This window comes from Pandoraea sp. LA3 (assembly GCF_022696215.1).
Lineage (GTDB): Bacteria > Pseudomonadota > Gammaproteobacteria > Burkholderiales > Burkholderiaceae > Pandoraea > Pandoraea capi.
Window position 1 is genome coordinate 57,672 of record NZ_PTPY01000041.1, and the last position, 57,671, is coordinate 115,342.

The 57,671-nt window shown below is 63.7% G+C and carries 50 protein-coding genes and 1 tRNA gene (2 of these 51 cut by a window edge); 25 read left to right on the forward strand and 26 right to left on the reverse strand.

Translation table 11 applies throughout. The annotated features are described in order from the left end of the window. The 4 genes from C5N93_RS26780 to C5N93_RS26795 form a co-directional block, all read right to left on the reverse strand. On the reverse strand, positions 1-715 hold the 5' portion of the coding sequence (locus tag C5N93_RS26780; protein ID WP_242561651.1) for an MDR family MFS transporter. The gene continues 797 nt to the left of window position 1, outside the view; 715 of the gene's 1,512 nt are visible here — the first part of the coding sequence; its start codon is at positions 713-715; its stop codon lies off the left edge, out of view. A 202-nt stretch (positions 716-917) separates the two neighbouring features. After that, a complete protein-coding gene (locus C5N93_RS26785) occupies positions 918-2,234 on the reverse strand; it encodes an MFS transporter (protein WP_242561652.1) in 1,317 nt (438 codons plus the stop codon). A 128-nt stretch (positions 2,235-2,362) separates the two neighbouring features. Then, entirely contained in the window at positions 2,363-3,121 is a 759-nt protein-coding gene (locus tag C5N93_RS26790) for an SDR family oxidoreductase (protein WP_242561653.1), read from the reverse strand. A 140-nt stretch (positions 3,122-3,261) separates the two neighbouring features. Continuing rightward, positions 3,262-4,737: an aldehyde dehydrogenase family protein gene (locus C5N93_RS26795; RefSeq protein WP_242561654.1), complete on the reverse strand. Its 1,476-nt coding sequence runs from the start codon at positions 4,735-4,737 to the stop codon at positions 3,262-3,264. 270 nt (positions 4,738-5,007) lie between these two features. Between C5N93_RS26795 and C5N93_RS26800 the strand changes: the two genes are divergently transcribed. The 5 genes from C5N93_RS26800 to dapA all read left to right on the forward strand — a co-directional run bounded on the left by C5N93_RS26800 (position 5,008) and on the right by dapA (position 11,642). Then, positions 5,008-6,444, forward strand: a complete 1,437-nt coding sequence (locus C5N93_RS26800; protein WP_242561655.1) for an FAD-binding oxidoreductase — start codon at positions 5,008-5,010, stop codon at positions 6,442-6,444. A gap of 217 nt (positions 6,445-6,661) precedes the next feature. Continuing rightward, positions 6,662-7,705, forward strand: a complete 1,044-nt coding sequence (locus tag C5N93_RS26805; RefSeq protein WP_242561880.1) for an ABC transporter substrate-binding protein — start codon at positions 6,662-6,664, stop codon at positions 7,703-7,705. 45 nt (positions 7,706-7,750) lie between these two features. After that, positions 7,751-8,863 carry an ABC transporter ATP-binding protein gene (locus C5N93_RS26810; RefSeq protein WP_242561656.1) on the forward strand — a complete coding sequence of 371 codons (1,113 nt, stop codon included), beginning with the start codon at positions 7,751-7,753 and terminating at the stop codon, positions 8,861-8,863. Positions 8,864-8,971: 108 nt separating this feature from the next. Then, positions 8,972-10,678 carry an ABC transporter permease subunit gene (locus C5N93_RS26815; RefSeq protein ID WP_242561881.1) on the forward strand — a complete coding sequence of 569 codons (1,707 nt, stop codon included), beginning with the start codon at positions 8,972-8,974 and terminating at the stop codon, positions 10,676-10,678. A 52-nt stretch (positions 10,679-10,730) separates the two neighbouring features. Continuing rightward, the gene (gene dapA, locus C5N93_RS26820) at positions 10,731-11,642 is read left to right on the forward strand and encodes a 4-hydroxy-tetrahydrodipicolinate synthase (RefSeq protein WP_069342598.1); all 912 of its coding nucleotides are present in this window, start codon (positions 10,731-10,733) and stop codon (positions 11,640-11,642) included. A gap of 81 nt (positions 11,643-11,723) precedes the next feature. Here dapA and C5N93_RS26825 read toward each other — a convergent pair whose 3' ends face one another. After that, complete coding sequence (locus C5N93_RS26825) at positions 11,724-12,599, reverse strand: IclR family transcriptional regulator C-terminal domain-containing protein (RefSeq protein ID WP_069342626.1); 876 nt, start codon at positions 12,597-12,599, stop codon at positions 11,724-11,726. Between the two features lie 140 nt (positions 12,600-12,739). Here C5N93_RS26825 and C5N93_RS26830 point away from each other — a divergent pair, with 140 nt between their 5' ends. Together C5N93_RS26830 and ppa are read left to right on the forward strand one after the other, a co-directional pair. Beyond that, positions 12,740-13,900 carry an alpha-hydroxy acid oxidase gene (locus tag C5N93_RS26830; RefSeq protein ID WP_242561657.1) on the forward strand — a complete coding sequence of 387 codons (1,161 nt, stop codon included), beginning with the start codon at positions 12,740-12,742 and terminating at the stop codon, positions 13,898-13,900. A 166-nt stretch (positions 13,901-14,066) separates the two neighbouring features. Then, a complete protein-coding gene (ppa, locus tag C5N93_RS26835) occupies positions 14,067-14,594 on the forward strand; it encodes an inorganic diphosphatase (RefSeq protein WP_242561658.1) in 528 nt (175 codons plus the stop codon). Positions 14,595-14,733: 139 nt separating this feature from the next. Here the strand turns inward: ppa and C5N93_RS26840 are convergent, their stop codons facing one another. Further along, a complete protein-coding gene (locus C5N93_RS26840) occupies positions 14,734-15,867 on the reverse strand; it encodes a GNAT family N-acetyltransferase (protein WP_242561659.1) in 1,134 nt (377 codons plus the stop codon). A gap of 266 nt (positions 15,868-16,133) precedes the next feature. On the opposite strand from C5N93_RS26840, the gene C5N93_RS26845 reads away from it, so the two are divergent. From C5N93_RS26845 to C5N93_RS26885, 9 genes are all read left to right on the forward strand, one after another. Further along, entirely contained in the window at positions 16,134-17,948 is a 1,815-nt protein-coding gene (locus tag C5N93_RS26845; RefSeq protein ID WP_242561660.1) for an arylsulfatase, read from the forward strand. Between the two features lie 87 nt (positions 17,949-18,035). Beyond that, positions 18,036-19,004 (forward strand): MoxR family ATPase, encoded by a 969-nt coding sequence (locus C5N93_RS26850; RefSeq protein ID WP_242561661.1) that lies wholly within the window; start codon positions 18,036-18,038, stop codon positions 19,002-19,004. A gap of 14 nt (positions 19,005-19,018) precedes the next feature. Next, positions 19,019-20,092, forward strand: coding sequence for a DUF58 domain-containing protein (locus tag C5N93_RS26855; protein WP_242561662.1), 1,074 nt, complete (start codon positions 19,019-19,021; stop codon positions 20,090-20,092). Next, entirely contained in the window at positions 20,089-20,754 is a 666-nt protein-coding gene (locus tag C5N93_RS26860; protein WP_242561663.1) for a DUF4381 domain-containing protein, read from the forward strand. Before C5N93_RS26855 ends, C5N93_RS26860 begins: the two co-directional genes overlap by 4 nt. Then, positions 20,741-21,805: a VWA domain-containing protein gene (locus C5N93_RS26865; RefSeq protein WP_242561664.1), complete on the forward strand. Its 1,065-nt coding sequence runs from the start codon at positions 20,741-20,743 to the stop codon at positions 21,803-21,805. The genes C5N93_RS26860 and C5N93_RS26865 overlap by 14 nt, the downstream gene beginning before the upstream one ends. Beyond that, positions 21,802-23,529, forward strand: a complete 1,728-nt coding sequence (locus C5N93_RS26870) for a VWA domain-containing protein (protein WP_242561665.1) — start codon at positions 21,802-21,804, stop codon at positions 23,527-23,529. The genes C5N93_RS26865 and C5N93_RS26870 overlap by 4 nt, the downstream gene beginning before the upstream one ends. 83 nt (positions 23,530-23,612) lie before the next feature. Next, positions 23,613-25,103 carry a hypothetical protein gene (locus tag C5N93_RS26875; protein ID WP_242561666.1) on the forward strand — a complete coding sequence of 497 codons (1,491 nt, stop codon included), beginning with the start codon at positions 23,613-23,615 and terminating at the stop codon, positions 25,101-25,103. Positions 25,104-25,330: 227 nt separating this feature from the next. Beyond that, positions 25,331-27,430 carry an NAD(+) synthase gene (locus C5N93_RS26880; RefSeq protein WP_242561667.1) on the forward strand — a complete coding sequence of 700 codons (2,100 nt, stop codon included), beginning with the start codon at positions 25,331-25,333 and terminating at the stop codon, positions 27,428-27,430. 106 nt (positions 27,431-27,536) lie between these two features. Continuing rightward, a complete protein-coding gene (locus C5N93_RS26885; RefSeq protein ID WP_010805431.1) occupies positions 27,537-27,875 on the forward strand; it encodes a P-II family nitrogen regulator in 339 nt (112 codons plus the stop codon). Positions 27,876-28,050: 175 nt separating this feature from the next. On the opposite strand, the gene C5N93_RS26890 is transcribed toward C5N93_RS26885, so the two are convergent. The 3 genes from C5N93_RS26890 to trxB form a co-directional block, all read right to left on the reverse strand. Further along, the gene (locus tag C5N93_RS26890; protein WP_240493557.1) at positions 28,051-28,683 is read right to left on the reverse strand and encodes a trimeric intracellular cation channel family protein; all 633 of its coding nucleotides are present in this window, start codon (positions 28,681-28,683) and stop codon (positions 28,051-28,053) included. Positions 28,684-28,832: 149 nt separating this feature from the next. Beyond that, the gene (locus C5N93_RS26895; protein WP_242561668.1) at positions 28,833-29,516 is read right to left on the reverse strand and encodes a Smr/MutS family protein; all 684 of its coding nucleotides are present in this window, start codon (positions 29,514-29,516) and stop codon (positions 28,833-28,835) included. 216 nt (positions 29,517-29,732) lie between these two features. Further along, positions 29,733-30,689: a thioredoxin-disulfide reductase gene (gene trxB, locus C5N93_RS26900; protein ID WP_069342590.1), complete on the reverse strand. Its 957-nt coding sequence runs from the start codon at positions 30,687-30,689 to the stop codon at positions 29,733-29,735. A gap of 302 nt (positions 30,690-30,991) precedes the next feature. Here trxB and C5N93_RS26905 point away from each other — a divergent pair, with 302 nt between their 5' ends. The 5 genes from C5N93_RS26905 (at position 30,992) to C5N93_RS26925 (ending at position 37,402) form a co-directional block, all read left to right on the forward strand. After that, entirely contained in the window at positions 30,992-33,313 is a 2,322-nt protein-coding gene (locus tag C5N93_RS26905) for a DNA translocase FtsK (protein WP_242561669.1), read from the forward strand. A 5-nt stretch (positions 33,314-33,318) separates the two neighbouring features. Continuing rightward, positions 33,319-33,984 carry an outer membrane lipoprotein chaperone LolA gene (gene lolA, locus C5N93_RS26910; protein WP_242561670.1) on the forward strand — a complete coding sequence of 222 codons (666 nt, stop codon included), beginning with the start codon at positions 33,319-33,321 and terminating at the stop codon, positions 33,982-33,984. A 154-nt stretch (positions 33,985-34,138) separates the two neighbouring features. After that, on the forward strand, positions 34,139-35,605 hold the full coding sequence (locus tag C5N93_RS26915) for a replication-associated recombination protein A (protein ID WP_242561671.1): 1,467 nt from the start codon (positions 34,139-34,141) through the stop codon (positions 35,603-35,605). Positions 35,606-35,882: 277 nt separating this feature from the next. After that, a complete protein-coding gene (gene serS, locus C5N93_RS26920) occupies positions 35,883-37,187 on the forward strand; it encodes a serine--tRNA ligase (RefSeq protein WP_242561672.1) in 1,305 nt (434 codons plus the stop codon). A 124-nt stretch (positions 37,188-37,311) separates the two neighbouring features. Beyond that, positions 37,312-37,402 (forward strand) — tRNA-Ser (locus tag C5N93_RS26925). An 89-nt stretch (positions 37,403-37,491) separates the two neighbouring features. Here the strand turns inward: C5N93_RS26925 and cfa are convergent. After that, positions 37,492-38,634 (reverse strand): cyclopropane fatty acyl phospholipid synthase, encoded by a 1,143-nt coding sequence (cfa, locus tag C5N93_RS26930; protein ID WP_242561882.1) that lies wholly within the window; start codon positions 38,632-38,634, stop codon positions 37,492-37,494. A 331-nt stretch (positions 38,635-38,965) separates the two neighbouring features. On the opposite strand from cfa, the gene C5N93_RS26935 reads away from it, so the two are divergent. Beyond that, complete coding sequence (locus tag C5N93_RS26935) at positions 38,966-39,607, forward strand: HD domain-containing protein (RefSeq protein WP_242561673.1); 642 nt, start codon at positions 38,966-38,968, stop codon at positions 39,605-39,607. Positions 39,608-39,794: 187 nt separating this feature from the next. On the opposite strand, the gene C5N93_RS26940 is transcribed toward C5N93_RS26935, so the two are convergent. The 13 genes from C5N93_RS26940 to C5N93_RS27000 form a co-directional block, all read right to left on the reverse strand. Further along, positions 39,795-40,556, reverse strand: coding sequence for a YdcF family protein (locus C5N93_RS26940; RefSeq protein ID WP_242561674.1), 762 nt, complete (start codon positions 40,554-40,556; stop codon positions 39,795-39,797). 80 nt (positions 40,557-40,636) lie between these two features. Then, complete coding sequence (locus tag C5N93_RS26945) at positions 40,637-42,148, reverse strand: catalase (protein WP_242561883.1); 1,512 nt, start codon at positions 42,146-42,148, stop codon at positions 40,637-40,639. A gap of 385 nt (positions 42,149-42,533) precedes the next feature. After that, complete coding sequence (locus C5N93_RS26950) at positions 42,534-43,181, reverse strand: hydrolase (protein WP_242561675.1); 648 nt, start codon at positions 43,179-43,181, stop codon at positions 42,534-42,536. Positions 43,182-43,376: 195 nt separating this feature from the next. Beyond that, positions 43,377-44,312, reverse strand: coding sequence for a LysR family transcriptional regulator (locus C5N93_RS26955; RefSeq protein ID WP_242561676.1), 936 nt, complete (start codon positions 44,310-44,312; stop codon positions 43,377-43,379). 136 nt (positions 44,313-44,448) lie between these two features. After that, positions 44,449-45,843, reverse strand: coding sequence for an MFS transporter (locus tag C5N93_RS26960; RefSeq protein ID WP_242561677.1), 1,395 nt, complete (start codon positions 45,841-45,843; stop codon positions 44,449-44,451). Positions 45,844-45,965: 122 nt separating this feature from the next. Then, on the reverse strand, positions 45,966-46,286 hold the full coding sequence (locus C5N93_RS26965) for a DoxX family protein (RefSeq protein ID WP_242561678.1): 321 nt from the start codon (positions 46,284-46,286) through the stop codon (positions 45,966-45,968). Between the two features lie 39 nt (positions 46,287-46,325). Continuing rightward, positions 46,326-46,799 (reverse strand): RidA family protein, encoded by a 474-nt coding sequence (locus C5N93_RS26970; protein ID WP_242561679.1) that lies wholly within the window; start codon positions 46,797-46,799, stop codon positions 46,326-46,328. A gap of 67 nt (positions 46,800-46,866) precedes the next feature. Beyond that, positions 46,867-47,397: a gamma carbonic anhydrase family protein gene (locus C5N93_RS26975; RefSeq protein ID WP_242561680.1), complete on the reverse strand. Its 531-nt coding sequence runs from the start codon at positions 47,395-47,397 to the stop codon at positions 46,867-46,869. After that, positions 47,390-47,737 carry a cupin domain-containing protein gene (locus tag C5N93_RS26980; RefSeq protein ID WP_242561681.1) on the reverse strand — a complete coding sequence of 116 codons (348 nt, stop codon included), beginning with the start codon at positions 47,735-47,737 and terminating at the stop codon, positions 47,390-47,392. Before C5N93_RS26980 ends, C5N93_RS26975 begins: the two co-directional genes overlap by 8 nt. A 10-nt stretch (positions 47,738-47,747) precedes the next feature. Then, positions 47,748-48,749 (reverse strand): zinc-binding alcohol dehydrogenase family protein, encoded by a 1,002-nt coding sequence (locus tag C5N93_RS26985; protein ID WP_242561682.1) that lies wholly within the window; start codon positions 48,747-48,749, stop codon positions 47,748-47,750. A gap of 42 nt (positions 48,750-48,791) precedes the next feature. Continuing rightward, on the reverse strand, positions 48,792-49,679 hold the full coding sequence (locus tag C5N93_RS26990) for a 3-keto-5-aminohexanoate cleavage protein (RefSeq protein ID WP_242561683.1): 888 nt from the start codon (positions 49,677-49,679) through the stop codon (positions 48,792-48,794). A gap of 20 nt (positions 49,680-49,699) precedes the next feature. Next, positions 49,700-50,476 carry an SDR family oxidoreductase gene (locus C5N93_RS26995; protein WP_242561684.1) on the reverse strand — a complete coding sequence of 259 codons (777 nt, stop codon included), beginning with the start codon at positions 50,474-50,476 and terminating at the stop codon, positions 49,700-49,702. 18 nt (positions 50,477-50,494) lie between these two features. Beyond that, on the reverse strand, positions 50,495-51,373 hold the full coding sequence (locus tag C5N93_RS27000) for a dioxygenase (protein ID WP_242561685.1): 879 nt from the start codon (positions 51,371-51,373) through the stop codon (positions 50,495-50,497). Between the two features lie 195 nt (positions 51,374-51,568). Between C5N93_RS27000 and C5N93_RS27005 the strand changes: the two genes are divergently transcribed. The 3 genes from C5N93_RS27005 (at position 51,569) to C5N93_RS27015 (ending at position 55,328) form a co-directional block, all read left to right on the forward strand. After that, a complete protein-coding gene (locus C5N93_RS27005; protein ID WP_242561686.1) occupies positions 51,569-52,624 on the forward strand; it encodes a LacI family DNA-binding transcriptional regulator in 1,056 nt (351 codons plus the stop codon). 221 nt (positions 52,625-52,845) lie between these two features. Beyond that, positions 52,846-53,964 (forward strand): iron-containing alcohol dehydrogenase, encoded by a 1,119-nt coding sequence (locus tag C5N93_RS27010; RefSeq protein ID WP_242561687.1) that lies wholly within the window; start codon positions 52,846-52,848, stop codon positions 53,962-53,964. Between the two features lie 74 nt (positions 53,965-54,038). Beyond that, entirely contained in the window at positions 54,039-55,328 is a 1,290-nt protein-coding gene (locus C5N93_RS27015) for an amidase (protein WP_347403329.1), read from the forward strand. Between the two features lie 95 nt (positions 55,329-55,423). Here the strand turns inward: C5N93_RS27015 and mdcH are convergent, their stop codons facing one another. The 3 genes in view from mdcH to madM are tightly spaced (each overlapping or abutting the next) and all read right to left on the reverse strand, a layout consistent with a single transcriptional unit that may run on beyond the window. After that, positions 55,424-56,362, reverse strand: coding sequence for a malonate decarboxylase subunit epsilon (gene mdcH, locus C5N93_RS27020; RefSeq protein WP_242561689.1), 939 nt, complete (start codon positions 56,360-56,362; stop codon positions 55,424-55,426). Next, on the reverse strand, positions 56,359-57,018 hold the full coding sequence (locus tag C5N93_RS27025) for a malonate decarboxylase holo-ACP synthase (protein ID WP_242561690.1): 660 nt from the start codon (positions 57,016-57,018) through the stop codon (positions 56,359-56,361). Before C5N93_RS27025 ends, mdcH begins: the two co-directional genes overlap by 4 nt. After that, positions 57,015-57,671, reverse strand: the 3' portion of a protein-coding gene (gene madM / locus C5N93_RS27030) for a malonate transporter subunit MadM (RefSeq protein WP_069342569.1). Its footprint extends 108 nt past the window's final position; only the last 657 of its 765 coding nucleotides appear in the window; the start codon falls outside the window, past its right edge; the stop codon is at positions 57,015-57,017. The genes C5N93_RS27025 and madM overlap by 4 nt, the downstream gene beginning before the upstream one ends.

Sequence of the window (57,671 nt, forward strand, 5' to 3'; positions counted from 1 at the left end):
CCGACACCCACGCATACCGATGCCCGCCCCACGTGAGCGCGAGCAGCAGGCAGACGGTGGCGACGATCAGCAGCAGCGAGCCGAGATAGTCGATGCTCGGCTTGCCCTCGCGACGCGGCAGACGTCGCAGCGCGCGGTCGCTCAGATAGATGGCGAGCAGACCGAGCGGAATGTTGATCCAGAAGATGAGCGTCCAGTTGAGGTACTGGGCGAACACGCCGCCCGTGACCGGCCCGGCCACGCCGGAGACCGCGAACATCCCCGAGATATAGCCCTGATAGCGGCCGCGCTCGCGTGGCGAAACGATATCCGCAATCACCGTGTTCGACAGCGCGATCAATCCGCCGCCGCCCAACCCCTGCACCCCGCGTGCAAGGATCAGCGCGAGCATGCTGGGTGCGAGTGCACACAGCACCGAGCCCACGAGGAAGACGGTGACGCTCACGGCGATTACGACGCGTCGCCCGAACAGGTCGGAGAGTTTGCCGACGATGGGCGTAATCGCCGTCGACGACAGCAGGTAGGCGGTGACGACCCATGAGACGGCATCGAAGCTGCCGAGGTCTCGGGCAATGGTCGGCAAGGCGGGCGCGACGATGGTCTGGTCGAGCGAGCCGAGAAACATGATGAGCAGCAAGCCGGTGAGGATCGACTTGACCTCGTTGGGCGTGAGCGAGACGCCGGCCGGCGTCGTCTGTGAGTCGTTGGCGGGCATGCGAATCTGCGAAGCGTAGGGGGCAGGGGAGGCAATCGCTCAGGGAGCAAAAAACAAGCCGTCCCGAGCGGGGACGGCCTGATTCCTGGCAAACATGTTACTCCCACCGTGGCGACCCGGCCAGTCGCCCCGTGGCGTCTCGGTCTCGACGATCAAGACGCCGTTTCGACAAGCGAACTGCGTGTCGTGCCGACAGGCACGGCTACTGATTCACCAATCGGGCCGGGACCGCCAGCGTCAGCAACCCGCCCAGAATCATGAATACGGTGAGCAGGAACATGCCGCTGTTGGTGCTTTGGGTGGCGTCCTTGAGAAAGCCGATGAGATAGGGGCCGACGAACCCGGCCAGATTGCCCAGCGAGTTGATCATCGCGATGCCTGCGGCGGCCGCCGTGCCGCCGAGAAAGGCTGTGGGCAGGCTCCAGAACAGCGGCAGCACGATCATGATGCCCATCGTGGCGAGCGTGAGCGCGACCATCGCGAGTTGCGTGTTGTGGCTCCACACCGTCGAGAGGAACAGGCCGATGGCGCCGAGGAACGCCGGAATCGCGATGTGCCAGCGACGCTCGCCGCGCAGATCCGAGCGACGCCCCACGAGCACCATCGCGATCACCGCGAAGAAGTACGGAATCGCGGTGAGCAGCCCGATCTGCAACGGGTCCGTCACGCCGGTACTCTTGATGATCGTCGGCAGCCAGAAGCCCACGCCATACAGGCCGATTACGAACGAGAAGTAGATGAGGCTCATCATCCACACGCGCGGGCTGGAGAAGACCTGACGCAGCGGCAGGTCTTCCTTGGTCAGTACGTCGCTCGCGATGTTGCGTTCGAGCAGCGCCTTCTCGTCATCGTTCAGCCATTTGGCATCGCGAATCCGGTCGTTGAGCACGAACAGCACGGCAATGCCGATGACGACCGACGGAATCGCTTCGAGCAGGAACATCCACTGCCATCCGGCCAGACCGTTCACGCCGCTCATGTCCTTGAGAATCCAGCCAGAGAGCGGTCCGCCGATCAGGCCCGAGAGCGCCACGGCCGTCATGAACCACGCCGTCATGCGCCCGCGTCGCGAGGCCGGGTACCAATAGGTGATGTAAAGGATGATGCCGGGGAAGAAGCCGGCTTCCGCCACGCCGAGCAGGAATCGCATGACGTAGAACATCGCCGGCGTGGTGACATACATCGTCGCGCCGGAAATGATGCCCCACGAGATCATGATGCGCGCGATCCACACGCGTGCGCCCACCCGATGCAGGATCACGTTGCTGGGCACTTCGAAGATGAAGTAGCCGATGAAGAAGATGCCGGCGCCCAGACCGAACACCGTCTCGGAGAATTGCAGGTCGCCGACCATCTGCAACTTGGCGAAGCCCACGTTCACGCGGTCGAGGTACGCGACCACGTAGCACAGCAGCAGGAACGGAATCAGCCGCCAGCCGACCTTGCGGTACGTGGCAGCTTCGAAGTCGGCATGGGGGGCGCCGGACATTGACGAGGGGGGCGTCGGAACGCTGTTCATACGGAATCTCCTCCGGTTTGACGAGGTGTTGTCTAGTTATGTTTGTGTGACAACTACGGGTGCTACCGACTGCTGGAAACGCAATGAACTTCGGCGTACGGATGTTGGGAGAGCTCGGGCAGCGCGCCTCAGATGCAGCGCCCGCCGTCGACTTCGAGGCATACGCCGGTGATGAAGGCGGCGTCGTCGCTTGCGAGGTAGAGGCAGGCGTTGGCGATGTCCTGGGGGGTGGAGAAGCGTCCGAGCGGAATGCCCGCGAGGAATTTGGCGCGGTTCTCGGGCGTGTTGGGCACGCCCATGAATTCAGCGGTCAGGCCCGTGTCGCCGATGACCGGATTGACGCAGTTCACGCGAATGTTCTGCGGCCCGAATTCGGCGGCCATCGCCTTGCTCGCGGTGATCACGGCGCCTTTGCTGCCGTTGTACCAGACGAGGCCCGGGCGCGGGCGCACCCCGGCGGTCGAGGCGATGTTGATCATCACGCCGCCGCCGCGCTGCTGGAAATAGGGGATGACCGCGCGCGCACTCCAGAAGATGCTTTTCACGTTCACCGCATAGACACGGTCGAACTCGGCCTCGGTGACTTCGAGCAACGGCTTGTTGCGGTGCGTGGTGCCCGCGTTGTTGACCACGATGTCGAGACTTCCGAAACGCGTCACGGCTTCGTCGAGCAGCGTGACGTGATCGCCTTCGAGGGAAACGTCGCCGTACACGAACGCGGCGCGGCCGCCCGCGTCGGCGATCTCGCGCGCGACTCGTTCACCGGCTTCGCGATTCAGATCGTTCACGATGACCGCAGCGCCTTCGCGTGCGAACGTCCTGGCAATGCCTTCGCCGAATCCCGATCCGGCGCCTGTCACGATAGCCACTTTCTCTTGCAAACGCATGCCTTGTCTCCAAAGGTCCCTGATGTGCATTTTTCGACGCGAAGCGCCCGGTGGTCAGGGAGCCTTTGGCGCTTCACTGCGATCGGTTCGTTGCGACTGTTTCAGGTGGCGTGATGCTGAGAGCTGTCGGGGGCGGCGTATCAACCGTGCCGGATGGCGACGGTCTTGAGCGTTGTGAATCCGTAAAGCGCTTCGAAGCCTTTCTCACGACCGTGGCCGGAGTGCTTCATGCCGCCGAAGGGCAATTCCACGCCGCCGCCTGCGCCGTAGTTGTTGATGAAGACCTGTCCCGCGCGGATGTGGCGTGCCAGACGCATCTGTCGCCCGCCGTCGCGCGTCCAGACCCCGGCAGCCAGCCCGTAAGGCGTGCCGTTGGCCAGACGCACGGCATCCGCTTCGTCGGTGAATGGCATGGCCGCCAGGACCGGCCCGAACACTTCTTCACGCGCCAGACGATGCGTGTCCGGCACGTCGCGCAGTAGCGTGGGCGCCTGATAGAACCCGGCTTCGGGTGCGCTGCCGATCACTTCGCCCTGCGACATGACGGCAATGCCGTCGTGCTGCGCTTCGGACAGGAAGTCCCATACGCGTTGCTGCTGACGGGCATTGATGAGCGGGCCGAGGTCCAGATCGTCCTGCGACGGTCCCACGCGCAGGCGTGCGAACGCGTCTGCCAGATGGGCGAGCACGGTTTCGTAGGCGTCGCGCTGCACGAGCAGGCGGCTGCCTGCCGAGCATGTCTGCCCCGCGTTCTGCACGATGGCGTTCACGACGACCGGCAACACGGCGTCCATGTCGGCATCGGCGAAAACGATCTGCGGCGACTTGCCGCCGAGTTCGAGCGTGACGGGCGTGTGGTGCTCGGCGGCCATCTGCGAGATCAGCGTGCCGGTCGCGGGCGAGCCGGTGAACGAGATGTGGTCGATGCCCGGGTGCCGGGCGAGCGCCGCTCCGGCCTCCGCGCCGTAACCCGTCACGATGTTGAGCGCGCCGGGTGGCAGACCGGCTTCCTTTGACAGTTCGGCCACCCGCAGCAGCGACAGGCAGGCGTCTTCGGCCGGTTTCACGACGCACGCGTTGCCGGTCGCCAGGGCGGCGGCGACGCTACGGCCGAAGATTTGCAGCGGGTAATTCCACGGAATGATGTGGCCGGTCACGCCGTGCGGCTCGCGCACCGTGAAGACGGTGAAGCCCTGCTGGTAGGGAATGGTCTCGCCATGGAGCTTGTCGGCCGCGCCGGCGTAGAACTCGAAGTAGCGCACGATGGCCGCCGCGTCGGCGCGCGCCTGCTTGAGCGGCTTGCCGGTATCGCGGGCTTCGAGTTGCGCGAGTTCTTCCTGATGTCTGGCGAGCAGCGTCGACAGGGCGTATAGCGTGCGCCCGCGCTCGGCGGCGGCCGTGTGGCCCCAGTCGCCGTCGAAGGCGGCGCGCGCTGCGCGCACCGCGCGATCGATGTCTTCGGCGTCGCCCCGGGCGATTTCGGTGAACGGCTGGCCGTCGGACGGATCGATGACAGCAATGACTGTGTTCGCGGCACCTGCGGAAGCGGCGGAAACCCCGGCGCGTTTGGCGGGGGCAACCCACTGATTGCCGATGAAGTGTGTAGCTTCGGGCATGTCGACGGCACCTCGTGTGAAGGGTGGAGCCATTATCACTTAACTCACGAGAGCGTTGACCGCCGTATGGGTCACATCCGCATAAACACCTAAAATGAGCGCATTGCAATTAAAGATATTTTATTGCAATTTTTTCTCGCCTATCCTTGATTACAACAAATCGCCAGACGGGCGTCTGGCATGGCAACACCGCTCGTTGCGTACAGTCATAGCAGACGGCGAGGCACGCAGCGGGGCAGTCGAATCGATGCATTCAGGAGCAGGCAGGCAATGAACGACGCAGTCACGCAAGAGACCCTGTTGAACCGGTTGCAGGACGCGCTGGGCGCGGACGCCGTGCTCACGAGCGAGCCCGACACCGCCGGTTACACGGAAGACTGGCGCGGGCGCTACCGGGGCGAAGCCCTGTGCGTGGTGCTGCCGTCGTCGACCGGGCAGGTCAGCGACATTGTGAAGCTGTGCGCGGCTGCCGGGGTGCCGATCCTCCCACAGGGTGGTAATACGAGCCTGTGCGGCGGCGCGGTGCCGGCGACCGGCGGCCCGGCCCCTGTGATCCTGAATCTGGCGCGCATGCGTCATATCCGTCAGATCGACGCGGCCAACGGTTCGATGGTCGTCGAAGCTGGGTGCATTCTGAAAACCGTGCAGGATGCGGCGGCCGACGTCGGGCGTCTCTACCCGGTCAGCCTCGGCGCCGAGGGGTCGTGCCAGATCGGCGGCACGCTCTCGACCAATGCGGGCGGCACGAGCGTGCTGCGCTATGGCAACACTCGCGAGAACGTGCTGGGTCTCGAAGTCGTGCTGGCCGACGGCACGGTTTGGGACGGTCTGCGCGCGCTGCGCAAGGACAACACCGGCATCGATCTCAAGCATCTGTTCATCGGCGCAGAGGGCACGCTGGGCATCATCACGGCGGCGGCGCTCAAGCTGCACCCGCTGCCCACGCATCACGCGCTTGCCTGGTTCGCCCCGCGCGATCCGGCTGCCGCGCAGCAGATTCTCGGCATGTTCCAGAACGCCTGCGGCTCGCGTCTGTCCGCGTTCGAAATCATGAATCGTCACCAGCTGGATCTGGTGCTGGCGAACGTGCCGAATCGCCGCAATCCGCTCACCGGCGCGCATGCCTGGCACGTGCTTGTCGAACTGGGCGACACGCGCGACGCTGAAGGGCTCGAAGCGGTACTGACCGAAACGTTGGGCGACGCCATCGAGAAGGGCCTGGTGGAAGACGCCGTCATTGCCGCGAACGAAACGCAGCGCGCCGACCTGTGGGAAGTGCGTCACAGCGTGAGCGAGGCGAACAAGAAGGCCGCCATCGGCCTCACGACCGACTGCGCCGTGCCGGTGTCGAGCGTTCCCGAATTCATCGAAGCGTCCACGCGTGCGGTGCATGCCATCGTGCCGGGGTTGGACATCGCCATCGTCGGCCATATGGGCGACGGCAACGTGCACTTCATTCCGATGTTCTCGTTCGCCGCGTGGGCGGCGCTCGCCGACAGCGCGACCATGGGCGACACGATGCGCGCCTGCGTGAACGACGTTGCGGCGCGTCTGTCGGGCACGTTCAGCGCGGAACACGGCGTCGGCCAGACGGGCCTGCCGCTGATGCAGCGCTACAAGGCGCCGGCGGAGCTTGCCCTGATGCGCACGGTGAAGGCCGCGCTCGATCCGAACCAGCTGCTCAACCCGGGGCGCCTCGTTCCCTGAGCGGCCGGCACATCCACGACATTTTCGTTTTTCACGTTTTGCTGTTTGTTTTGCCATAACTGCGCGCGCGGCGGCTGTGCCGAAATCGCGTCCGTCGCCGCGCCCACCCTCCCAGTCAAGACCGGAGACCATGATGAAACGCAAGACCTCCGCAAGCCCGCTCGATTCCGTAGACAACAACGCAGCGTCGCTCGCACAACCGGGCCGTCGCACGGCCATGAAGACGGCGCTCGTCGGCGCGGCTGCCGTTGCCTTCCCGTTCGTGTGGACGCCCTCGCGCGCGGCATCCAAGCGCATCGTCGTGCGTGACGACGGCGGCATCTACACGAAGGCGTACGACGCCGTGTACTACAAGCCGTTCGCCAAGGCGACGGGCATCGAAGTTGTCGGTGTGCAGGCGAACGCCGAGCCGACCGCGCAGATCAAGAGCATGGTTGAAGCCGGCAGCTACACGTGGGACATGGCGAAGATCAGCCAGCCCGCGATCCTGTTGCTGACCAGCGGGGGCAAGGAGTATCTGGAGCGTCACGGTCTCGAGTCGGACCCGACCATCGCCAAGATCCCGAAGCAGTACATGTCGCCGTTCGGCGTGGGGACCAACGTCTACTCGACGGTACTGGCCTATCGCACCGACGCGTTCAAGGGCCGCAAGGCGCCGACGTCGTGGGCCGACCTGTGGAACGTGAAGGACTTCCCGGGCCGCCGCTCGATTCGCAAGTATCCGTTCGACACCATCGAGCAGGCGCTGCTCGCCGACGGCGTTGCGCCGGGCTCGGTGTATCCGTGCGACTTCGATCGCGCGTTCAAGAGCCTGGACAAGATCGCCAAGCAGGTCGCCGTGTGGTGGACGACTGGCGCACAGGTCGAGCAGATGCTCGGCTCGGGCGAAGTGGACATGGTCGCCACGTGGGCCTCGCGTGCGCAGTCGGCACAGGCCAACGGCGTGCCGGTCGAGATCGTCTGGAACCAGAACATCTGGGGTGTCGATAACTGGTCGATTCTCAAGGGCACGCCGAACGTGGCCGCTTGCCGCGAGTTCATCAAGTTCGCGAGCGATCCGAAGCGTCAGGCGGAACTGGTCAAGTACTTCCCCGCCGGCATGACGCAGCCCGAAGCGTTCAACTTCGTGAAGCCGGAGATCGCGAAGAACTGCCCGACCTTCCCGGACAACATGAAGAGCGGCGTGCATATCAACGCCCAGTTCTGGCAGCAGAACCAGAGCGTTGCGCTCGAACGTTTCAACCGCTGGATCCTGACCTGATCCTCACCTGCCGTTCCGTTTCATGTTTTTTGGGGTGCTGATCTCATGACCGTTGCCAATCTTCAAGTCTCGGGCCTGTCCAAACGCTACGGCGATTTCGTAGCGCTGGCGCCGACCGATCTCGATGTCGCCCAGGGCGAATTCCTGACCTTGCTCGGCCCTAGCGGCTCGGGCAAGACCACGTTGCTCTCGCTCATCGCCGGTCTGTCGCAGCCCGATGCGGGCGCCATCCGCATCAATGGGGCCGATGTCACGTACGGTGCGCCGTACGAGCGCGACATCGGCATGGTGTTCCAGAACTACGCGCTGTTCCCCCACATGACGGTGGCGGAAAACATCGCGTTCCCGTTGCAGATGCGTCGCGTTGATGCCGCCGAGGCTCGCAAGATGGTCATGAACGCGCTGGAAATGGTGCATCTGCCGCACGTGGCAGAGCGCTATCCGCGCGAACTCTCGGGTGGTCAGCAGCAACGTATTGCGCTGGCGCGCTGCATGGTTTACCGGCCGTCGATCATTCTGATGGACGAGCCGCTGGGCGCGCTCGACAAGAAGCTGCGCGATCACATGCAGCTCGAAATCAAGCGCATCCACCGAGAGCTCGGCACCACCATCGTGTATGTCACGCACGATCAGGAAGAAGCGATGACGATGTCCGATCGCATCTGCCTGATGAACGCCGGCGAGATCGCGCAACTGGGCACGCCGGACGATCTGTATTTCCGTCCGAAGAGCGTGTTCGTTGCCGACTTCCTCGGTGAATCCAACCTGCTCGACGCCACGGTGCTCGAGCGGGCGGGCGATCAGGTGCGTGTGGCGATGCCGGGTGTGGACGCCGCCGGTGGTGCCGGCGCGATGGTCTACGACGCGCAGATCGAGCGCGGCCGTCCGGTCAAGCTCATGCTGCGTCCGCAGAACCTGCACATTCACGACGGTCGTTCGGGCGCCGACGGCGTGGCCACGATTTCGGCGAAGCTCACCGACATCATGGTCACCGGCGGTATGACGAAGCTGTATCTGCAATCGGCGGTGACGGGCGGCGACGCGAGCAAGTCGCTCGTGGCGGCCTTCCCCACGCATCGCCAGGGTAGCCGTTACGAAATCGGTCAGACGCTGGGCCTCGCCTGGCACGCCGACGACGCCGTGGCGATCGCGGGGTAAGTCATGAGTGCTTCCGCCGTGGTTCGCCCTTCGTCCTCCCAACCCTCGCAACCGGTGCCGCCGACGCCGCGCCGCTCGCCGTGGCGTGCGCGCCTGCGCCCGCTGTTCATGGCCGCGCCCATCGTCATCCTCCTGGCGGTGATGCTGATCTACCCGGTCGGCCAGTTGCTGCTGCTGAGCATTCGCGGCGAGAGCGGTTTCACCTTCGCCGAGTACCAGCGGCTGTTCGCCTCGTCGGTGTATGTCGAGGTGCTGCTCATTACCCTGAAGGTCTCGTTGTACACGACCTTCTTCGCGGTGCTCACGGGTTATCCGATTGCCTACCGGCTCTCCACGCTCACCGGTGCGCGCAAGCAGCGTCTGCTGTTCTGGCTGCTGCTCTCGTTCTGGACGAGCTTCCTCGTGCGTACGTTCGCATGGGTGGTGCTGCTCGGCCGTAACGGGGTCGTCAACCGCACGCTGCTCGATCTCGGTCTGATCGATCAGCCACTCTCGCTGCTCTACAGCTTCCCGGCCGTCGTGCTGGGGATGGTGCATGCGCTCATGCCGCTGGCGGTGCTCACGATGCTCTCCGTCATGGAGAACATCGACCGTCGTCTGCCGAGCGCAGCCTCGACGCTCGGCGCGCGTCCCGGTACGGTCTTCTGGCGCGTGTACTTCCCGTTGTCGCTGCCGGGCGTGGCGGCCGGTGCGCTGATGGTGTTCGTCACCGCGATCGGCTTCTTCATTACGCCGACGCTGCTCGGCGGACGTCACGAAACCATGATCACGCAGCTCATCATCGATCAGGTGATGCAGGCGCTGAACTGGGGCTTTGCCGGTGCGATTTCCGTGTTGCTGCTTGCCGTGGTGCTGGTGGTGTTCTTCGTCTACGATCGCATGGTCGGCCTCTCGACGATGGCTGGCGGCGCGGGCGACGCGAAGACAGGCAAGCGTCGTGGCGGCTGGAGCCGTTCGCTCGGCGAGAAGGTGCTCGCCACGCTCGGCAGCGCCACTGATCTGCTGCTGCGTGTGTTGCCGCGTCACAAGGGTGAGCAGGGCGACGGACCGTTGCTGCGCGTGGTCGTCTTCCTGCTGGTCGTGTTCCTCGCCGCGCCCGCGTTGCTGATGATTCCGATGTCGTTCGATTCGGCGTCGGGGCTGGCGTGGCCGCCCAAGGGCTTCTCGCTCCAGTGGTACCAGCAGATCTGGGATTCGCCGCTGTGGATGCAGGCCGTCACGCGTTCGATGCTTGTGGGCATCGGCGCGGGGCTGCTGTCGATGCTCATCGGCACACCGGCTGCGTTCCTGCTGGTGCGCGGCGGCATGCGCGGCAAGTCGGCAATGCTCGCCTTCGTGCTCGCCCCCATCGTGGTGCCGCGCATGATCCTGGCCGTGGGCGTGTTCTATTTCTTCGCCAAGGTCGGGCTGGTCGGCTCCAGCGTCGGACTGACGCTCGCACACACCGTCGTGGCCGTGCCCTATGTCGTCATCACGATGATGGCGGTGCTGCGCAACTACGACACGCGCCTCGATCTGGCGGCGTACAGCCTCGGTGCGCGTCCGTGGGCGACGCTGCGTCGTGTGACGTTCCCGATTCTCGGCGCCGGTCTGCTCTCGTCGTTCCTGTTCGCGTTCGCCACGTCGTTCGACGAACTGACGATTGCCCTGTTCACGTCGGGCGGCTTGTCGACCACGTTGCCCAAGCAATTCTGGGACGAAATCACGATGCAGATCTCGCCGGTGATCGCCGCGGTCTCCACGTGTCTGTTCCTTTTCATCGCCGCACTCATCTGGGTGGCCGAGCGTCTGCGCCGTCGCAGCCTGGCTACCTGAACCAATGCGGTCTCCGATTTCCACGAACTCACGATTCACGGACGTTTAACTCATGCTTCGCTCAGAACAACTCAAGGGCATTTTCCCGGCGATCCCCACGCCGGTGAACGCCGACGACACGATTCACACCGACGCCGCTCGTGCGCTCATGCGCTACTTGCTGGCGCAGGGCATCGACGGCGTGGTGCCGCTGGGCGGCACTGGTGAGTACGGCGCGCTCTCGCGTGCCGAGCGGGTGCGCATGGCCGAACTCACGGCGCAGGAAGTCAAGGCGCACGGCCGCGACGTGCCGGTCATCGCCGGCGTGCTCGACCCGGGGTATCACGACGCCATCGAGGCCGGTCGCGACTTCGCCGCGGCCGGTGCCGACGGGCTGCTGGTGCTCACGCCGTACTACACGAACCCGACGCAAGCCGGTATCCGCGACTATTTCCTGCGTTACGCCGACGAGTCGCCGCTGCCGATCCTCATCTACGAAATTCCGTATCGCACGCGTATCGCGATCGCCCCGGAAGTGCTGCACGAGCTGTCGCGCCACGAGAACATCATCGGCATGAAGGCGTGCAACACCGACATGTGGCATTTCCTTCGCACGGTGGCGGGGGTCGACGAGTCGTTTGCGGTGCTGAGCGGGGAAGACACGCTGTTCCCGTTGCATATCGCGGCCGGCGCACGTGGCGGGATCGTGGTGACAGCGTCGTTGCTGCCCACGGCATGGCAACGCATCTTCACGCTGGCGTCGGAAGGCAAGACGGCCGACGCGCTGGAACTGCACCGCTCGCTGATTCCGCTGATGAATCTCGCGTTCGCCGAGACGAACCCGGGCCCGATGAAGTCGGTGATGGATCTGATCGGCGTGAACGCCCCGGCGATGCTCGCCCCGCTGGTGCCGCCGGCACCGGCGCTGTCGGCCGAGTTGCGCGAGGAACTGAAGCGTCAGTTGGCGATTTTCGAAGGACGTTGATCAGGTTGGTGACGTTGGTGTGACGTCGATGCTGTTCGGGCGGCGGCGCGTTGCGCCATCGCCCGAAGGCGGTGTCGACGTTTAGCGTCGGAACGTCGACAGTCGCGACTTCGAGATCGAGGTGGCGGCCACCTGAATGTGCGGGGCGAGTTCGGCTTCCGCGCGCTCACGCGTCCAGCGTGAGGTCGGCACCGAGATGTTGATGGCAGCCACGGCATGACCGTCGTGATCGGTGATGGGCGCGGCAACCGAAATGTCGCCCATCACGGTCTCGTTCTCGACGATGGCGTAGCCGCGACGCGCGGTCATCTGAATCCGTTCGAGCAGCTTCTTTTCGTCGATCAGCGTGTACGGCGTCATGGGTTCGAGTGCCGTGCCCGACAGGATTTCGCGCACGCGCGTATCCGGCAGGCGCGACAGGATCGCAATGCCCGAGGCGGTGAACATGGCGGGCAGGCGTGCGCCCACCACGATGTCGATGTTCACGAGATGCTGACCGGGAAAGCGCGCGACGAACACGATCTCGTGGCCGTCGAGTTCCTGGAGGTTGGTCGTCTCGCCCACACGGCGGCTGATGTCGAGCAGATACGGCGAAGCTTTGTCGACCAGCTCGTTCGCGCGGATGTAGTTGTACGAGAACTGCAACACCTTTGTCGTCAGCCCGTAGGTGCGCGTTTCCGGCACCCGGAAGAGATAGCCGAGCGCTTCGAGCGTATGCACGAGCCGTTGGGTCGCACTGCGGTCGAGGTCGGCCGCTTTCGCGATGTCACCGAGCGTCATGTAGCGCGCTGGGCCGTCGAAGGCGTGCAGCACCTGAAACGTCTTTTCCGTCGAGCCGACGAAAAGCGACGAACGCGAGGGGGACGGCGCCGTCGCAGACGCTGCGGAAGCAGGGCTGGCGGAGTCGGCGGAAGTGTCGTGCGTCGAGCGCGACGACCCGGCGGGTGAGCGCGGCATGGGGTGTGCGAGTGTGTTCGGATTGTAATGATTGTGATTGTAATGCAATTGTTTGTGCCCAAGTAGCGAACTTTCCCTGACGGCAGGGCTGACGGCGAAAGCCCATGGACGCGATTGGGAACATGAGGACAGGGGGAGCAATGCACGCGTTTTCCTGCGTGGAGGATTACCGTCTGGCGGCGCGCCGCCGTCTGACGAAGCTGGCGTTCGATTATCTGGAAGGCGGGGCAGAGGACGGCGACGCCCTGCGCCGCAATCGCGAGGCGTTCGGGCAATGGGGATTTGCGCCGCGCGTGATGCAGGACATCTCGCAAACGACGAGTCAGACGACCTTCTGGGGGCGTGAAGCCGCCGCCCCGATGGTCGTCGGCCCCACGGGCCTTAACGGCCTGTTCTGGCCGCGTGCCGACGAGTTGCTGGCACGCGCGGCGGCCGACGCCGGTCTGCCGTTCGTGCTCTCGACGGCCTCCACCTCCTTGCTCGAAGACGTGCGCGCTGCCGTGCCGGACGGCGAGTTGTGGCTGCAACTGTATGTGCAGCAGGACCGGCGCATTGCCGAGAGCATGATGCGCCGGGCGCGCGAGGCGGGCTTTCGCACCTTGATGCTGACCGTCGACACGCCGGTCCACGGCAAACGAGATCACGACACGCGCAACGGCTTCAGGCTGCCGTTGCGCTTCACGCCGCGACTGGTGGCCGATTGCATGCGGCATCCGCACTGGAGCTGGCAGATGCTCGTGGGCGGTGCGCCGCAACTGCGCAATATCGCGAAGAGCGTGGGCGAGCGGGCCGATCTGGCGCGTCACGCGGCGATGCTCAGCCGGCAGATGGACCTGTCGCTCAGCTGGGACGACCTCGCCTGGGTGCGGCGTCACTGGCCCGGTGAAGTGCTCGTCAAAGGCATTCTGACGGTCGACGACGCGCGTCAGGCGCAGGTCCATGGCGCAGACGGCATCGTCGTCTCCAATCATGGCGGACGCCAGTTGGGCAGCACGCTCGCACCGGTCGAGGCGTTGCCGATGATCGTGGATGCCGTGAACGCGGGCGGACGGACCTTGTCCGTCTTCCTCGACGGCGGCGTGCGGCGCGGTGGCGACGTCGCCAAGGCCGTGGCGCTCGGCGCGAAGGGGGTGCTGCTCGGGCGCGCGCCGTTATACGGCGTGGCCGCACGCGGCGGGCAGGGTGTCGCGGGCGTGCTCGAATTACTGCTGGGCGAGTTGCGCACCACGCTGCAACTGCTCGGGTGCGCCAGCGTGGACGACCTCACGCCGCAGCGGCTGGCAAAGCTGCCGTCGCTGTGATGGGACGGGCAAATCGGTCAAACCCGCTATAATGTTCCGCGCCCGATTGCCGTCGGGCGGCGGCGTCTTCGGCGGGTTCATTTCGGATTCATTTCTGACTAATACCGACGTATGACGGTTCGCGCTGCACGACGGCACGCCCTCTTTCATACACAGGAATGCCATCATGAGCTTCAATAACGTGCCCGCCGGTAAGGACCTTCCCAACGATTTCAACGTCATCATCGAGATCCCGGCGCAAAGCGATCCGGTGAAGTACGAGGCTGACAAGGAACTCGGCCTGCTGGTGGTTGACCGCTTCATCGGCACGGGCATGCGCTACCCGGCCAACTACGGTTTCATCCCGCAAACGCTGTCGGGCGACGGCGACCCCGTCGACGCGCTGGTCATCACGCCGTTCCCGCTGCTCGCCGGCGCTGTCGTGCGCTGCCGCGCCCTCGGCCTGCTCAACATGACCGACGAGTCGGGCGTGGACGCCAAGCTGGTCGTCGTGCCGGTCGACAAGATCTGCCCGATGACGGCACACATGAAGTCGATCGACGACGTGCCGGAGTACCTCAAGGACCAGATCAAGCACTTCTTCGAGAACTACAAGGCGCTCGAGAAGGGCAAGTGGGTGAAGATCGATGGCTGGAAAGGCATCGAAGCCGCCCACAAGGAAATTCTCGACGGTGTCGCTAACGCCAATAAGTAAGCGATTTACCGTTCGATTTTCCGTTGTCTCCGACGTCGCTCGTCGGCGTCAGAAGAACCCGGCCGCTGCGCCGGGTTTTTTTATGGTTTGTGATCGGGGCCGACGTCGCTCCGAGGGAAATCCCACGCGTCAGGTGCCGTCAGGAGCGGCGCTTGAACGGCGTGTGCGCCTCCAGCTCCACGATGTGCTCGTCCATGGCGGCCGTTTCCCGATCGAGAAAATCGCCGATGGCCTGCGCAAAGCGGTCGTCGGCAATCCAGTGCGCGGACCAGGTGGGCGTCGGCAGCAGCCCGCGCGACATCTTGTGGATGCCCTGCGCGCCACCCTCGAACGCGTCGAGCCCATGGGCGATGCAGTATTCGATGCCTTGCATGTAGCACGTCTCGAAATGCAGCCCGGACACGAACTTTCGGGTCCCCCAGTAGCGTCCGTACATGACACCGTCGCTCACGACATTCAGCGCGCATGCCAGGCGCTCGCCTTCGGCCTGCGCGATGACGAGCAGCAGCGCATCGGGCATGTCGCGATGCACCTGAGCGAAGAAGTCGCGCGTCAGGTACGGCGGATTCCAATGTTCACGGTACGTGTTCTCGTAGCAGCCGTAGAAGAAGTCGAGTGCTGCGTCGTCGATCTCGGCGCCACGCAGCCAGGCGAACGTCACGCCTGCATCGCTCACGTGACGGCGGTCCTGCCGGATCTTCTTGCGCTTTTGCTGGTTCATCGACGCCAGAAAGCTATCGAAATCGGCGTAACCGTCGTTCTTCCAGTGGAACTGCACCCCTTCACGCTGCATGTAGCCCGCGTCGGACATGGCCGCCAGATCGTCCGGCTCCGAGAACAGTACGTGCAGCGAAGAGACGTCGGCCTGACGCGCGAACTGGATAGCCCCGCGCGCGAGCAGTACACGGTCGTCGTGCGTTCGGGCCAGCAGCCGGGGGCCCGTGACCGGCGTGAAGGGCACTGCGCCCAGAAGCTTCGGGTAGTAGCGCAGACCGTGACGCTCGAAAGCGTCTGCCCAGACATGGTCGAAGACGTATTCCCCCCGTGAGTGACTTTTCAGATAGAGGGGCATCGCGCCGACGAGCGCACCCTCGCGGTGCATCAGCAGGAAACGGGGCTGCCATCCGGTCCTGGCACACGCGCATTCCGACGCATGCAATGCCGAGAAATACGCGTGCTGAACGAAGGGATTGCTGCCGGCAAGGGCGTTCCAGTCTGCGGCCGGTACGTCTGCGATGGAATCGACTACGTGGATTTCGACGCTCGAAGTCACGCTTCGGAGAACCTTTGTGAAGTTTTCAGGGGCAAGGCACGGTGGCCCGAACGAGCATTCTGCTACAAATCCCGGCCGAATGCTGCCATCAGGGCCATGCCGGGTGTGCATGCAGGGCCTCGGCGGGAGCGTTGTTGCCCCAAGGGGCAATCCGGTTGCCCCATTTACGGATTGTTTGCGGTTCGCGACGAAAACATGATGTACCTGCCGATATGGCGACATCGTTCGTCCAAAATCCTCTGGAGGCAGTAATGATTTCACTGCGGATGTCAACGCGAAACACAGGCGGGGAGGCACGGTTCCCGGGGAGGCTGGCGATCGTGGCGCTGGCAATGGTCGCGATCGCCGCGCTGGCCGGGTGCGACAAGGCGGACGACAAGCCGTCGCCATCGGCAGCGTCGCCGTCGGCTACCGCGCCTGCGACGACACCGGCCCCGTCGGCGGCCACCGATACCTCGGGCGCATCTACCACGAACACGGCACCTGCGCAGCCGCCGGTGCAGTCGTACATGCCTGCGCCCGCCGGCACGGCGTCGGACGGCGCTGCTGCCGCCCCGGCCACGACCGCGAGCAACAACGGGGCGAAGCCGAACATTCTCGTGATCTTCGGCGACGACATCGGCCAGACGAACATCAGCGCATACAGCATGGGCCTGGTCGGCTATCGCACACCGAACATCGACCGCATTGCGCGTGAAGGGATGATGTTCACCGACTACTACGCCGAGAACAGTTGCACGGCGGGGCGCTCGTCGTTCATCACCGGACAATCGCCGCTGCGTACCGGGCTGTCGAAAGTCGGTGTCCCGGGCGCAGCGGTCGGATTGCAGGCGCGCGACGTGACCCTCGCCCAAGTGCTCAAGTCGATGGGATATTCGACTGGCCAGTTCGGCAAGAACCACCTTGGCGATCGCGACGAATACCTGCCGACCAAACACGGCTTCGACGAGTTCTTCGGCAACCTGTACCATCTGAACGCCGAAGAGGAGCCGCAGCGTCCGTACTGGCCGAAGGACAAGAATGACCCGCTCGTCAAACAGATGACCCCGCGCGGCGTGCTGCACTCGACTGCGGACGGCAAGATCGAAGATACCGGGCCGCTCACGACCAAGCGCATGGAGACAATCGACGACGAGACGACGGCCGCTGCGCAGAACTTCATCACCAAGCAGGTGCAGGCGAACAAGCCGTTCTTCGTCTGGATGAACACCACGCGCATGCACATGTACACGCACGTGCGCGATTCGATGAAAGGGCAAAGCGGTATGCCGGGCAACGAGTATGCCGACGGGATGGTCGAGCACGACGGCGACATCGGCAAGTTGCTCAAGACGCTCGACGATCTGAAGATTGCCGATAACACCATCGTCGTCTACACGACCGACAACGGCCCGAATCAGTTCTCCTGGCCCGATGCGGCAACGACCCCGTTCCGCAGCGAAAAGGACTCGAACTGGGAGGGCGCGTTCCGGGTGCCGGCCATCGTGAGGTGGCCTGGCAGGATCAAGCCGGGGACGGTCAGCAATGAAATGTTCTCGGGGATGGACTGGTTCCCGACGCTGGTCGCGGCCGCGGGCGATACGGGCATCAAGGACAAGTTGCTCAAGGGAGCATCGGTGGGCAGCCAATCGTTCAAGGTGCATCTGGACGGTTACAACCAACTGCCGTACCTGACCGGCCAGACCAACAAGGGCGCGCGCAACGAGTTCTACTACTTCAACGACGACGGTGTGCTGGTGGCGTCGCGCTTCGACAACTGGAAGATCGTCTACTGCGAGATGAAGGCGCCCGGCGGGTTCGCTGTCTGGCGCGAACCGTTCGTCTGCCTGCGTGTGCCGAAGATATTCAACCTGCGCATGGACCCCTACGAACGCGCGGACATCGTCTCCAACCAGTACAACGACTGGCTCACGAAGAACGATTACATGGCGTTCCTCGGTACCGCCAAGGCCAGCGCGTTCCTTCAGACGTTCGTCGAGTATCCGCCGAGCCAGCGTCCGGCAAGCTTCAGCATCGATCAGGTGCGCGAGCAGGTGGACAAGCAGATCGAAGCGGCGATGAACAAGAAGGCGCAGAAGTAAGCGGCATGTGTTGCGCCAGTCGCACTTTGTAGTCGCGCACAGGTGACCGGCAGCGCCGGTCGCCTGTGCCTGGCCGGGAGGGCAGAGATGAGCCGTCACGACGACATGCTGGCGCTCAGTCGCGCGATGAGCGAGGCCATCGTGGGACAGGAGGCGATGATCGAACGGTTGTTGCTCGGCTTGCTCGCCAATGGGCATTTGCTGGTCGAGGGACTGCCGGGACTCGCCAAGACGCGGGCGATCAAAGTGCTGGCGCGTCATCTCGAAGCCAGGCTATCGAGAATCCAGTTCACACCGGACCTGCTGCCGTCGGACATCACCGGCTCCGAGGTCTATTTCTCCGAAGGCGGCAAGGGCGAATTCCGCTTTCAGCCCGGTCCCATCTTCGCCAATCTCGTACTCGCCGACGAAGTCAACCGTTCGCCCGCCAAGGTGCAGGCCGCGCTGCTCGAAGCGATGGAGGAGCGGCAAGTGACCGTGGGCGGTGAAACGCACAAGCTCGACCCGCTCTTTCTCGTCATGGCCACGCAGAACCCCATCGAGCAAGAGGGTACCTATGCGTTGCCCGAAGCGCAGATGGATCGTTTCCTGATGCACGTGAGCGTCGACTATCCGCAAGCGGACGCCGAGCGGGAGATCGTGCGACTCGCGCGCGCCGAAGAAGGGCAGACCCCGGCGTCAGGCACTGTCCTGCGGTTATCGCAGGACGTGATCCTCGGCGCTCGCACCGAAGTGCATGCCGTGCATGTGAGCGAGCCGGTCGAGCAATACATCGTAGCGCTCGTGCAGGCCACGCGCACCCCGGCCAGGGTGGACGACGACCTCGGGCGCTGGATTCAGGTCGGTGTGAGTCCGCGCGGTTCCATTGGGCTGGACAAGGTGGCGAGGGCGCAGGCCTGGCTTCGCGGGCGTGACTTCGTCACTCCCGATGATGTGCAGGCCGTGGTGCACGATGTCTTCCGGCATCGGGTGATCCTCTCGTACGAGGCGCACGCCGCAGGCGTCAGCGCGGATGCCGCCATCGATCGTCTCGTCGAGCGCGTGGCGCTCGCCTGACGCGCCTCGCCGATATGCTTCGCGCGCTGGCTCAACGATTTCGTCAGTGGGGGCAACGCCCCGGCGAAAGCGCACCCGCATCGCCGCCCGCGCCTGCCTTCGACAACCTCGCGCCCGGTCCATCCGCCGTACCGGGAGTGAGCGTCGACATTGCGCACCTGAACGCGTTGGAAGGCGCAGCGCGCGACTTCCATTTTCATCCCGGGCAGCCGGTCCATAGCGTGCTCGCGGGGCGACACGGGTCTCGCGTGCGCGGGCGAGGGCTGGCCTTCGAGGAGTTGCGTCAGTACGTGGCGGGCGACGATATCCGCAGCATGGACTGGCGCGTGACGGCGCGCACCGGCAAACCCTACGTGCGGGTCTATACCGAGGAGAAGGACCGGCCGGTACTGCTGGTCGTCGATCAGCGCATCAACATGTTCTTCGGCAGCCGTCGCGCGATGAAGTCGGTGACGGCCGCCGAAGCGGCGGCGCTCGCGGCATGGCGAGTGCTGGCCGACGGGGACCGCGTCGGCGGCATTGTTTTCAACGACACCGCGATGGATACCTTTGCGCCGAAGCGCAGTCGGGCGGCCGTCGAACAGTTCCTGGGCGGCGTGGTCCGGCGCAACGCACAGTTGCCGGCCGACGTGAGCGCCGGGCGCGTGCCAGCGCAACTGAATCTGGCGCTGGAGCGATGTGCCCGCATGGCGACGCACGACTGTCTGGTCGTCGTCATCAGCGACTTCGACGGCCATGACAAGACCACGCGGCAATGGTTGCTGGGCATCGCGTCGCGTAACGACGTACTCACGGTACTGGTGCACGATCCGTTCCTCAGTGCCCTTCCGCAATCGGGCAGTCTCGTCGTGAGCGATGGCGAATTGCAGGTCGAACTCAGCTTCGGCGACATGTCGATGCGCCGTAGCATTGCCGAGTTTTTCACCGGGCACGGCAAGCATCTCGTCGACTGGCATCAGGCCATTGGTGTCCCCATGTTTCCGCTCTCCGCGGCCGAAGAGACGGCGGGGCAGATCCGGCGATTCCTCGGCGGTGCACAGACCGATGGGCGCGCGCACCGCCGTGCGAGAGGCGGGGTGGGGCGATGACGCTTTCGACTGTGGCGTCGTCGGTTCCCGCATCGGCTGCGTCATCGATGACTACCGGCGCATCGAAACCCGTGGCCGATATGCCGACGTTGCGCTCGCTGGCGGATATCGCTGTGCCGACACCGCCGTCGTGGACACCGCAAACCATTGGTTGGCCCATTCTGGCGGCTCTGATCGCGATAGGGCTGATCGGATTCGGTTGGCGGGCGTGGCGCCGGTACCGGGCCAATCGGTATCGACGCGAAGCCCTGGCGCAGTTGCGTGAGTGGGCGGCGGTGCTCCGTGTCCCCGGCGCGCGCGACACCGATCGCGCACACGCATTACGTCAGATCGCGGAACTGCTCAAGCGCGTTGCCCTGAGCGCCTGGCCACGTCATCGTGTGGCGAGTCTGAGTGGCGACGACTGGGCGGTGTTGCTGCGGGAAAGTCTCGATGGCACAGGCGCGCAGGCGGAGGCGCTCGATGCGCTGTCTGCGCTGGTCGCGCACGCGGAGTATCAGTCGGACGCATCGTTAAGCCACCGATGGGAGGTGCGGGATACGCGAGATGAGCAGGGCACGCAGGGTAAGCAGGGCGAGCAGGATAGGCAGGACACGAGCGGTGTCGAAGCGCTGTTGGGGGCCTGCCGTGTCTGGATCGAGCGCCATCATGTTCCAGTTTGACTATCCGTGGTGTTTCGCGCTGCTGCCGCTCCCCCTCTTGCTATGGTGGCTATTGCCGCCGTACCGGGAGGAGAGTCCGTCGGTGCGTTTGCCGTTTTTCGGGGACGTGGCGAGCGCGGCTGGATTGCAGCCGGCGGCGGGGGCTGTCGTGCCGAGACGCAACTGGGTGCAGCATGTGCTCGCTCCCATCGCGTGGACGCTGCTGATTGCAGCACTGGCGCGTCCGCAGATGCTCGAAGCACCCATCGAGAAAGTGCAGCCGACGCGCGACATCCTGCTCGCGCTGGATCTGTCGCAATCGATGGATACGCCCGATTTCCCGGATCACACCGGCACGCGTATCCCGCGTGTTCAGGCGGTGAGAGCCGTCGTCGGCGATTTCGTAACGCAGCGACCAGACGATCGCATCGGCCTCGTGATTTTCGGCGACGCCGCCTATCCGCTTGCGCCATTCACACTCGATCACGTGCTGATTCACACGTTGCTTGACGACATGCTGCCCGGCATGGCCGGCAACAGTACCGCGCTGGGCGACGCGATCGGTCTGGGCGCGAAGATGTTCGAGCGCAGTGAGGCGCCGCAGAAGGTGATGATCGTGCTGACCGACGGTAACGACACCGCCAGTCGCCTGCCACCGGCGTTGGCGGCTGGCGTGGCGCACGACAGCGGGGTGATCGTCCACACCGTCGGTATCGGCGATCCGGCGGCGCAGGGCGAGGTGCGCGTGGATCTCGATGCCTTGCAGCGCATCGCGACGCGCACGGGCGGGCGCTACTTCTTCGGTGAGGATCAAACGGCGCTCAAGTCGATTTACGACACACTCGACCGGATCACGCCGCATGATCACAAGACGCTGTCGTGGCGTCCGCGCCGCGAGCTGTTCGTGTGGCCGCTCGGGGCGGCGTTGCTGATCGTGCTGCTCTACGAGATTGTGCTGGCGGGTTACGCGACCTATGTCAATCGCAAAACCGTCGTGCCCGGGTTGGACGAACCGTCCGGCGCGCGCGAGTCGGCAGCGGCAGCCGTTCGTGAGGCGGGGGGCGTGCGATGACCGGCCTCGCGCACTTTCATTTCCTGCGTCCGCTCTGGTTGTGTCTGTTGCCGGCCGCTTTCGCCATCGTGTGGGCCGTGCAGCGTCAGACGGATGTGCGTCGGCGCTGGCGCAACGCGATCGCACCGCATCTGCTCGATGCGCTGGTCATTGAGTCGCAGCGACAGGGGCGGCTGCGGCCGGTGCATCTGATCGCGCTCGTGTTCGTGCTTGGGGGAATCGGCATGGCGGGGCCGTCATGGAAGCGGGAGTTGCCGCCATTTCTGGACGACAAGGCACCGCTGGCAATCGCCATCGACCTGTCCCCGACGATGGATGCGGTCGACGTGACGCCGACCCGGCTGGAGCGCGCCAAGCTCAAGGTCAAGGCGCTGCTTGCCCGTCGCGAAGGCGCACGCACGGCGCTCTACGCCTACTCCGGCTCTGCGCATCGGGTGCTACCGCTGACCGACGACAGCGCCTTGCTGGGTACCTATGTCGACGCGTTACAGACAACCATCATGCCGGTGCCGGGGCGCGACATGCAGCAAGTCCTGCGGGTGGTTGAGAACGATCTGCGGCGTGAGCCGGTGCCGGGCACGATCCTCTTCATGACGGATGGCGTCGATGAGGTCGCTGCGCAGGCGTTTCGTGCGTCCAGAGGCACCCATGTGGGCACAGGCGCGGGCAGTCAATCTGTTGTACTGGCCATCGGCACGCCACAGGGCGGGCCGCTGCACCCGCCCGGCATGCCGGACGGCAGCTATGTGGAGCGTGATGGCGCACGTGTCTTCGCGCGTCTGGACGAACGTGCGCTCAAACGCTTTGCCGACGACAGTGGCGTACCCGTGGCGACGTTTACGGCCGATGGCGACGACGACATCGACTGGGTGCTGCGTCACGTGCAGTCCCATCTGGAGCAGATGCAGACGGGGGCGGCCGCGCGTTGGCGCGACGAAGGCTGGTGGCTGACGATACCGCTGGTCGCGCTCGCGGCGCTCTGGTTTCGCAAAGGCTGGTCGGTGCGCTGGATCATCGGCCTGTTGCTGGCGCTGTCGTTACCGACGCCCGCGCCGCCGGTCACCGCACAGACGCTCGTGCGTGCGGTGTCCGCCGCGTCATCCGCATCGTCATCTGCATCGTCAGCGGAAGGTGACGCGACGCAAGCCCCTCGCCGCTGGCGATTCGTCGACCTGTGGCTCACGCGCGATCAGCAGGGGCGGCTTGCGTTCGAGCGCGGGGATTTTGCCGAAGCGGCCGAGCGGTTCGACGATCCGATGTGGCGCGGCGTGGCGCAATATCGCGCCGGGCAATACGCCCAGGCGGCGCAGAGTTTCGCGCTCGTCGACTCGCCGCAGAGCGATTTCGATCAGGGCAATGCCTTGGCGCGTCAGGGCGACTACAAGGGGGCGCAGGCTCGGTATCGGGCGGCGCTCAGGCGCAAGCCGGACTGGCCCGCCGCACAGGCGAATCTCACGCTGATGGGGCGATTGATCGCGGCATTGCCGAAGCACGACAAGCCGTCGGCCGATGACGACGAGGTGGCGCCTGACGTCGCCCCCGACGAGATTCGCTACGACGCCCGGAAGCCGCAAGCGCCGCAAGGCGAGAAGGAGCGCGCCATGAAACCGGGGCCATCGCAGGATACGCAGATGTGGATGCGTACCCTTCAGACGACCCCGACGGCGCTGTTACAGCGCGAGTTTGCGCTTGAGCAAGGGCGCCGGGGAGGGCCAGCGCCATGACATGCCGAGTGAGGGTGGCATCGCGCTGGTCAGGCGTCTTGCTGGCCGATGACCGTTATGAGGGCAGCGGGGGGAGCCGCGTCATGCGGCGGGCCGCGTGCGCGGCAGGCACTGGTGGGTGGCGTTGGCTGGCCGGCATTGTCGTGCTGCTCGCCGTCCTGACAGGCGCGGCGACGGCGGCCGAGCCGCTGGCGCGCGTCGAGTTGAGCACGCCGCCACCGATTCGCCCCGGGCAGCAGGTCACCGTGACCGTCACGGTGCTCGTACCGAATTTCTTCATGGCAGCGCCTGACTTCCCGCTGTTTCAGGTCCCGGGTGCGGTCGTGACGATGCCGGACGCACGCGCACTCAATGCGACGGAGACCATCGATGGCACCACGTATGCCGCCATCGGCAGGACGTATGCGTTCGTCGCCAGCGAGGATGGCGATTTTGTGTTGCCGACGGTCGCTATCGAGGTGACGTACGCCGCAGACGACGGTACGCCGCAACATGCAAAAGTGCCGCTGCCCGCGACGCGCATTCGGGTCGGGGCCGGTGGTACCCCGATGCTTGCGTCGTCGGGGACGCATGCCGGTGCACAGGGACTGCTGCCGGTTGCCAGGCTGACTGTCGCACAGTCGCTCACACCGGCGGCGGCGCAGGGCAGCGTGGCGCTGCGTGCCGGCGACACGCTGGTCCGCACGGTCACCACGTTCGCGCCGGCGACACAGGCCATGCGAATTCAGCCGCCGAAGGCTGAGGCGCTGCGCGGCGTCCGGATATTCGCCGCAGATCCTAAGCTCACCGACGGGGTATCACCCAACGTCGGCGACCCCGTGCCGGGTGGACAGCGTGTCGACACGTTCTCGTACGTCTTCGAGCGCCGTGGCACCTACACACTTGCGGCCATCACGCTCGACTGGATCGATCCGGTGTCCGGACAACGTATGCACTCGGAAGCCCCGGCGGTCCGTGTGGTCGTCGCGGCCGCTGCGCCGGCGAGCGGCATGGCCCCTGCCGGGGGCGGATGGCTGGCGCATGGCGCCGACGGGCGCGTCGGCGTTGTGCTGGAAGGTGTTGCGATTCTCGCGCTGCTGAGCGTCGTGGCGTACACCGTCTGGCGTGCTCGCGGACCCTGGCGGGCGCTGCGTCAACGATACGCTGCGTGGCGGACGCGTCCTGCGCAGCAGGCCCGGGCGCTGCGCGCAGAGGTCATGCGTGCCTGTCGGGCATCGGACCCGGAGGCCGCCCATCGTGGCTATCGTGCGTATTGTGCGTATCGTGCGTATTGTGCCGCCGACCGATGGAGTCGCTACGTTGTCGGGATGAGCCTGCCTGCGTGGGCTCGCGCGACGCGCGACGTCCCGCTGACGGACAGCGTCACCGCACTGGAGTGGCGGCTGTTCAGCGGGCGGTTCGGAGATCCGGCGTCGGGGTCTGCCGAAGGGACATGGGACGGCAAGCCCCTGGCGGAGGCGTTCGCCCGGTGCGCTCGGGCGGAGGAGGGCGTTTGGGCGAGACATGGTGCGCAGCGCCTGTCGACACGCCCGGGCGGCACCGATTCGGCCCTCTCGCCGTTGAATCCGTTCTGAACCGGCGGGCGCAAGCGGCGCATGACGGTGGCCGTTCGGCGTCCGAGCCATGCGTTGGGGCGGGACGGTGTCCTTCCGTCCGGAACCGGACGCGCCCCGGCACGCCGGGGGCTCGCGTAATATACTGGCGATTCTCTCGTCCCTCACGTTCTGCACGTCGTACAGATCCGCCGCTCGCGCCGGACGCCGACGCCGTGGCACACGGGCGATGCCTGGTAGCCGTCGACATGACCAACCGATTCCTCAATCTCTACAATCACGATTTCGCGCGTGTGGCCGTCGGTGTGCCGCAATGCCGCGTCGCCGATCCCGCTTTCAACGCTGCGCAGACGATTGCACTGGCCCGACAGGCCGATGCCGAAGGCGCCGTGCTCGTTGCCTTCCCCGAATTGGGGATCCCCGCCTATAGCTGCGAAGACCTGTTCCAGCAACGCGCGCTGCAAGATGCCTGCGACGCCGCGCTGGCCGAGATCGTGGCCGCGAGCCGCCAGCTCGGGGCGGCGCTGATCGTCGGCATGCCGGTGCGCGTGCAGCAGCGATTGTTCAATTGCGCGGTCGTTGTGGCGCGTGGCCGTATTCACGGCGTCGTGCCCAAGACTTATCTGCCGAACTACAGCGAGTTCTACGAAGCGCGTCAGTTCAATGCGGCGGACGACGCGGGCGTCGATACCGTGTCGCTGCTGGGCGAAGACGTGCCGTTCGGTTCGCTGATCTTCGAAGCGGCCGATCAGCCGCTGCTGCGCTTTCACTGCGAGATTTGCGAGGACGTGTGGGTGCCGGTGCCGCCGTCGTCCTTCGCGGCGCTGGCCGGGGCGACGGTGCTCGTCAATCTCTCGGCCTCGAACGTGGTCGTCGGCAAGTCGGCCTATCGCCATCAACTGGTCGGTCAGCAGTCGGCGCGCTGCCTCGCGGCGTATCTGTACACGTCCGCCGGGCAGGGCGAGTCGACCACCGATCTCGCGTGGGACGGACAGGCCCTCATCTATGAGAACGGCGACATGCTCGCCGAGTCCGAGCGTTTCGCCAGCGAGTCGCATCTGATTTTCGCGGACGTCGATCTGGAACGGCTCGCCCGCGAGCGCATGCACCAGACGACGTTCGGCGTGTCGGTGCGCCGTCATGCCGACGAGGTGGCCCGCTTTCGCACGATCAAGGTGGATGTCACGCTGCCGCGCGACACGGAACTGCCGCTCGCGCGCGCCATCGGCCGATTCCCGTATGTGCCGTCCGACGCGCAGCGCCGTGACGAGCGTTGCCACGAGGTCTACAACATCCAGGTGCAGGCGCTGATGCAGCGTCTGGCGTCGTCGAAGATTCAGAAGGTCGTGATCGGCGTGTCCGGCGGGCTGGACTCGACGCACGCGCTGCTCGTCTGCGCGAAGGTCATGGATCGGCTCGGATTGCCACGCACGAATATTCTGGCGTACACGATGCCGGGATTCGCCACCAGTGAGCGCACGCTGCGTCAGGCGCGTGAGCTGATGGAGGTCGTGGGCTGCACGGCGCGCGAGATCGATATTCGTCCGAGCTGCATGCAGATGCTGAAGGACCTCGATCATCCGTTCGCGAAGGGCGAGGAAGTCTACGACGTCACGTTCGAGAACGTGCAGGCGGGCGAGCGGACCAATCACCTGTTCCGACTGGCGAATCATCTCGGGGCCATCGTGATCGGCACCGGCGATCTGAGCGAACTGGCGCTGGGCTGGTGCACGTACGGCGTGGGCGATCACATGTCGCACTACAACGTGAACGCCAGCGTGCCCAAGACGCTCATCATGCACCTCGTGCGCTGGGTGGCCGAGACGGGGCAACTGGGCGGTGGGGCGTCGGCGAAGGCCGCCAAGGCAGGCAAGGATAGCGCTGCGCGTCGCAACGTCCTCATCGATATTCTCGAGACGGAAATCAGCCCCGAACTCGTACCCGGCAAGGCCAACGGCGCGCCTGAGCAGCGCACCGAGCATTTCATCGGGCCGTACGAATTGCAGGACTTCAACCTCTACTACACGCTGCGCTTCGGCTACGCGCCGCGCAAGGTGGCGTTCCTGTCGTGGAGCGCGTGGCACGATGCCTCTCGAGGGCGTTGGCCGGACGAGGGGCATCAGGCGCACAACGCCTACGATCTGGTGGCGATCAAGCGCAATCTGCGCATCTTCCTGGATCGGTTCTTCCGCACCAGCCAGTTCAAGCGTTCGTGCATTCCGAACGCGCCGAAGGTCGGCACGGGCGGCTCGCTCTCGCCGCGCGGCGACTGGCGTGCGCCGAGCGATTCGGAGTCGGTGGTGTGGCTCGCGGATCTGGACACCGTGCCGGACGATCCACACGCGTGAGCCCTTGTGGGACGCTCGCACGCGCTGTCATCGGCGTGCCGTCCCCGGACCGGTACAATAGCCCGGCGAATTCTCAGAACAATCCAACCAAGATATCGAGGCGACAATGAAACGCGTAACTGCCATCATCAAACCCTTCAAGCTCGACGAAGTCCGTGAAGCGCTGGCCGAAGTCGGCGTCACGGGCCTTACGGTCACGGAAGTGAAGGGTTTCGGCCGTCAGAAGGGGCACACCGAGCTGTATCGTGGCGCGGAATACGTCGTCGACTTCCTGCCGAAGATCAAGATCGAAGTCGTGGTGAGCGCAGCGCAGGCCGAACAGGTCATCGACGCCGTCTTGGGCGCAGCTCGCACCGGCAAGATCGGCGACGGCAAGATTTTCGTCACCGACGTCGAGCGCGTGATCCGCATCCGTACGGGCGAAGAGGGCGAGCAGGCGGTCTGATCGCGGCACGCGACGCGCCGGGGATGTGCCGGGGCGCTGTGGGCGGAGCAGGACAAGGTACGACAACGAAGGGCGACGGCTGCGTGAGCGGCGTCGCCCTTCGGCATTTCAGGGCGTGTTTCGGCTGACGGTGCTGACCGCTGGGAAGGTCATGAGAGTGTGACGCCGACCGGCATCAGGACTTGAGCCGGACATCGAACGCGACGGTGAGCAGGCGCACGAAAATCACGGAAAACGCGCTGATCGACAGGGTGTAGACAGGGTCCAGATCCGCGTAAGTGAGCGCGATGTAGATCCATCCCCCGATAAAGGCACACACCGCGTAAGGGCGCGTGTCGCGCAACACCAGCGGCACCTCGTTGCAGAGAATGTCGCGAATCACGCCGCCCCCCACGCCAGTGATCACGCCCATCATCACGGACATGAACGCCGACATGTCCGTCTGTAACGCCAGCGACGTGCCCGAAGCGCTGAAGAACCCCAGCCCGATGGCATCCGTAATGAGCAACACCCGCTCGGTTGCCACGCGCGACACCAGCTTGAGCACCATGGACGTGGACAGCGAGAGTACGAGGATGATGACCGAGTACCACTGATGCTGGACCCAGTAGAAGGGGCGATGGTCGAGCAGGATGTCGCGCAGCGTGCCGCCGCCGAAGGCCGTTGCAAAGGCCAGCACGAAGGCGCCGACGGGGTCGAGGTGCTGCTTGCGGGCTTCCGCGAAACCGGAGATGGCGCACGACAATACGGCGATGGCCTCCATGATGGCCAGGATCGTATGCAGTTGGGCGCTCATCTCGTTAATCATCGGCAAATCCTGTCAGCGGCGATCAGGGTGATAAACGGGTGACAAACGGCGACAAACGGCGACAAACGGGTGACGTGGAATCCACGTGTGAAGCAGATGAAGCAGATGAAGCAGGTGACGCCGGCAAAGCGGACGATGCAGATGCGCCCTCACTCACCCGCGCGGGAAGCTCTGGGCTGCGAAGCCTGGAGCAATACTACCAGTGCACCGCCCCCGCCGTCGCGTCCTTGCGCCTGCGCCCATGCCAGCACCTCGTTCTTCTGCGCGAGCCAGCCGCGCACCTTGTCCTTGAGCACCGGTTCGCGATTGACCGAGCCGAGGCCCTTGCCATGAATCACGCGTATGCAACGCAGGCCACGCTTGACGGCGTCGTGCAGGAAGGCTGAGAGCGCCTCACGGGCCTCGTCGCGACGCATGCCGTGCAGATCGATCTGCGCCTGCACGACCCATTCGCCGCGCTGGAGCTTGAGCACGGCGTCGTGGCTGATGCCGGGACGCCGGTACGACAGCCTGTCGTCCGTATCGAGCAGCGCTTCGGGGTCGAATTCGTCGGACAGGGATTCGTGCAGTACGGCGGCTTCGTCTTCCTGCGTCTGACGGGCGACAGGCTCGGGCGGCAGACGCGGGTGTTCGACGCGATTCGCCGAGCCTTTGCCGGTCAGTGGCGCGATGTCGCCGATGCTGTCGCGGAACACGTTGGCGTCGCGTTTGGCTTGCGCGGCACGCTTGGCGGCAGCGACACGTTCGGCTTCGCGGGCGGCGCTCTCCCTGGCGAGCGTGTCGCGCAGGCCGTTGAGATCGCTGAGACTGAGTTTCGGGGGCTTCTTGCTCATGGTCGTGCGAACAAGGTGAGGGGCAGAGCCGATGATAGCGGGACTGGCGGGAGGTGCAAGCCGATCGTATGACGCGACTGGCTCGCAGGCGTCATCTGTCGATGCTGCTGTGCGACTCCCGGACGGCAAGACGGGCGGCAAAACGAGGACGGCGCCCCCGCTGCATGAAAGATCACACAGCGAGGGCGCCGCCGGCAACCGGTGGCGCTGGCGCGCTTACTGGTCGAGGTTCTCGAGGTAGCGCTGGGCGTCGAGTGCGGCCATGCAACCCGTGCCGGCGCTGGTGATGGCCTGACGGTAGATGTGGTCCTGCACGTCGCCGGCGGCGAACACGCCCGGCACGCTGGTGGCCGTGGCGTTGCCGTTCAGGCCGCTGTGCGTGACGATGTAGCCGTTCTTCATTTCGAGCTGGCCGTCGAAGATATCGGTGTTCGGCTTGTGGCCGATGGCGATGAACACGCCGTGCAGCGAGATGTCTTCGTGCGCGCCCGTCTTGGTGTTCTTGATACGAACGCCGGTCACGCCGCTGTCGTCGCCCGTGACTTCGTCGAGCACGCTGTCGTACTTCAGTTCGACCACGCCCTGCTTGGCCTTTTCCAGCAGACGGTCGATCAGGATCGGCTCGGCGCGGAACTTGTCGCGACGGTGGATCACCGTGACCTTGCTGGCGATGTTCGACAGGTAGAGGGCTTCCTCAACGGCCGTGTTGCCGCCGCCGACCACGCAGACTTCCTTGCCGCGATAGAAGAACCCGTCGCAGGTGGCGCAGGCCGAGACGCCGCGGCCCGAGAAGGCTTCTTCGGACGGCAGGCCGAGGTACTGGGCCGAGGCGCCGGTCGCGATGATCAGGGCGTCGGCCGTGTACTCGCCGGAGTCGCCGATCAGGCGCAGCGGGCGTTCGTTCAGATGCACTGTATGAATGTGATCGAAAATCATCTCGGTGTTGAAGTGCTCGGCGTGGGCCTGCATACGGGCCATCAGCTCGGGGCCTTGCACCCCGGTCGGGTCGCCGGGCCAGTTCTCGACGTCCGTGGTGGTCATCAACTGACCGCCCTGGGCGATGCCCGTGATCAGCACGGGATTGAGGTTGGCGCGTGCGGCGTACACCGCGGCGCTATAGCCGGCGGGGCCGGAACCGAGAATCAGGACTTTGGCGTGCTTGGCAGCAGACATGGACTTGCTCACCGGAAAAAGAAGGGGCTGGCGCCTGACCCTGCACCGATACGGCAGGGGGCAGCGCAAGCCGACATTATAAAGGGCCGCCGTCGTTTCGTTGATCGAGCCTCACAATCGGTGCGATAGCCTGTGGGGCGCACGTCTGTCGGCGCGGGCCGTGGACGGGAGCGCCGGGGACGCCGGAAACACCGGCGTTACCGCTTGTCACCTTTTCATGCGAATACGAATGTAATAGTTGTTTACAATGGAGCCTTGCCGCGCGGCAGGCCGCCCGTCTGCCCGCCCAACCGCATGGCTTGATGACGACGAAATCTTCCTACTCTGCTGGTGCCGGATCGTCGTTGCCCAATCGGGTGACGCACCTTTTCCATGAAATCCGCTGGATGGCGCAGGTCGCGCTGATGGTGTTCCTGTTGATGGCGCTGTTCTCGTACAGCCGCCTGGACCCCAGCTGGACACATGCGGCGCACGTGGAGCGTATCGCCAACTGGGCGGGACGCGTCGGCGCGTGGGTCGCCGATATGCTGCTGCTCATGCTGGGCCTGTCCGCCTACTGGCTGGTGGTGTTCATCGGGCGCCGCGTGGTCTCGGGCTACCGCCGGATTTCCGCCCGCCGTGAAGCGCCCCCGCTGCGTGAGCGTCTTGCCAGCGGCGGCTGGGTCGAGATCGTCTCCTCCCTGATGGTCCTGCTCTCGAGCGCCGGCATCGAATCCCTGCGTCTTTATCGCCTCAAGGCTCAATTACCGCGTGCGTCCGGCGGTGTCATTGGCGAAACCGTCGGCGGCTTCTTCCAGCATGCGCTCGGCTTTACGGGCGGCACGCTGGCGCTGTTGCTGATCTTCGCGTTCGGCCTGTCGCTGCTGTTCCATTTCTCCTGGTTGTCCGCCGCCGAGAAGCTCGGCGCCCTGATTCTCGACACCGGCACCGTCATCCGCCGCCGCCGCGAGGCACGCCAGGACCGGCGTCTGGGCGAGGAGGCAGCCATCGCCCGCGAGGGCGCCGTGGTGCAAAACCGTGTGCGGGCGGAAGTCCACGAGCCGGTGCAGATCGTGCCGCCGGTGAAGGTCGTACCCAAGAGCGAGCGGGTCGAGAAGGAAAAGCAGGCGCCGTTGTTCGCCGATCTGCCCGATTCCATCCTCCCGCCGCTGGCGTTGCTCGACGCCGCGCCGGTGGCGCAGGAAACGGTATCGGGCGAAACGCTGGAATTCACGTCGCGTCTGATTGAGAAGAAGCTCAAGGATTTCGGCGTCGAAGTCAGTGTGGTGGCCGCTTATCCCGGCCCCGTCATTACGCGCTATGAGATCGAACCGGCCACTGGCGTGAAGGGCAGCCAGATCGTGAATCTGGCGAAGGATCTGGCGCGTTCGCTCTCGCTCGTGTCGATCCGCGTGGTCGAAACCATTCCGGGCAAGAATTACATGGGGCTGGAGTTGCCGAATCCGCGTCGTCAGACGGTGCGGATGACGGAAATTCTGGGCTCCGAGGTCTACAACAGTTCGTCGTCGCTGCTCACGCTTGCCTTGGGCAAGGACATCGGCGGCAAGCCGGTCGTGGCCGATCTGGCGAAGATGCCTCACCTGCTGGTCGCCGGTACGACCGGTTCAGGCAAGTCGGTCGGCATCAACGCGATGATCCTCTCGCTGCTGTACAAGGCGACGGCCGAGCAGGTCCGCCTGATCCTGATCGATCCGAAGATGCTCGAAATGAGCATGTACGAGGGTATCCAGCATCTGTTGTGCCCGGTGGTGACGGACATGCGTCAGGCGGGTCATGCCCTGAACTGGGTGGTGGCCGAGATGGAGCGCCGCTACAAGCTGATGAGCAAGCTGGGCGTACGCAACCTGGCGGGCTACAACAACAAAATCGACGATGCCGCCAAGCGCGAAGAGCATATTCCGAATCCGTTCTCGTTGACGCCGGACGAACCGGAGCCGTTGCAGCGTCTGCCGTACATCGTGGTGGTGATCGACGAACTGGCCGACCTCATGATGGTCGTGGGCAAGAAGGTGGAAGAGCTGATCGCCCGGATTGCGCAGAAGGCGCGGGCGGCGGGCATTCACCTGATTCTGGCGACGCAGCGTCCGTCGGTGGACGTCATTACCGGTCTGATCAAGGCGAACGTGCCGACGCGGGTGGCATTCCAGGTGTCGTCGAAGATCGATTCGCGCACGATTCTGGATCAGCAGGGCGCCGAGACGCTGCTCGGCATGGGCGACATGCTCTACATGCCGCCGGGCACCGGGTTGCCGCTGCGGGTTCACGGGGCGTTCGTGGCCGATGACGAAGTGCATCGCGTGGTCGAGCGGCTCAAGGAGCAGGGCGAGGCGAACTACATCGAAGGCATTCTGGACGGCGCGACGGAAGGCGAAGACGGTGGCGTCGATGGGGCGGCCGGCGGAACTGGCGAGGGGGGCGGCGAGTCCGATCCCCTGTACGATCAGGCGGTCGCGGTGGTGCTCAAGCAGCGCCGCGCGTCGATCTCGCTGGTGCAGCGGCATTTGCGCATCGGTTACAACCGGGCGGCGCGGCTGCTCGAACAGATGGAACAGTCCGGCGTGGTGTCGGCGATGGCGAGCAACGGCAACCGGGAAATTCTGGTGCCGAATCGCGAGGGAGAATAAGGAAGATGCTGGGATTCAAGCGCAGTTTGCCGCTCATGGCGGGCGCCGTTGGGATGACGCTGGCCATGCTGGTCGCCCCGGCCTACGCCAGTGGGACGGCGCAACTCAAGGCGTTCGCGGAGCAGGTCAAGTCGGCGCGTGGCGACTTCGAGCAGAAGCAGGTAAAGCAGCAGGGGCAGCAGGGGCAGCAGGACGGCACGTTGAAGGTGACGAACACGGCGTCCGGCACATTCGAGTTTTCGCGCCCCGGCCGCTTCGTCTGGCATTACACGAAGCCGTACGACCAGTTGTTGCAGGCCGACGGCACGACGCTGTACGTCTATGACAAGGATTTGAATCAGGTCACCGAGCGCAAGCTGGGTAACTCGCTGGGCGCCAGCCCGGCCGCGATTCTGTTCGGCAGCAACGACATCGAAAAGAGCTTTACGCTCAAGGACGCCGGCGTGAAGAACGGCATCGACTGGGTGGAGCTCCGGCCGAAGTCGCAGGACACGCAGTTCCAGCGCGTGGGCATCGGTTTTCGCGATGGCAATCTGGCCGCGATGGAGCTGTACGACGCCTTCGGCAACGTGACGCTGCTCACGTTCGGCAACATGCAGAAGAACCCGTCGCTGCCGGCCGACAACTTCAAATTCACGGTGCCCAAAGGGGCCGACGTGATCAAGGGCTGAGCGTGCGCTGACGCGCGTGCGTCTTCTCGGTCCCCTCCTGCCCGCCACGGCGCTCTGAGCGCGTTACGGGCGAGCCGGTCGTCGGGCTGGCATAATGGGGACATCTGATTATCTGACTGCGGCCGGGGACTCCCCGGCCGCGCTGCTTGAGAACATGCCAAACGACGCCCCTTTGTCGGCTTCGGTGCCTTTGGCCGAGCGCCTTCGCCCCCATACCATCGACGACGTGATTGGCCAGCGCCACCTGCTGGGCAAGGGAAAGCCTTTGCGCGTGGCGTTCGAGGCCGGCCGTCCGCACTCGATGATTCTGTGGGGCCCGCCGGGCGTGGGCAAGACGACCCTGGCGCGCCTGATGGCGGATGCCTTCAAGGCATATTTCATTGCGCTCTCGGCGGTGCTCTCCGGCGTGAAGGACATTCGCGACGCGGTCGAAGCGGCACAGATCCAGCGCGCGCAGGGCAAGCAGACGGTCGTGTTCGTCGACGAGGTCCATCGATTCAACAAGGCGCAGCAGGATGCCTTCCTGCCGCACGTCGAATCCGGACTTTTCATCTTTGTCGGTGCGACAACCGAGAATCCGTCGTTCGAGGTGAACGGCGCATTGCTCTCGCGCGCGGCGGTGTACGTGCTCAAGAGCCTGAACGACGAAGAACTGGGCGAGATGGTCACGCGCGCCGCGCATGAGCTCGACGACATCGGCTTCACGGACGAAGCGCGTCAGGGGCTGATCGATTCGGCCGACGGCGACGGTCGTAAATTGCTGAACAACGTCGAAATCGTGGCGCAGGCGGCAGTATCGCAGGGCCAGGAGACGATCGACGAGGCGCTGCTCGCCAGCGTGCTTGCCGAGAATCTGCGCCGGTTCGACAAAGGCGGCGACGCCTTCTACGATCAGATCAGCGCCCTCCACAAGTCGGTGCGCGGCAGTTCGCCGGACGGTGCGCTGTACTGGTTCTGCCGCATGCTCGATGGCGGCGCGGATCCCCGGTATCTCTCGCGCCGGATCGTGCGCATGGCGTGGGAGGACATCGGTCTGGCCGACCCGCGCGCCGCGCGCATCGCGCTCGATGCCGCGGAGACCTACGAGCGTCTCGGCACGCCCGAAGGGGAGTTGGCGTTGGCGCAGGCGGTGCTGTATCTGGCGAGCGCGCCGAAGTCGAATGCCGGGTACAACGCCTACAATCAGGCGCGGGCGTTCGTCGGCAAGGACAAATCGCGCGCAGTTCCGATTCATCTGCGCAATGCGCCGACGAAGCTGATGAAGGAACTGGGATACGGCCACGAATACCGTTATGCCCACGATGAGCCGGACGCTTACGCTGCCGGTGAAACGTATTTCCCCGACGATCTGCGGGCGCAGAACTGGTACCGTCCGGTGCCGCGTGGCCTGGAGGGGAAAATCGGCGAGAAGCTCAACTGGCTGAAGTCGCTCGATGCCGAATGGCGTCGCGCCAATGCCAAGGGACGTAATGCTTCCAATGCGTCTCCCAATGCGTCATCCGATGCGAAGGCGAAAGCACCGGCGGCCGGTAGCACGTCATCCGCATCGTCCCCGTCTTCCCCATCGTCCGCGTCCGGAAAAGCCTCTCCTGACGCGACTGCTGACGACGACGCCAGTTAAGCCGTAGACGCCGCAGCAACGGCGTCGACCGTGGTTTGACGCGATGGCGTCGAGGGAGAGCCGATGACACCGCGCATCCGGCATCGTCCCCTCGGAAATCCCGCAATTACGCGTTTCTGGCGAGGGGAGAGATGCTAAATCGCGTCATCGTGCTGCGCGTTTGGTAAAATCCCGCCATTGCCGTTGCGCGACGAAAGGTTGTCTGGGGTTGCCAGGCAGCGGCCAACACCCAATTCAAGGCTCACCGACGTGAGCCACTCACAAAAGATTTCCCACCATGCTCGACATTCAACTTCTTCGTAAGGATCTCGACGGCGTTGCCGCGCGACTCAAGGCGCGCGGCTACTCGCTCGACGTGGCGGCGTTCGCGGCGCTCGAAGCGGAGCGCAAGCAGATTCAGACGCAAACCGAGGAGCTTCAGGCGCGTCGTAACGCGTTGTCGAAGCAGGTCGGCATGAAGAAGGGCAAGGGCGAGGACGCCTCGGCCGAGATCGCCGAAGTCGGCGGCATTGCGGACACGCTCAAGTCGTCGTCGGTGCGTCTGGAAGAGATTCAGACGCGTCTGTCGGACTTGCTGCTGGGCGTGCCTAACCTGCCGCACGAGAGCGTGCCGGTCGGCTCGGACGAAACGCAGAACGTGGAAGTGCGTCGCTGGGGCACGCCGCGCGAGTTCGATTTCACGCCACGCGATCACGTCGATCTGGGCGCTGCACTGGGGCTGGATTTCGATGCTGCGGCGAAGCTTGCCGGCGCGCGCTTTTCGGTGATGAAGGGCGGGATTGCACGTCTGCATCGTGCGCTGGCGCAGTTCATGCTCGACACGCACACGAGCGAGCACGGCTATACGGAAACGTATGTGCCGTACATCGTGAATGCGGCGTCGATGCGCGGCACAGGCCAGTTGCCGAAGTTCGAGGACGACCTGTTCAAGGTGCCGCGTAAAGTCGGCGGAGACGAGGGCGAGCGCATCGAGAACTTCTATCTGATTCCGACGGCGGAAGTGTCGCTCACGAATCTGGTGCGTGACGAGTTGCTGCCGAACGATGCGTTGCCGATGAAGATGGTGGCGCACACGCCGTGCTTCCGTTCGGAGGCGGGCAGCTACGGCAAGGACACGCGCGGCATGATTCGTCAGCATCAGTTCGACAAGGTCGAGTTGGTGCATGTGGTGCGCCCGGAGGAATCGTACGACGCGCTCGAGACGCTCGTTGGTCACGCCGAGACGATTCTCCAGAAGCTGGGCCTGCCGTATCGCACGCTGGTGCTGTGCACGGGCGACATGGGCTTCGGCAGCGCGAAGACGTACGACATGGAAGTGTGGATTCCGGCGCAGAACACGTATCGCGAGATCTCGTCGTGTTCGAACATGGAGAGCTTCCAGGCACGCCGGATGCAGGCGCGCTTTCGCAATGCGCAGGGCAAGCCGGAGCTGGTACACACGCTGAATGGTTCGGGGCTGGCGGTAGGACGTGCGCTCGTGGCCGTTCTCGAGAACTATCAGAATGCGGACGGTTCGGTGACGGTGCCCGACGTGTTGCGTCCGTACATGGGCGGCATCGAGCGTCTGGAACCGGCGGCCTGAGTCAGGACGCGCGGCGAAGTAAAAAACTTCGAAAAAAGAGTTGCCCGAAAAAGAAATTCGGCTATAATCTCTTTCTCGCTGCTTGAGGCCACTCAGGCAGCGAACCAAAGCAGCAAGAACGCTTGGAGAGGTGGCAGAGTGGTCGAATGCGCCGGACTCGAAATCCGGTATACGGTTATACCGTATCGTGGGTTCGAATCCCACCCTCTCCGCCAAGCACACAATGAAGCCCTTGAGTCATCAAGGGCTTTTTTGTTTTCTGCGCCATCTAGCGCCCGGGGCAGGGCCACAGGGCCGGCGACATTCACGCCTGCGCAGCGTCAAACCGGAACGACCGATACGTCCCCATACGTTGAGGATGCGTGAGGACCAATTGCCATAGTTGTCCCTGTCTCGAACGAAAGAATCCCGCGCAACTCAGCAGATAGTATTTCCACATACGATAAAACCGCCGGTCATAGCGCGACTGCAAGCGCGGCCACGCGGCTTCAAATCGGTCCCACCATGCCATCAGCGTTCGGTCATAATCCGGCCCGAAGTTATGCCAGTCTTCGATGACAAACCGTCCCTCTACAGCTTGCGAGATCTCGCGAGCGGAGGGCAATTTGCCGTTGGGGAAAATGTACTTCTCAATCCACGGATCCGTCCCTTTGCTTGTCTGTGCAATACCGATCGAGTGCAAAAGAAAGAGTCCGTTCGGGGCTAAGAGACGACTGACAGTGTCGAAGTACGTTTCATAGTTCTTTGGCCCCACGTGCTCGAACATCCCTACGGAGACGATCTTGTCGAAGCTACCGTGCAGTTCGCGGTAGTCCTGCAGCAGGAATGTCACAGGAAGGTGCGCGCACCTGGCCTTGGCAAAAGACAATTGTTCTTTGGAAATGGTGACGCCGGTGACTTTTGCGCCGTAGTTTTCCGCAGCAAACTGCGCGAGCCCGCCCCACCCACAGCCAATGTCCAGCAACGTCTCGCCCGCCCTCAGACCTAGTTTTCGGCAAATCATGTCCAGTTTGTCGAACTGGGCATCCTCCAGATTGGCGGCTCGCTGCCAGTAGCCGCACGAATAAATCATCCGGCTGTCGAGCATCGCTTCAAAGATATCGTTGCCCGCATCGTAGTGCTGCTCCCCAACCTGGAAAGCACGTTCCATCGACTGCAAATTGAGCCACCGGTGGCGCATGTGGGTCAGTGCGAGATGGAGCTTTGCAATGCCCAAAGCCGCGTCGTCGACGTCCGCACTAAGCAATCGGGTAAAGAACTCATCCAGGCGATCGCACTCCCACTGCTCATCCATGTACGATTCCCCCAGCCCAAGCGACCACCTTGAAAGCACTTTTCGGTAAACGTCCGGGTCACGTACGCGAATATCCCATTCACGCTCACCATTAATCGAAATATTCGCCATCGCCAGAAGAGATTTCAATCCTTTCGGCGGATCAATATCGATGACACGATCTGAACATTTAGTATTGCGAAATTTTATCTCTGAATGACTCACTTCAGCTCCAAATGAATTGATGGAAGGTGATTGATTTTTGGTGGGAGAAATGCGCTCGTTTCGGCATCACTATGGCGCGTAAACCCCACTGATGAACAATTCAAAATGCCTATTGTCATCATAGGTTTCTCGCCGACTTGAGCACCCGGCGCGCATTCATTGAGGAGCCGCTTGGTGTGGCCGGCATGCACACCAATCTGGCTGGATATGGCGCCGCGCGTCGATAGCGGTCAACTAAATCACCGCCGAGAATGGAAATCGTTTTCCACGGAGGTCACAAATGACTGCAAATATTGCTGGTATCGCTGTTCCCGACAGCGCGTTCGCTCGCGAAATCACGGAGATCGTTCGTGACATCGAGTCACCACTGCTGTTCAATCACTCGAGCCGTGTCTTTTACTTCGCGGCACTTGCAGGCAAGCATCGTGGTTTGAAGTTCGATCCTGAACTGTTGTACTGCGGATGCATGTTCCACGACATGGGGCTGACGCACCAACACAGCAGTGCCTGCGAGCGATTTGAAGTTGATGGCGCCAATGCCGCCAGAGACTTCCTGAAGCGCAAAGGCATTACGCAAGCGGATATCGACGTGGTGTGGACCGCGATTGCCCTTCACACGACGCCGGGCATTCCCCAGCATATGCATCCGGTGATCGCGCTGGTAACGGCTGGCGTCGAAATGGACGTACTCGGATTGACTTACAACCAGTACACCGACATTGAGCGAGAAGCTGTAGTCGCTGCACATCCGCGTACGCCGAATTTCAAGGAGGACATCATTCAGGCCTTCTACGACGGCATCAAAAATAAGCCTGACACGACATTCGGCAACGTTAAGGCGGACGTCATCGCAGACAAAGAGCCGCATTTCCATGCTGGAAACTTCTGCAGCGTGATTCGTGCTTCCGCGTGGAAGGGCTGATCGTCGCAGCGGCCGTCTGCGCAACGTCAAACTATCGGTGGTGTGTGCCGCTGGGCTCACGTTCCATGTGGACTACATCACCGATAGTCTTCGGGGTGCATCGGCGAGAACGATCCGTGAGGAACCGAACGGTTGCTTTAACCTCATGCGCGAGGCAACGCCGGTCATGCACAGTGATGGCCGATCGCTATGCGTCGCCAGGCTGCTGCCTCACTGGATTCCAGCCTGGCGCGTTGTACACGTGGTAACGGGCAATGCCGGTATATTCATGCAACGCGAAATCCGCGACGGTGAAGTTATACGACAGCGGCAACGCAGACGGCATCGCACGTAAATAGTCTGCGCGCACCGGTATCGCGTTAACGCCAAAGTACGAGAAATACAGCATGCTACGTTGCAAATGGATGGCCGACGAAACGAGCACCATTCGGCCAGCATCGTAGTGCTGAAGCAAAGCGCTCGTGAATTGTGCGTTTTGCCAGGTATTCATACTGTGAGATTCAAGAAGCACATCAGCCGCCTTGACGCCGAGATTGAGCAAGGCGATCCGATAGACGGTCGCTTCCGGCGCGCCGTTTTTCTTCGCGTCACCGCCACTGACAACAATCTTGCAATCCGATTCGGTCTTCCGGCAGTCGTTGTAGAGTGCTACGGCTTCAGCGATGCGCGCATATGAAAACGTTACCGGTTCGACCGAGTTGGTTTGCGCAACTTTCTCGGTACCTGCGCCCAGAAGAATAATCGCGTTGCGTTGGCTCCATTCGATTGCCGGTTTCACGTCATAGGCGGATTGCAGGTTGTTCAGCATCCACGCGGGAACAAGGCCGCAGCCGATTGTCAGAAACAGGACGATCGAGATCGCGTAAAGCATTCTGCCTGTTCGACGCCATCTGAGTGCTGCACAGCGGGCGGCGAGCACAATCAATACGGCAAGAATCGCTAACGTCATCTCCGCTACCTTCAACAAGCAGTCAAAAAGGCGGCGCCTTCATGGGTTGGAGGCGCCGCACCGTGGTCCCTACCGGGGCATCAGAGCTCGATGTCTTCCGCACCCGGGGTGGCAGAGGGGAATGTCTGTTCAGGTTGCGCCGGCTGGAACGGATTCGCCACCTGGCCGGCCAGCGCCTTTAACGCTGCCGCAACGCCGGCGCCGTAGGCCGGGTCGGCCTTGCTGCAATTGTCGATGTGACGTTGCTTGATGAAGTCCGGTGCATCGCCGAGGGCGCGGGCCGTGTTCGCGAACAGGCGCTCCTTCTGCGCCTTGTCGTAGCTGCGAAACAGCGCACCCGGCTGGCTAAAGTAATCGGCGTCGTCTTCGCGGAAGTTCCAGAAGTCGGCATCGCCACGGATCTTCATGGGCGGCTCGCGGTACCCAGGCTGCTCCTGCCACTGGCCATAGCTGTTCGGTTCGTAGTGCGGCAGACCATCGTAATTGCCATCCACGCGCATCGCGCCATCGCGATGGTTGCTGTGCACCGGGCAGCGCGCAGCGTTCACCGGAATCTGATGGTGGTTGACGCCCAGTCGGTAGCGCTGTGCATCGGAATAGGCGAACAGGCGAGCCTGCAACATCTTGTCCGGCGACGGTCCAATACCCGGCACCAGGTTGCTGGGAGCGAAGGCGGACTGCTCCACGTCCTGATACCAGTTGACCGGGTTGCGATTGAGTTCGAACTGACCGACTTCAATGAGAGGGTAATCGCTCTTGGGCCACACTTTCGTCAGGTCAAACGGGTGGATGCGGTAGGTTTCCGCATCCAGTTCCGGCATCACCTGAACGAACAGCTTCCACTTCGGGAAATCGCTGTTCTCGATGGCGTTGAACAGGTCGCGGCCGTGGCTTTCCCGATCATGACCGACCAGGATCTGCGCTTGCGCATCGGTCAGCGACTCGACACCCTGCTGCGTGACGAAATGGAACTTGACCCAGAATCGCTCGCTGTTCGCGTTGGTAAAGCTGTAGGTGTGCGAGCCAAAGCCGTTCATGTGGCGGAAGCTGCGCGGAATGCCGCGGTCGCTCATCACCACTGTGACTTGCAGCAGGGCTTCGGGTAACAGCGTCCAGAAATCCCAATTGTTGCGCGCACTGCGCAGGTTGGTGTGCGGGTCGCGCTTGACGGCCTTGTTGAGGTCGGGAAACTTGCGCGGGTCGCGCAGGAAGAACACCGGCGTATTGTTGCCGACCAGGTCCCAATTGCCTTCCTCGGTGTAGAACTTCAGCGCGAAGCCACGGATGTCGCGCTCAGCATCGGCGGCGCCACGCTCACCCGCCACAGTGGTGAAGCGAGCGAACATCTCGGTTTGCTTGCCGACCTTTTCGAACAGCTTGGCGCGAGTGTAGCGTGTGATGTCGTGGGTCACGGTGAAGGTACCGAACGCGCCGGAGCCCTTGGCGTGCATGCGACGCTCCGGGATGACTTCACGGTTCAGGTTGGCCAGCTTTTCCAGCAGCCACACATCCTCCATCAACAGCGGACCGCGCGGACCGGCGGTACTGCTGTTCTGATTGTCCACAACCGGGGCGCCGAAGGCGGTTGTCATCGGGGTGACCGGAGCATCCCCCTGCTTTTGCGTCGGCGTGGTACTGAGGTCACGCTGCTGCTGCGCACCTTGTTCTGGCGTAAGCGCGCTGTGATACGGGCACTTTGCGATATTGCTGTCGGACTGGCTCATTGGCTGGCTCCTGTGGGGGTAGAGAGACGCAAGGACTGCGCGTCTGACTGTAGCAAGGATCGATGACCCCAATAATTGAATTAATCTCGGGCGCTCATAGGTCTTTGCTATGTTTGAAAAGCAAGGATCGTTGAAGCACGCGCACGTTTCCTCGTCCGGCCGTTCCTGCTGGAGTGCTGATGCGGCGTAGATAAGCGAAGAGGTATCGGCCTGAGCCGATACCTCTTCGGATTGACTGTCGCGTTGAGAAGATTTACTTCGCTTCGAACATCGATTTGACGTATTGAATATCGATGCCGAACGCGCCGCCATAATGTTTGGCGATGCCGGTCGTGAGGTCGTATGTCTCGGTGCGAGCCCAATCGCGCTGGAGTTCGAGCAAGTATGTCAGTGAGGTGATCGGGCGCGCCCCTGCCTGCAACATACGATGTACCGCCGCATGATGAGCCGCTTCCGTGCAATCGCCGCTCGCATCGACCACCACGTACACTTCGAAACCCTGCTCCAACGCGCAGAGTACGGGACCGTTGCAGCAGACCGACGTCCACAGTCCGGCGATCACAAGGCGGCTTTTGCCCGTGCGATTGACCCGTGCGACGAAGTTCTCATCCTCCCAGGCATTCGATGTCGTCCGGTCAACGATGTCGGCGTTCGGAAATGCTGCCGTGACTTCCGGAAACAGCGGCCCCGCGAAGGTGTCTTTCGAGATTGTCGAGATGATCGTTTGGACGCCGAAACCTTTTGCCGTGTCGGCCAGAATGCCGACATTCGCGCGTAGATTGGTGACGTCAATGGACTTCGTGTTGAAGGCCATTTGCGATTGGTGATCAATGAGGAGCAAAGCGTGGTCGTTGGGGCTCAGTAGCGATTTGGCAGGTCTTGCGACAGCTTGGATGCTCATAACGAGGGACCTCTCGAAACTCCGGACGTTGATGTCGGCAAAGCGTCTCGCCTTGCGGGTCGCAACGCCTTGCATGTATCCCGAGACGTTGCTGTTTCCGAGTATAGAGGCCATTGCAGCGGAGAAAATCGGCATGTTTGCAGAGATGAGTCTGCATAAATGCAGATGTTGGCAGGCAGTGATCGACGCTGGCCGCTACTCGCCCGCATACCCCTGTCCATTCGATTCTCGTCCTTCCAGAAAGTCGATCTGCTCACCGATGACGCGCGAGCAGTGCGCCATGAACGCCGTCACCCGCTCGGACTTGCGAATGTCCGGATGCGTGAGAATCCACAGCTCGTCGTACACCTCGGTCACGACCGGACTGACTCGCACAAGACTCGGCAGCAGATCCGCATGCATGCAAGGCAGAATTCCGATGCCAATACCTGCCGCTACCGCCGACGCCACCACCGTCACCGAATCACTGCGATACGCAATGCGCTCGGCACAGACGTGCTCGTTGACGAACGCATACGCCATCAGTCTGGAGACTCCCTTGCCGTAGCCTGCCCAACGCAGACGGAAGAGTACATCGCGCGTTGGCGTACTACCGACGAAGTCGATCCTGCGTCCATAAATGGCCCACGCCACCGTTGCCAGCTTGCGACCCACGAGGTTTTCCGGCGGTGCGATCGTCGCTCGCAATGCGATATCCGATTCGCCGCGCGCGAGGTTCAGCGGCTTGTTGCTGACGATGACCTCGACACGGATTCCCGGATGCTGCCGTTGAAAATCGCCAATGATGGGGGTGAGGAAGTCCAGCAGCAGGGCGTCTGAAGTCGTGATGCGCAGATCGCCCTTGAGCCCCTGGGAACGCCCCGAGACCCGACGTGTAACCCCGGAGATGTCGAGTTCGACGCGGCTCGCCAGCGCCAGAATGTCGGCGCCCGCGACCGTAGGCACATACCCGCTGCGGTGCCGGTCGAAGAGCGGCGTTCCGAGTGCCTTTTCCACGATGCCGAGCCGTCGCGTCAGCGTCGAATGATTGACGCCGAGCGCTTGCGCTGCAGCCACCAGACTGCCGTTCTCACCGATAGCCCCGACGATGCGCAGATCATCCCAGGAGAGTTTTTGGAGGAGATCGCTCATGTTGCCACCGGATGCCAATTCAGGATCGCCGCATCTTACCGCCGTTTCGACAGCGTGATCCGCTCACGCATGTCGCCAAACCGTCGAACGTTGGCATGCCGCGAAGCACCGCATGCCAACGAATCAACCAACGCGCTCAATGCATCGATGCCGCCGGATCTTCGCGCAATTCACGACGACTCACGCCGGTGCCTGCGAACATCAGGCTTTTGACGAGAAGCGACGCTGCGGCTACGGCGCCCGGCACAGCCAGCACCATGAACATCTCTTCGAACGTGAACTGACGACGTGCGAGTTCTGCCACGAGGAACGAGCCGGCGATGCCGCCAAATCGTCCGATGCCCATCATCCACGCGACGCCGGTAGCGCGTCCGAGCGTGGGGTAGTAGCACGCCGCCAAACCCGGCAGCGACGCTTGTGACGTGTTCGCCATCAACCCCGCCAGCATGACGCATACAACCAGTGCGGCAAGCTGGCCGTGCGTGCGTCCGATAGCGAAGACGAACACTGCCGTGCAAAGAAAGCCCACCGCAACGATCCGGTCGTGATTGAAGCGATCCATCAGCCATCCGCTTACCACTGCGCCCAGACCGCCCAAAGGGAAGAGCGCGGCGACCACGACAGCCTGCGTCGGCGTGAGGCCCGCGTCCTTGAACAGCAACGGCATCCAGTTCACGATCGCGTAGAAGATCACCAGCCCCATGAAATAGGTGATCCAGAGCAGCAGCGACCCGCCCCAATAGGCCTTCGAGAAGACGAGCGCCAGACCACGCTTGGGCGCAATGCCGTCAACGTTCGTCTTCGGCCCTTCGTGCAAGGCGAAACGCAGAGCGCCATCCGGAAGCGCCGCGATTTTCCTGAGCACCACAGCAATCCGTTCATGCGCGGTGGCATTGTCGCCATCGCCCGCCCGCGACACGAGAAACCGCACGGATTCGGGAATCCTGAGCATCATCACCGTCAGCACCAGCGGCAGAGCGCCCCCGAGGACGAACAAACTCCGCCAACCCCAGATCGGCAACATCCATGCCGCGACTAGCCCGCCAATCCCTGCACCGACGGAAAATCCGCAGAACATGGCATTTGTCAGCAACGCGCGACGTGGACCGGGGCAGTACTCGTTGGTCAGCGTTACGGCGTTGGGCATCGCCGTGCCGAGCGCGAGGCCGGTCAGGCAGCGCAGCGCGGTCATCTCGGCGATGTTCGTCGTCCAGGCCGTAATGAGCGTGAGGGCGCCCATGCCGAACACAGCGACCAGCAACACGGTCTTTCGTCCGATTCGATCGGCAATCGGGCCGCTTAGCAACGATCCGGCCGCAACGCCGAACATGGCCGCGCTCAACAGCGGTCCTAGCGACAGCTTGTCGAGGGACCACTCGCGCATCAGCGAAGGGGCTGCGTAGCCGATAACCGCGGTATCGAAACCGTCGATCAGCATCGTGAGGAAGCACAGCACAAACAGGTAGCGCTGACTTCTGGATAAGGGATTTTTGTCGATGAACGCCTGCACATCGACCGTCTGGGTGGACATGGTTGTCTCCTGAATTCGGCGCTCTGCGACGCCTGAAAAGTCATCAAATAATGTGAAGTGGCGCCGCGCCTACTGCGCCTGCTGTGTTTGTCGCGACATCACTCCGTTGGCAGCCAGGCCCGTCATCGTGCGAAGCAAAGAAACGCAGCAATAGCGCCAAGCACGAGCGGATACTCAAGCCGCATCCACGCGCGACTGCGAATGAGCGACATGTACACGCCGGCGAGTACCGCAAGGGCAAGTGCTGCGCCGAGCCAAGACTTCGCGCTGAACAGCAACACCGCCGCCACCACCTCTGCGACCGCGACCGCATGGCGCAGCCAGTCCGGATAACCCCAGTCTGAATACTCCTGCCGGACGAATCGCGGACCGACGGCGTTGAGCACCGCAGCCCAAAGCAATGCGAGCGCCAGCAGGAGACGTAAGAGATCGAGGCTATCCATGGAAATGTAGAAAGTGGCGAACGTGATGAAAATGACGAATTAGCGCGAGGAAGCCACCGGATAAGCGGCCAGCATTTCCAGCTCGACGCGCGCGCCCGGCGTGGACAACTGGTTGATGCAAACCGTGGTGCTGGCGGGCTTCCATTCGCCGAAGTACTCCTTCATGACGGCGACCATACCGTCCTGATCGCGCATGTCGGTGAGGTACTTCGTGACCTTGACGACATCCGTCCAGGTCAGCCCCTCGTGCGCCAGGATGTCGCCGATGGTTTCCATCGCGCGACGGGTCTGCTCGCGGATGCTGTTGTGATGGTGATGTTCATCCTCCTCGTGCGGATGCTTGTGATACAGCGGAGACGCCGTCGCCCCCGAGATATAGAGCACCGGGCCAACGCCTTCGAGTCGGATTGCCGGCGCGTAAGGCATGTCCTTCACGCGTGCCGGGTTCGTCTGAATCTCCTTGATGCGGTCGTTGGTGGGCGAGGTGCTGTAGGCCGTGCGCAGTGTCGTCATGATTTGTCTCCTCTTGAGCTGATGGAATCTGTGTGTCAAATGGTCGGATGATGTCGATGCATCGGAATCAGGTACGGATGGGGGAGCGATAGCTGGCGGCGAGCGCGACATAGCGATCGGCAATTTTTCGGTACGCTGCGGACTCCGCCGGTGTGAGCGTGCGAAGCAGGCGTGCCGGATTGCCGGCCCAAAGCTCGCCCGAGCCGATCTGCTTGCCGGGTGTGAGGACTGCGCCTGCCGCGAGTACACCGTCCGTGGCGATGCGGCAGCCGTCGAGCACGCGCGCGCCGAAGCCGACGAACGCGTAGTCCTCCAGCGTGCACGAATGCAGCACGGCGGCGTGACCGACGGTACAACCGTCGCCCACGATACAAGGTTCACCTCCGGTGCTCGCATGCAGCACGCTCTGGTCCTGAATGTTGCTGCCGCGCCCTACGCGAATCGCCTGCACGTCTGCGCGTAGCACGGCGCCGAACCAGATCGATGCGTTGTCGGCGATTTCCACGTCGTACGCCACGACAGCACCCGGCGCCACGAACGCCGTTGCACTGACGCGCGGCTGGTGCGCCATGTGTGGGAATGTGTCGAAGTCAGGCATTGGGCATCACCAGCAAAACACGGCACGGACGTGTGGATACGTTGCGCAATTCACGCGCTTCGCCAGCGGCGATACGGCAACTGTCCAACGGTCCGAGAACGGCAGTCGACGTGTCGTCGCCAAGTCCTGTGCGAATCAGCAGTTCACCCTCGATCACGACATAGAACTTCTCGACGTCCGACGCGCTGGCGGTCGTGCCTCCACCCGGTTCGATGAGCGACGTCCCGATCCAGGCCGTGTCGGACGGACCCGCCTCGCGACCTTGCAAGCGTCGCATTTCCATGTTCGCGTGACCCGGGGCGTCATAACCGGGCGCATTGCGATATCGGACGAGATGCATGCTGTGTGCCTCACGGCGCCAGAACGACGCGATCCATCGACCCGGCCAGCACCTTGCGATAGGCGTTGCCGGCTTCTTCGAGCGGGAGGAGCGAAGCGTCGTCCACGTCGAAGGCGCGCAGCGAGCCGTCGTCGAATCCCGGTTTCAGTTCGCTGAGGATGGCAGCGCATTCCACGGCCGTCAGCTTCAGGCTGTCGACGCCGAGGATCTGCAAGTTGCGACGGTAGAGAACGAGGATGTCGAACGTCACATTGCGTTCGATGGTCGATATCAGGATCTGTGTCCCCCCGATGGCGAGACTCTCGAACGCCAGCGAGAAGTACGGCGAGCCGACAGTGTTGTAAGCAATGTCCGCCCCACGTCCTCCCAGCGCTTCCTTGAGCTTGGCCGCCAGATCGGGATCGTCCGAGCGGAACATCTGGACCGTGCCGCTTGCATGGCCCAGATAGCGATCCGTATTGCGGTCGACGGCGACCACATGCGCGCCGGCGCGTGTGGCGATCTGAATGGCCGCCTGTCCGACTTTGCCGTTCGCGCCGAATACGAGCACGTTCTGGCCTTTGCCGCGCAGCCCCGCGCGACGCAGACCCTCGCTGGCGGTGATGAACGGCACGCCGACCGTGGCAGCCGCGCAGACCGATACCGAGGCCGGCTTGCGGCTGAGCGCCTGAATCGGCAGTACCAGATGGCGTGCGTGCGTGCCGTCGCGCGTCACGCCGAGATCGCCGCCCGTTCCCCAGACTTCCGCGCCGAGCCAGACGGCAGGGCCGTCGATAACGACACCGGAGAAATCCCGCCCTGGCGTGCGCGGCCATACGGCGTTCGGCATGTAGCCGAGGGCAGCCTTCACATCGCTCGGATTGACGGCCGCAGCGCGCACTTCCACCAGCGCATGGTCAGGCGGAACAACGGGCAATCCGACGTCAACGATTTCAGGCGCGAGCGCTTCGGCGTCGCGGGCTTGGGCGTGCAAGACCAGCTTGCGGGCGCTATTGGGAGTGTGGGTCGTCATGATGATAGAGATGAGTAAAAAGTAACGAGGAATTCCCGGGGCTCAGCGAGCATTCGTCGCGGGCAGTTTCCATTCGGCACGCGCTTCTTTCGATGTCGCGAGACGCCCGCCCAGCGATTCGATCAGGTGGCGTGCCTTGGACACGAGTTCGGCGTTGCTTCGTGCAAGCACGCCGCGCTCCAGATAGATCGTGTCCTCCAGGCCGACGCGCACATGCCCGCCGAGCAGCCAGCTTTGCGCGACGGCGGGAAAGGCGTGACGTCCGATGGCAAAGGCGGTCCATTGCGCGCCGTCCGGCAGGAGCGATCTGGCGAATGCCACCGACGCCGGCGAGAACGGCAACGCATAGCTCACACCGAGCACAAAGCTGAACAGGCCGGGACCATCGAGTACGCCGTCGTCGATCAACTTGCGGGCTAATACGAGGTCGCCGCTGTCGAAGCATTCGAGTTCCGGCATGACGCCGGCGGCGCGAATGGCCTCGGCCATCTTTGCGACGTTCTTCGGCGTGTTGATGACCACCTGATCGCCGGAATTCATGGTGTTCAGATCAAGCGAGCAGATGTCCGGCCGCAGCGCCACCACGTGTTCGATGCGCGCGAGCGGCGGCAGCAGCGTGGTGCCCGGGCCGGCGACACGCGGGTCGTCTTCACCCGGAACGAAGCGTCCGCCGGGGCCGGTCGTGAGGTTGATGATGAGTTCGGGGCGATGACTGCGAATGATCTCGACAGCCTTGGCGTACAGATCGAGGTCCATCGACGGTGCGCCGGTCTTCGGATCGCGTACGTGCAGGTGAACGCTCGCGGCGCCCGCGTCTGCGGCGGCAAGACTTTCCTCGGCAATCTGTGTCGGACTGATCGGCAGATGCGGGGTTTGCTCGGGCTTGGTCAGATTGCCCGTGATGGCGCAGGTCAGAATCGTGGGTTTCATGGTGTCGTGGTGCGGTGAATTCAGTTCAGATGGCGACCGCCATCGACGACGAAGATGCTGCCGGTGGCGTAGCGCAATGACGTCGCACAAGCCACCACAGCGGCAGCGACATCGTCAGCAGTGCCCACGCGTTGCAACGGGATCGTGGCGCCGACGCGCTCGTTGAACGCCGCGTCGCGCCCTGTCACGAAGCCGGAGTCCACCACGCCGGGCGAGACGGCGAGCACACGAATCGACGGCGCCAGCGTTCGGGCGAGTGCGCGCGTAGTGGCATCCACGCCGGCTTTCGCTGCGGCATATGCCAGATTGCTGCCCATGCCGGTGAACGCGGCGATCGACGATACATTCACCACCAGCCCGTCGCCGCGGCTGGCCAGTTGCGGCGCAAAGGCGCGGACTGATGCAAAGGAGCCGCGCCACGTCACGGCAAAGATGTCGTCGATCAGATCGTCCGACAACGCGTTCAGATCGGACGCCGGGACCGGTTTCGTAAAGCCCGCAGCATTCACGAGGATCGACGCACCGCCGGCGGCTTCCACGGTTTTCGCTGCTGCGGCGAGTTCGTCGCTGCACGTCACGGAGGCCTGCACGACAAAATGGCCGTTGCCAGGCAACGACGCCAGCAGTGAGCTCGTCGTCTCCGGGCAATCGCGTTGCAGCACTACGATGCGTGCGCCAAGCGCGGCCAGGCGGTGCGCCGTGGCGCTTCCGATAGCGCCATTGCCGCCGGTAATCACCGCGATCTTGTCGTCGAGACGATCCTGCGGCCGGAATGGGGAAAGAAGTGGATGGGACATAGCGATATCGATGAGAACTCAAGGAAGCGGGCAGTGGGGCAGATGGGTTTCGCCGGGCTCCACGCGAAGATCGACGTTCAGCACATAGCCACCGCGACCATCTGAGTCGAAATGGCGCACCAGCGAGCCGACGGCGCCGAAGACGACGTCTTCATGCACGTGCGGGTCTTCCGCGTCGAAGAACTGCGTGGCGAGCACCTTATGTCCTTCGGCTGCCACGATGAAATGCAAGTGCGCCGGACGCATGACGTTGCGTCGTTGTGCGGCGAGCAACTTGCCGCAGGGGCCATCGGTCGGCACCGGATAGCCGGCCGGACGCACGCTATCGAACCAGAAACGGCCCTCGGCGTCGGTCTCGAAGCGGGCGCGCAGATTCATGTCGCGTTGCGAATCGTCCTGATTCTCGTAAAGCCCATCGGGCGACGCCTGCCACGTCTCCACGCGCGCGCCTGCCAGCGGCGTGCCGTCAAGGCTCGTCACCCGACCGCGCACTTGCAACGGCGCGCCGGGAGTGTCGTCGGAGCAGACCTTGGCGCCATTGGCGCGAAGCGGTTGATGCGCGCGCCAGAACGGCCCCACCAGTGCGGGTTCCGTGCCACCTGCTGCGACGGCATCGCGGGCATTGCTGAGTTGCACGAGCGTCGCGAGGCCCAGGATGTCGGCGAGAAGAATGCCTTCATGCTTGCGCGGTCCGGTCGCCTGGCCGATGGCGACAAGGAAGTCCAGGCCGGTCTGCAGCTCGTCAGGCGTCAGTTCGACTTCGAGGGCGAGCGCGTGCAGATGCCGGATGGTCGCGGCCAGGATCGTTCGCAGGCGCGGATTCGTCGTCGTTTCGTTGGCGGCCAGTACGGCAGCCAGCAACGCCTCTGGCTGGGGCGATGCGGATGGCGTGGTCAAGGTGAAGTCTCCGTGTTGGGTCGTGCCTTTAAAGGGCAAAATTAAGGCAAACGTTTGTCCTTCATTTGCTCTGAATCGTAGACATCGATGGGTGACCTGTCAAACGGTTTTTTGGGCAGAGCTCTGAATTACCTGGTTGCGTGACTCTCGTGCGAGATGTGGCAGAATGTGCAAACCATTGCAAATTCGGCCTTTATGAAACGCGTTAGCCCTGAAAATTCGACGTCGAAACCTGAATCGAACGGTTCGCCGACGATCACGGACATTGCACTGGCAGCGGGGGTCAATGTGGCGACCGTGTCGCGGGCGCTGCGCGGCGTTCCCGGCAAGGTGTCGGCGCGGCGTCGTGAGGAGATCGAGCGTATTGCCCGGGAAATGGGCTATCGGCCGAATGCGCTGGCGGCGTCGCTGCGTACGCGCCAGTCGAACCTTGCGGCGATCATCGTGCCGGACCTCGGTAACCCCGTGTTCGGGCCGATGGTGCAGGGCATCGAGCGCTCGCTTCGCGCGCGCGGGCATCTGTCGCTGATCGTGCAGACGCCGAGCGATCCAAAGGAGCGTGAGTCGCTGATCTTGGCGCTGGCGAGCCGTCAGGTAAGCGGGTTGATGATTCTGGCGGCGGAAAATCATGATCCGTTGCTGCACGCCGCCCGTCGCAGCAATTTGCCGACGGTGCTCGTCAACCGTGGCTCGGGCGATCGCCAGTTTGCCGCGGTGGTCAACGATGATCGCGAGAGCGTACGGCAGGTACTCGAACATCTCACGGGGCTCGGGCATCGCCATATCGCACATGTTGCAGGACCAGGCACTTCGTCGACCGGCAGTGCGCGCCGCGTCGCATTCGAACAAATGGCCCGCGAGTTGAATCTGACCACGTCGACGGTCGTCGAGTCTCTGGCTTTCACACGCGAAGCAGGGCGAGCGGCGACCGAGCAATTGATGGCAGACGGCGCGCCGTTCACGGCGATCTTCGCGGCCAACGATTTGCTCGCGCTTGGCGCCCTCGACGTGCTGCGAGCGCGAAAGCTTGCCGTGCCGGCGCAGGTGTCGCTCGTCGGCCATAACGACATGCCGCTCGTCGACCTGATCAATCCGCCGCTCACGACCGTGCGCATTGCGCTGGAGGAAATGAGCGAGCAGGCGGCGGCGCTGTTTATCGAGCGTATCGATTCTCCCGACGCCACGCCCATCACCCGAATGCTGTTGCCAACGCTTGTCGTGCGCGAATCGACGGCGCCGCCCGCTGCCTGACTGCCTCAGGCGAATCGACGCGCCGTTGTCGCGCCGAAGGGGGCAGGCAATGGCGAGGTCTCCTCGCCGGCGGGCGCCATTGAACACAAGACCGACCTTCAGCGTTCACGTTCCTGAACGCTGAGTTGCGCATTCGGATGCTTACGCCGGGCGCGGGATCACCTATCTTCTCCAGTCAGATCGGGGCATTGAGCGCACCCGCTACGAACATGGAGCCAGAAGTGAATCAATTGAAATGCTTGCCGCAGATGGAGGTGATCTGGGGGCACGACATCGTGAAGGCCGTAGCCGCATCGCTTGGGGACTACGGCATCCATCGGCCGATGACATTTACCATTTCGTCCCTTGAGACGTGGCATCGCGAGCATCTGCAACCCGGCATTCGCGACGAAGTCGGCCTCTACGTCAATTTGCCCCCGCATGTGCCGGACTTCGCTGTGCGCGAGGCGCTTCAGGCCTGCGTCGACAAGGGCGCGAGATCGATCGTCGCCGTGGGGGGCGGATCCGTGCTGGACGCGGCAAAGGCCGTCTCGTGGCAGCATTTCGAACTGACGGGAAACTACCTGCCGATTGCCGCGTTCCCCACGACCTTATCCGGTGCCGAGTTTTCTCACTACTTCGGCGTGACCGAGACCGATGGGGCGCAGAAGTTCAAGCGCAGCTATGCCGTGAGAGAGACGGTTCCCGCACTGGTCGCGATCGATCCCTCGCTGATCGCCGGAACACCGCGTCATCTGTTGCTGAGCTCAGCGATCAAAGGCATCGATCATGCGGTGGAGGGCATGCGCCGGGTCGGTGTCGACCATCCGCACGCGATTCTGGCCAGACAGGGCGTAGAACGCTTCGCCGGCGTTTTGCAATCGTGGCCGAAGCAACGGGAAACGCAATCTCTGCTCGCAAGCGGTGATGTATCGCCCGACGATCTGCTCAATCTCCAACTGGCCGCATGGCAGTGCTATTTCTATCCGGCCTCGGTCATCTACGGTCTCAGCCATCGCATCGGCCACATTCTCGGCGGCACGTTCGGGCTGCCGCACAGTGTCACGTCCTGCGTCACGCTCGCGCCGGTGATTCGGGCTACCGGCGCTTCGTACGGCGACAAGCTCGGCATCTTCTCGAACGGTATCGGTGGCGAGGCGGGCGCCGCTCAGCTCTCGGATCGAATCGCAGGTCTTGTCACGTCGCTGGCGTTGCCCAACCGTCTTCGGGATCTGAATTTCGACCGGGCGAATTTGCCCGAGGTGGCGGCGCTGCTCAAGCAGAATTACCCCTCGGAGGTGTCTGATCTCGGTGACAACGCCGCAGAGAAACTCGACGCCCTTCTGGAGCGGCTGTGGTGATGTCAGTGCTGCCGTCGCTCAGGACCCACCAACATCGGGCCCCCGGATTAGCCGAACTTCGGACGATGCTGGCCATGCGCGCGATCAGCGCGGTGGCGGTGACGGAACAGGCGCTGGAGACCGCGGAGCACTGCAAGCGGGACGTGAACGCATTCGCCGCACTCGACCACGCCGGGGCGCTCGCTGCGGCATCGGAAAGCGATCGACGGATCGCGAACGGTACTGCACGCCTTCTCGAAGGCCTTCCCATCGCCGTCAAGGACCTGATCGATACGAAAGATGTCGAGACCTGTTATGGCGCCGCGACCTACCGTGGCAACGTGCCGACGGTCGACGCCGATATCGTGAGGGCGTTGAGCGCTCAGGGGGCTGTCATCATCGGCAAGACCACCACGCACGAATTCGCCTGGGGCGTGACGACTGAGAGCGAGGCATTCGGCGACACGCTCAATCCGCTCGACCCTTCTCGCATCCCCGGCGGGTCCAGTGGCGGCATGGCCGCAGCGATCGCCTATGGTGCCGTCATGGCCGGGGTGGGAACGGACACGGGCGGTTCCGTGCGCATTCCGGCCGCACTGTGCGGTGTCGTGGGCTTCAAACCCACGTGGGGCAGATTGTCGACGCGGGGTGTGTTTGCGCTGGCGCCGTCGTGCGATCACGTCGGATGGCTGGGAAGGGAGGTGAGCGACGTTCGCTTGCTTGCGTCCGCGCTCGACATCACGTCGCCCGACAGTGATGTCCGCACGAGCCTGCGGCTGGGCGTGATCCGCGAGATCGCGCCGGTGCCATTGAGCGCCGGCGTGGGCGAGGCATTTGATAGCGCAACGGCCCGTCTTCAACTCGCGTTCCCGTGCATACCCATCGATACGTCCGGCCTGTTCGACGGCGCATGCGACGCCTTCGCCTGTATCGTGCTGGTCGAGGGCGGGATCGAGCACTTCCGTCGCAACGACTGGGCGCGCATTGTCGCCAGCTACGGCGCGCAGACCGTCGACAGACTGACGCGCGCCCGCGCGATGCGTCTTGCCGCTTACGCCGACGCTCAGCAAAGCCGACGTCAATTCGCCGCACGGTTGCATGCTGCGATGGCGGACATCGATTACCTGTTGCTGCCGACGTGCCCATGCGTCGCGCCAGTACGGCATAGCGAGGAGGTCAGCATCGGCGCCTGGTCGGGCACGCTTCGCGAGGCGCTGATGACCTACACGGCGCCGTTCAATCTTGCCGGCTTCCCGGCGATCTCGATTCCGCTGCCGGCAACGGCGGGCGCGCTTCCGGCGGCGATGCAAATCATCGGTAAGCCGGGGGACGACGGCGGGCTGTTACAGATCGCACAGCAGGTGGCGTCAGTGATCGGTGCATAGCGTCAAACCGGGCAACGCGCAATGTGGAGCGCCGAAGGGTTGTGCTCAAGCATCGTCACTAGACTCCGGTGTTTACCCAACTTGCGCGGCGCTCTTCAGCACTGATCTGCCCTCAGAATCTGAGCGATTCGCGTTGAGACCGACGGCAGCGTCATCGAATCGCTATCGATGGCGCCGCCGTCGCCGAACACCGGCTGACTGAGTCGCGTCAGGATGCCGCCCGTCGGCATCTCGACGGCAAGCCTGGCACCGCGCTCATAGGCATGGCGAAGGGTGTCCTGCCAGTTCACCGGGCGCGCCATGTTCCACGCGAGATCCTCGGCGATGTCGTCGGGATGAAAGAGCGCACGTGCGCGTGTGCAACTGATGTAGGTCATCCTCGGACATTGCACGCGAACGTTTGCGGTGGCCTCCGCCAGCGTCTTTGCCTGGCTGTTGAGCAACTCGCAGTGGGACGGCACGGTCATGGCAAGCCGAACCGCTTTCGCGGCACCCGCCTTCAATGCGAGAAGCCGAACGCTGTTCAATGCGCCCGTGCTGCCCGCTACGACGATCTGATGCTCGGCATTCAGATTGGCCACATACGCAGGCGTGTCGGCGGTGTGCACCTGATGCACGATCGCGGTCACGGTGGCAACGGGTAGCCCGGTGATCGCGGTCATCCCGTAGCCGTTCGGATACGCGGTCTCCATCAGACGTCCCCGCAAACGAACGAGCCGCAGCGCATCGTCGAAGCTTACGGCACCCGCTGCGACCGCCGCCGCCCACGCGCCGATCGAGTGTCCGGCGACGATGGCCGGCGTCGCATGCAAGGCGGCGAGCGCCCGTGTCATCGCGACACCCGCCACCAACAGCACCAACTGTACGGACGTCGTCGAACGAAACGCGTATTCGGTGCAAAGTGCCGACGGATCGATGCCGATGACGTCACGCGCTTCAGCCAACGTTTTGTGAACTTCCGGCGTGTCGGGCAACGAATCCAGCATGCCGATGCGCTGCCCGCCCTGACCGGGGTAGGTGAACAAGACGCTCACGGCGCGTCTCCCGGGTTGTCCCACGGGTCCACAACGAGCTTCGGCCCCCATTGGGTCTTCACTAGGGTGCGCGTCGGCGAGCTCAACCACTCGCGAAGCGAGAAACCACCGCCCCCCGTATCGATCTGTATGTCGAGCCGGCAAACGGTGTCGCGGGCGATCCACGCGAGCGTATCGACTTGCGAGTCCGCTGGTCGAAAGGGCAGGCGAACCACGAGATCGAGATCGCTTTGCGTGTGCAGCACCGGCATTCCGGTCGCCAGCGCAAAGCCGACGCCTCCGGTGGGTCCCCAGTGCAGGCCGAGTGCATTCAGGGCGGGAGCAAGCTCGCGAAGCGCCGTCAGACAGGGCAGTACATCGGTGTTACACGCATCGCGCACCCCATCGATCAGCGACTCCGGCGTGACCACGCGCCGCACCGCCCGATACGACGCGTGCGCCGCGACACGTTGATCCCGAGTCGTGCCTCGTAACCCCACCGGCACGAGGCCGGGCTGCGCGTCGGGGGCCCTTCGTACGACGACCGGCACGCTGGCTGTCATAGCGTCGTGCGCCCACGCCGGAACGCACGGTTCTGGCGGAAACACGAGTTCATCGCACCAGAGCAGATCGTGCGGACGCAATGATGGCCGATGCGTGGCGATGGCAGGTGTCATTGCACGACAGCCTTCGTCGCGAGAAACAACAGCGAGGGCCCGAGCAGACAGCCCAGCCCTGTATGGAAGGTGGCGACGAGTGCACCGTAGGGCACCAGCCGGCGATCGGTTGCCGCAAGCCCCGCCGACACGCCGCTGACCGTACCCGCCAATCCTCCGAACACCATCGCCGCGCGCGGGTTGTTCAGCCCGAGCAGACGCGCGGCAAACGGCGTGCCGACCATGACGATGATGGCCTTGATGAGGCCGGCGGCGATCGAAAGCGCCATCACGTCGGAACTCGCGCCGATGGCCGCACCGGTGACGGGACCGACGATATAGGTCACGGCGCCCGCGCCGATGGTGGTCATGCTCACGGCATCGGTGTAGCCGAAGGCATGTGCCAGCGACGCCCCGACGACAAAGGGCAGCACGGTTCCGAGAATCAGCGAGATCGCGCCGATCAGTCCCGCCTTGCGGGCTTCGGCGACCTGCACTTCGAACGCAGTGGCAACGATGGCGAAGTCACGCAACATCGCACCTCCCATCAACCCGATGCCGCTGAACAGGGAGACGTCCGCGAGCCCCTGTTGCCCTCCTGCGGCGACGCCGCCCCAATAGGCGAGTACTAGGCCGATCATGATGGCGATGGCCGAGCCGTGAACACGCCCGAA

Excerpts from the sequence above, each read along its gene's own strand:
- C5N93_RS26785 (WP_242561652.1), bottom strand. The coding sequence starts at position 2,234 with ATGAACAGCGTTCCGACGCCCCCCTCGTCAATGTCCGGCGCCCCCCAT.
- C5N93_RS26790 (WP_242561653.1), bottom strand. The coding sequence starts at position 3,121 with ATGCGTTTGCAAGAGAAAGTGGCTATCGTGACAGGCGCCGGATCGGGA.
- C5N93_RS26795 (WP_242561654.1), bottom strand. The coding sequence starts at position 4,737 with ATGCCCGAAGCTACACACTTCATCGGCAATCAGTGGGTTGCCCCCGCC.
- C5N93_RS26800 (WP_242561655.1), top strand. The coding sequence starts at position 5,008 with ATGAACGACGCAGTCACGCAAGAGACCCTGTTGAACCGGTTGCAGGAC.
- C5N93_RS26805 (WP_242561880.1), top strand. The coding sequence starts at position 6,662 with ATGAAGACGGCGCTCGTCGGCGCGGCTGCCGTTGCCTTCCCGTTCGTG.
- C5N93_RS26810 (WP_242561656.1), top strand. The coding sequence starts at position 7,751 with ATGACCGTTGCCAATCTTCAAGTCTCGGGCCTGTCCAAACGCTACGGC.
- C5N93_RS26815 (WP_242561881.1), top strand. The coding sequence starts at position 8,972 with ATGGCCGCGCCCATCGTCATCCTCCTGGCGGTGATGCTGATCTACCCG.
- dapA (WP_069342598.1), top strand. The coding sequence starts at position 10,731 with ATGCTTCGCTCAGAACAACTCAAGGGCATTTTCCCGGCGATCCCCACG.
- C5N93_RS26825 (WP_069342626.1), bottom strand. The coding sequence starts at position 12,599 with ATGCCGCGCTCACCCGCCGGGTCGTCGCGCTCGACGCACGACACTTCC.
- C5N93_RS26830 (WP_242561657.1), top strand. The coding sequence starts at position 12,740 with ATGCACGCGTTTTCCTGCGTGGAGGATTACCGTCTGGCGGCGCGCCGC.
- ppa (WP_242561658.1), top strand. The coding sequence starts at position 14,067 with ATGAGCTTCAATAACGTGCCCGCCGGTAAGGACCTTCCCAACGATTTC.
- C5N93_RS26845 (WP_242561660.1), top strand. The coding sequence starts at position 16,134 with ATGTCAACGCGAAACACAGGCGGGGAGGCACGGTTCCCGGGGAGGCTG.
- C5N93_RS26850 (WP_242561661.1), top strand. The coding sequence starts at position 18,036 with ATGAGCCGTCACGACGACATGCTGGCGCTCAGTCGCGCGATGAGCGAG.
- C5N93_RS26855 (WP_242561662.1), top strand. The coding sequence starts at position 19,019 with ATGCTTCGCGCGCTGGCTCAACGATTTCGTCAGTGGGGGCAACGCCCC.
- C5N93_RS26860 (WP_242561663.1), top strand. The coding sequence starts at position 20,089 with ATGACGCTTTCGACTGTGGCGTCGTCGGTTCCCGCATCGGCTGCGTCA.
- C5N93_RS26865 (WP_242561664.1), top strand. The coding sequence starts at position 20,741 with ATGTTCCAGTTTGACTATCCGTGGTGTTTCGCGCTGCTGCCGCTCCCC.
- C5N93_RS26870 (WP_242561665.1), top strand. The coding sequence starts at position 21,802 with ATGACCGGCCTCGCGCACTTTCATTTCCTGCGTCCGCTCTGGTTGTGT.
- C5N93_RS26875 (WP_242561666.1), top strand. The coding sequence starts at position 23,613 with ATGCGGCGGGCCGCGTGCGCGGCAGGCACTGGTGGGTGGCGTTGGCTG.
- C5N93_RS26880 (WP_242561667.1), top strand. The coding sequence starts at position 25,331 with ATGACCAACCGATTCCTCAATCTCTACAATCACGATTTCGCGCGTGTG.
- C5N93_RS26885 (WP_010805431.1), top strand. The coding sequence starts at position 27,537 with ATGAAACGCGTAACTGCCATCATCAAACCCTTCAAGCTCGACGAAGTC.
- C5N93_RS26890 (WP_240493557.1), bottom strand. The coding sequence starts at position 28,683 with ATGATTAACGAGATGAGCGCCCAACTGCATACGATCCTGGCCATCATG.
- C5N93_RS26895 (WP_242561668.1), bottom strand. The coding sequence starts at position 29,516 with ATGAGCAAGAAGCCCCCGAAACTCAGTCTCAGCGATCTCAACGGCCTG.
- trxB (WP_069342590.1), bottom strand. The coding sequence starts at position 30,689 with ATGTCTGCTGCCAAGCACGCCAAAGTCCTGATTCTCGGTTCCGGCCCC.
- C5N93_RS26905 (WP_242561669.1), top strand. The coding sequence starts at position 30,992 with ATGACGACGAAATCTTCCTACTCTGCTGGTGCCGGATCGTCGTTGCCC.
- lolA (WP_242561670.1), top strand. The coding sequence starts at position 33,319 with ATGCTGGGATTCAAGCGCAGTTTGCCGCTCATGGCGGGCGCCGTTGGG.
- C5N93_RS26915 (WP_242561671.1), top strand. The coding sequence starts at position 34,139 with ATGCCAAACGACGCCCCTTTGTCGGCTTCGGTGCCTTTGGCCGAGCGC.
- serS (WP_242561672.1), top strand. The coding sequence starts at position 35,883 with ATGCTCGACATTCAACTTCTTCGTAAGGATCTCGACGGCGTTGCCGCG.
- C5N93_RS26935 (WP_242561673.1), top strand. The coding sequence starts at position 38,966 with ATGACTGCAAATATTGCTGGTATCGCTGTTCCCGACAGCGCGTTCGCT.
- C5N93_RS26940 (WP_242561674.1), bottom strand. The coding sequence starts at position 40,556 with ATGACGTTAGCGATTCTTGCCGTATTGATTGTGCTCGCCGCCCGCTGT.
- C5N93_RS26945 (WP_242561883.1), bottom strand. The coding sequence starts at position 42,148 with ATGACAACCGCCTTCGGCGCCCCGGTTGTGGACAATCAGAACAGCAGT.
- C5N93_RS26950 (WP_242561675.1), bottom strand. The coding sequence starts at position 43,181 with ATGAGCATCCAAGCTGTCGCAAGACCTGCCAAATCGCTACTGAGCCCC.
- C5N93_RS26955 (WP_242561676.1), bottom strand. The coding sequence starts at position 44,312 with ATGAGCGATCTCCTCCAAAAACTCTCCTGGGATGATCTGCGCATCGTC.
- C5N93_RS26960 (WP_242561677.1), bottom strand. The coding sequence starts at position 45,843 with ATGTCCACCCAGACGGTCGATGTGCAGGCGTTCATCGACAAAAATCCC.
- C5N93_RS26965 (WP_242561678.1), bottom strand. The coding sequence starts at position 46,286 with ATGGATAGCCTCGATCTCTTACGTCTCCTGCTGGCGCTCGCATTGCTT.
- C5N93_RS26970 (WP_242561679.1), bottom strand. The coding sequence starts at position 46,799 with ATGACGACACTGCGCACGGCCTACAGCACCTCGCCCACCAACGACCGC.
- C5N93_RS26975 (WP_242561680.1), bottom strand. The coding sequence starts at position 47,397 with ATGCCTGACTTCGACACATTCCCACACATGGCGCACCAGCCGCGCGTC.
- C5N93_RS26980 (WP_242561681.1), bottom strand. The coding sequence starts at position 47,737 with ATGCATCTCGTCCGATATCGCAATGCGCCCGGTTATGACGCCCCGGGT.
- C5N93_RS26985 (WP_242561682.1), bottom strand. The coding sequence starts at position 48,749 with ATGACGACCCACACTCCCAATAGCGCCCGCAAGCTGGTCTTGCACGCC.
- C5N93_RS26990 (WP_242561683.1), bottom strand. The coding sequence starts at position 49,679 with ATGAAACCCACGATTCTGACCTGCGCCATCACGGGCAATCTGACCAAG.
- C5N93_RS26995 (WP_242561684.1), bottom strand. The coding sequence starts at position 50,476 with ATGTCCCATCCACTTCTTTCCCCATTCCGGCCGCAGGATCGTCTCGAC.
- C5N93_RS27005 (WP_242561686.1), top strand. The coding sequence starts at position 51,569 with ATGAAACGCGTTAGCCCTGAAAATTCGACGTCGAAACCTGAATCGAAC.
- C5N93_RS27015 (WP_347403329.1), top strand. The coding sequence starts at position 54,039 with ATGCGCGCGATCAGCGCGGTGGCGGTGACGGAACAGGCGCTGGAGACC.
- C5N93_RS27025 (WP_242561690.1), bottom strand. The coding sequence starts at position 57,018 with ATGACACCTGCCATCGCCACGCATCGGCCATCATTGCGTCCGCACGAT.